Source organism: Citrobacter portucalensis, from assembly GCF_023374935.1.
GTDB classification, from domain to species: domain Bacteria; phylum Pseudomonadota; class Gammaproteobacteria; order Enterobacterales; family Enterobacteriaceae; genus Citrobacter; species Citrobacter portucalensis.
The window spans coordinates 1614803-1672473 of record NZ_CP092466.1 but is presented as its reverse complement, the minus strand read 5'-3'; the positions used below and the strand labels follow the sequence as shown (position 1 = coordinate 1672473).

Genomic DNA, 57671 nt, shown 5'->3' with positions numbered 1-57671 from the left:
TTCAATTTTTGAGAAGTCGAGAATATCGCTGATAATTTTCAGCAGCAGGCTGGAAGAGTTATTCATCGCCGTTACCAGACGATCCACCCCACTCGGTAACTCTTTGGTTTGCAACAAATCAAGGTTCCCGATAATGCCATACAACGGTGTACGTAGCTCATGGCTCACCGTCGCAAGGAACATCGATTTGGACTGGCTGGCCTGTTCCGCCGCCTGAGCCATCTCCTGCAACGACTCTTCCATTTTAACGCGCGCACTGACATCAACCAGGACACAAATTGCCACGTTTTCATTGCGATAGCGCGAGTGCACAAAGCTGATTTGCAGATTGGTATTGTTGCTGGTCAGTACATCAACAAAATTGACCTGTTGGCCACAAATAATTTGCGTTAACCGCTGACGGTCTTCATGCGTCAGCATGTTCAGATAGGTGTGTGCCAGTTCGTTACTCAGGATGTTAATGCCATCCATCGTGCGCAGAATACAAATACCCACCGGCGCAGAAGCTACGATTTTACGGTTAAACTGCTCATGTTCTTCCAGCCGCTGAGCATCACTTTCCGCCGGAATAAAAATGCGCCGTTCATACATGCGCGTGAGCATAAACAATGCCGCGCCAACCAGCACGTTCAACAAGATAGCGTTCAGGATCATCATGCGGATCCGTTCCAGCACCAGATCGACCGGAACGGAGTACACGATGCTCAGGGAGGACGGAGGCAGATTCTTCTTCAATACCAGCTCGCGGAAACCCGGCGTGTAGCCAAACCAGGAGCGCTCCTGCATCCAGTGGGGCTCAGCCTTAATATTCCCTTCAGGGCCAGTGAGAGAAATTAGCGCATGGCCATTTTCGTCGAGGATGGTCACACCCATCGGTAAACTGCCCGGAGTGAAGAAATTCTCCATGCGAATAGGCTGCTCTACGCCCAACAGCGCCTGGAGGCGATTGGCGAGGTAAACCGGCGTCAGCGCATAGAAATACCCTACTCCCGGACGTGGCCCCTGGCTGATCCAGAACAAGTTGTTACCGTTTTCGTCTTGCGTAGCATTGCGATACTTAATAATGCGCTCATGCAGCGCCTTCAGGGCCTCGTCACGTTCGACGGGCATATCACGCAAGCCGAAATTGGCCATACAGAGGTTGTCGCTGCCGATCAGGAACACTCGATTTAAATCATAGGCGGCGGAAAAGTTGTCGCGCCAGTAGCGCATAAACCATGCCAGTGATTCCAGAGAACCTCGCCAGGCGTTGCCCATGACAGAACAGTCTGAGTCGGCAAACAACGGCTCAAAATTAGGCACGACGGTTTTATCATCTCGCGCCCGCAGCGACATCACACCGTTTTCTGCCGTTAAGCGATTCTCGGCAATATATTTAAGCTCTTTAATGACATCAGATGTGCGCTGAATGTAGCGCTGGGCTTGATCAGAGCTGAGATTAAGCTCCTGATGGATCTCAGACTCTCGCTGGTGCAGCGCATTCACAATGTAGAACACGGAGGCGAACGCAATCAGACACCAGATGACGAGCGCCAACGCTCTGAACAGGTAGCGTGAAACTTTTAGGGTTGAATGAACGGAAGCAAGGTATTTCAAAGGGGCGAAGCTCCGCCTCAGGGTATTAATAGAGTGTGGTTAAGGTAGCGGTAAATGTCCGGCGTCGCAATGCCCTCTCTTTACGGGAATATGATACACCGCGCTGAAACCGTTGTCTTAACCCCGCAATATTTACACAACCAAATGGTCATTGTGTCGATAATTCCACATGTTTATAGCGTAGAAATCACAGGCCGTTCAGCAGTCTTATCTGAAAATGAGAAAAAACGCTTTGCTGCTTGCCCTGCTCAACGTTATGCGGGGGAAGCGCCGTCAATCCCCTTCACGTTAACCACTCGCCAGGCAACACAGAGGTAACTTGAAGGAAAAAGTGTATATGTCATAATAAACAAAACCGAGGGACCTCAATGAACATTATCGAACAACTTCAGTTACTGGTGAAAACTGGCTCACACACGGAACAAACTATTAGTCGTTACATTCTGGCTACATTATCAGGCGCAGAAAAACTGACATCGACAGCAATTTCAAAAAAGACTCAGACCAGCCAACCTTCTATTGTTCGTTTTGCTCAAGCGCTCGGTTATACCGGTTTTACTTCTTTTAAATATGATTTAATTAAATGTCTACGCAGTGAACCTGCAGTGCTGCTTCCAGCACAGGCAACAAAGAACAATGTTATTCTCAGTGAATTTATCAACAATAATAACCCAGCAGCAATTAATACTTTCTTTGAAATTATCAGCTCCAGCCGCAACCTTTATTTTTGTCACTCCCGGGAACTAGGCTCTTTACTCAGTAATATCATTCAGGACTACAGTGATATTGGTAAGGTCTGTATTCCCGTTGAGTATCAAAATGCCGATTCGCTGTTAGCCAACAGCCTGACAGATTGTGATTCCGTAATCTTGCTACCGGGTCCCAAAGATGAACCGGATAACCAGTTGATTACATTGATTCGCGAGCATGAGGCTGCCTCGCTGGCTGTCGCCTGCCACCAGAGCGGCACATCGCTTGCCGATGTGACCCTGTACACTCCTCAATCCAGCGTCAGTCCTCTGAGTTTTGCCGCATTGAAAATGTCACTGCATACGCTTTTCTTTCATGCCCTGCAATATTGTTATCTGAATATGAATAATGAAAAGACGCCCCATAAGCGATGATCATTGGCAGGGTTGGGGGGAATAAGACACCCTACTTTAATCATAGAAATTAAAGTCAAAAAAATACTTATGAGACGTAAAAAAAAGATTAATTACAAGTGCACAATATTTCCTGTTGATAGTGAATGATGTACTGCCTCGCAAATTAACGTAGCCTGTAAGCCGTCTTCTGCTGTTGCCAGATAAGGTGTATCAAATAATATATGCTCCACAAAATCATGTATTGGCTGAATTCCGTATCCGCTGGCCTTGTTATTAACATAATTGATAAAGTTATAATTTGGTGTCGCGCTACGTTGTGGTGTAAACATTTCATAGCCGCGCAACTGCGCATCTGCTCGATAATAGTTATTTTCAGTAATAACAAAACTACGACCATCATTTGCTTTGGGGAACGTAGAGGGCAGACACCATCCCACCTCCACCGTCCATTGCGCACCATTTTCAAACGTAACAAAAGACTGAATGGTGTCCCAGGAGTCGATACCTTCAGCAACCAGTTTCTTTTTCTGCCCTATCGCATAGACGCTCACTGCGTTGGCACCGTTCATATAGTATCGAATTAAATCGAAACAGTGAGTGCCGAGAAAATGGACGGGTGAGCTTTCATTCGCCCACGATAACCAGTTTTTTGGCACATCGATGATGTCATCCATGCTCATATAGCCACGTAGTACCTGACCGGTTTCAGGCTTCAATAGCTCATGATGAATATGTTGCGCCATTCCGTCCCAACGCTTGTGGTAATCAACACCAATTTTCACCCCATACTCTGTAGCGCAACGGATAATCTCCCGACATTCCGCCGACGTTGTTGCCATCGGCTTTTCAATCAGCACATGTTTTCCAGCGGTAATGGACTCAATTGTTGCATCAAAGTGGAAAGGATCCGGGGTGGCTATCGATACCAGATCAACTTGCGTAGCGGCAAACAGTTCTGCCAGCGATGCAAAGCCGGGAATATGAAACTCCTGAGCTACGCTGGCCCGAATGTCCGGGTTGATTTCGCAAAACCCGACCAGATTCACCCACGGATTATAGTGGTAAGCATTGATATGGTGTTTGCCATAAATTCCCGCGCCAACCACCGCGGCATTGATTTTATTCATTACATGATTCCTCAGTTAAACAAACCAAAAGAAAACAGATAGCCGATAGCCACCGCCAGAGGAGCGGTAATCATTCGTGATAACAGGAAGGCAGGAACGCCAAGACGAATGGTCTTCTCTTTCGCCTCCTGCATGGAAAGCCCGACAGGAATAAAATCGGCCCCTACCTGAACATTTATCGCGAACAGTGCCGGCAACGCCATCAGTGGAGAAACCACTCCGCTACCGATTAATGTTCCCACCAACACACCCACAACCTGTGCTATGGCCGCGCCAGGAGCCAGAATGGGTGAGATAAACGGTAAGCCGCAGATAATCGCGATGACAAACAAGCCAGTTAACGACCCGGCAAGCGGTGATAGCGCATTCCCGGTCCACTGACCAATTGCCGTTTCCTGCACCAAAGCAATTAACACAGAGATAAAAGCCATAAACGGGATAACGTTTTTAATGCACAGCTCAACCGACTCACGCGCAGAGGTATACAGCAGGCTGACAAAATTACCGATACTCGTAGCAAATCGGGTCATCAACTCCAGCGCAGTGTTGGTTGCTGAACCGCTTGGTTTTGTGTCAACCTGGCGGCTGACAACCGCCGAAGCATCACCTGCGGGCAAAGGTTCAGCAAGATTAACCTCTTCGTGTGCATTGACCGGTTGGTTAAGCGTTTCAATCAACGATAGCGATTCGCTGCTGACATCAGAAATATAGATATCCTCAGTGATATACTTCGCCAGCGGTCCCATCGCGCCGGTAGGGAGGATGTTGATGGTCTTGATTCTTTTTTGCGGGTAGATGCCGCAGCGCAATGAACCACCGCAGTTGATCACCACGCAGAGGATTTTCTTATCATCTGGCATTGCATCAAAGCCGTTAACCACCGGCATCTCGAGCATTTCACCCAGTTTTTTTGCAATAGGGTCAATGCTTTTCCCGGTGAGCGACAAGATTACTTTGCTGGTATCGCGAGATAAATACATGTCATCGCCAATTCCTGAATGACCTTTTTTAATCAGCACGGTTTTCATTGGTTTTCCTCATTATTGTCAATGGGCCCGTTAATTCATTAACGGAAGGCGAGAAACCGCTTTTAACGTGTAATGAACCATAGGCAATTGGCTTTTCTGCCCCGTCAAATACCACTGTAATATGACCCAGCTCACATAGATTTTGCCACGCAGCATCTCCCCAGCAGGTGATATTCCATATCTGGTTATTAATCTGTAAAACATAGTTCGCTGTTTTTTGTAACGGTGCGCTATCAAAAACAATATTCTTTATAACCAGCACATAATCGAGATAATCTTCCGGGGCGCGATCGTTAAACGTTATGAGCATGCCATTAAGCAGCCCTTCTTCTACTTTCTTTCCAGCTTTTACGACATCAGCCGAAAATAGCACTTTCATTGTCTTTCCTTATTCCTGATTAAGTTCGCGTTTTTCCAACCTTGTGAAGATATATTCGGTAAGAAAACCGCGGATAAATCCAAGCAGAATACCTGCAGCGATATAACGCAATGCCAAGTCGGCAACAGGAAGGTCGAGTCGGGTAATCCCCGCCGCCACTCCCAGCCAGATAAAGAGTTCCGATGGTACGATGTGGGGAAACAACGAGGTCAGTGGATGTACGGTACTGCCCAGTGCATCCTGATAAGCGGGCTTACACCGTTCAGGCAGGAACTTACCCATTGTCAGCGCGCCGGGGCTGCTAAGGAAGAACCAGGCAAAACTGGGCAATATTCCGTATGTTAATATTTTTGATTTCCCCATCAGGGTCGCGACTTTTTCCATTCGCTGTTGACCTATTAACTTCATAATGAAATTAACCGTCAGAATTAATGTTATCAACATCGGAATGGTACTGACGATCATCCCAGAGAATATCTTCCCTGCACTCTGAAAAAGATGGATAAAGCCTTCCGCAATTTCAACTATCATAGTTAACTCCCAACGCCGAGGTAAAAGTATATTCATCCGTCAGAGATGAACTGACAGACTGAGGCAGCCAACGCATTTTTCTTTCACACTTCAGGTGCTTTTTCTTAAATAGTTTGCAGGTCTCCTGTTCATAGCGGATGTTAAAAAATCTTTTATTGGGCAGAGAAAAGTTAGCGGTAAAAGAGTGAACAAACAGTGAGCACTCTCACAGAGTTATAATTATTCATTTATTTTTGTATTTTTATACAAGAAGCAGGTGGACGGTTAGAAAAAGATAATGAGCTGATGGGTAAGGGATTATTCAGGACGTAAAAAAGGGAGGCAAAGCCTCCCTTGTGCACAGTACTACAATGTTTAATTACTCGTCAGCGTCATCCGCTGCTACATCGTCATCGCTTTCCGCTTCAGGCGCGATATCCTCGTCGCCCTCAGCGGCACTTCCGTCGATGGAGTCGAGCTCTTCATCATCAACCGGTTCAGCAACGCGTTGCAGACCCACGACGTTTTCGTCTTCCGCAGTACGGATAAGGATAACGCCCTGGGTATTACGCCCTACCACGCTGATTTCCGACACGCGAGTACGTACCAGCGTACCTGCGTCGGTGATCATCATGATCTGGTCGGTATCCTCAACCTGCACAGCGCCAACAACGGAACCGTTGCGCTCGGTAACCTTGATGGAGATAACGCCCTGGGTCGCACGAGACTTGGTCGGATACTCTTCCGCCGCCGTACGTTTACCGTAACCGTTCTGAGTAACGGTCAGGATCGCACCTTCACCGCGCGGAACGATCAGCGATACCACGCTATCTTTTTCCGCCAGCTTGATACCGCGTACACCGGTCGCGGTACGACCCATTGCACGGACAGCATCTTCTTTAAAGCGCACCACTTTACCAGCCGCAGAGAACAACATGACTTCGTCACTGCCAGACGTCAGATCTACACCAATCAGTTCGTCGCCTTCGTTCAGGTTAACCGCAATAATACCGGCAGAACGCGGACGGCTGAACTCGGTCAGCGCCGTTTTCTTCACGGTACCGCTAGCGGTTGCCATGAAGACGTTCACGCCCTCTTCGTACTCACGTACTGGCAGAATTGCGGTAATACGTTCGTTAGCTTCCAGCGGCAGCAGGTTGACGATTGGACGTCCACGCGCGCCACGGCTTGCTTCCGGCAACTGATAGACCTTCATCCAGTACAAACGACCACGGCTGGAGAAGCAGAGGATCGTGTCATGGGTGTTGGCCACCAGCAGGCGGTCAATAAAGTCTTCTTCTTTAATGCGTGCTGCTGATTTACCTTTACCGCCACGACGCTGCGCTTCGTAATCGGTTAACGGCTGATATTTCACGTAGCCCTGATGAGACAAGGTTACGACAACATCTTCCTGGCTAATCAGATCTTCGATGTTGATGTCAGCGCTGTTCGCGGTGATTTCAGTACGACGAGCGTCACCGAACTGTTCACGAATCAGCTCCATCTCTTCACGGATAACTTCCATCAGACGATCGGCGCTGCCCAGAATGTGCAGCAGTTCAGCGATCTGTTCCAGCAGCTCTTTGTATTCGTCGAGCAGTTTTTCGTGCTCAAGGCCGGTCAGTTTCTGCAAACGCAGATCCAGAATAGCCTGGGCCTGCTGTTCAGTCAGATAGTACTGACCGTCACGCACGCCAAATTCCGGCTCCAGCCATTCAGGACGCGCGGCGTCATCACCGGCACGTTCCAGCATGGCGGAAACGTTGCCCAGTTCCCACGAACGCGCAACCAGCGCAGCTTTCGCTTCAGCCGGGGTCGGCGCGCGGCGGATCAGTTCGATGATCGGATCGATGTTCGCCAACGCAATCGCCAGCGCTTCAAGGATGTGCGCACGGTCGCGGGCTTTACGCAGTTCAAAGATAGTACGACGGGTTACGACTTCACGGCGGTGACGTACGAACGCGGCAATAATATCTTTCAGGTTCATGATCTTCGGCTGGCCATGGTGCAATGCAACCATGTTGATACCGAAGGAAACCTGCAGTTGGGTCTGGGAATAGAGGTTGTTCAGAACCACTTCCCCGACCGCATCGCGTTTCACTTCAATCACGATGCGCATACCGTCTTTGTCAGACTCGTCACGCAGTGCGCTGATGCCTTCAACGCGTTTGTCTTTTACCAGCTCGGCGATTTTCTCAATCAGGCGCGCTTTGTTTACCTGATACGGAATTTCGTGAACGATGATGGTTTCACGACCCGTTTTGGCATCCGCTTCGACTTCCGCGCGTGCGCGAATGTACACTTTGCCACGGCCGGTACGGTAGGCTTCTTCGATACCACGACGACCGTTGATGATCGCGGCAGTCGGGAAGTCCGGACCCGGAATATGTTCCATCAGCCCTTCAATGCTGATGTCTTCATCGTCAATATATGCCAGACAGCCGTTGATCACTTCGGTCAGGTTGTGCGGCGGAATGTTGGTCGCCATACCTACCGCGATACCGGACGAACCGTTCACCAGCAGGTTAGGAATTTTGGTCGGCATGACGTCAGGAATTTGTTCGGTGCCGTCATAGTTATCGACGAAATCAACCGTTTCTTTTTCTAGGTCAGCCATCAGCTCATGGGCGATTTTCGACATACGGATTTCCGTATAACGCATCGCCGCTGCGGAGTCGCCATCGACAGAACCAAAGTTACCCTGACCATCTACCAGCATGTAGCGCAAGGAGAATGGCTGCGCCATACGAACAATGGTGTCGTAAACGGCGATATCACCATGAGGGTGGTATTTACCGATTACGTCACCAACGACACGGGCAGATTTTTTATAGGCTTTATTCCAGTCGTTGCCCAATACGTTCATGGCGTAAAGTACGCGACGGTGAACCGGTTTCAGGCCATCTCGGACGTCCGGCAGCGCACGGCCAACAATGACCGACATCGCATAATCCAGATAGGAGCTCTTCAGCTCTTCCTCAATGTTGACCGGTGTAATTTCTCTCGCAAGGTCGCTCATCTAACCGCTATCCCTCTACTGTATCCCGGATTCAAAGGTCGCAAATTATAACACATCCGTGCAGATTCAGGTAAATGGATTCCCCCTGACAGAGGCTTTATTCATCCCGTCAGGCTGATATACTCATTTGCATCGCAAATTTAGGAGTAGAAGCCCCAATGAATGCCGAAAAACCTCCGGTAGCTCACAACGTTGACCATGAAGAAATTGCCAAGTTTGAAGCAGTCGCGTCACGCTGGTGGGATCTTGAGGGTGAATTTAAGCCGCTGCACCGCATTAACCCACTGCGTCTGGGCTATATTACTGAGCGCTCAGGCGGCCTGTTTGGTAAAAAGGTACTCGACGTCGGATGCGGCGGCGGTATTCTGGCGGAGAGCATGGCGCGCGAAGGTGCTACCGTCACCGGACTGGACATGGGTTTTGAACCGCTGCAGGTAGCAAAACTGCATGCATTGGAAAGCGGTATCCAGGTAGAGTACGTACAAGAAACCGTCGAAGAGCATGCGGAAAAGCATGCACATCAGTATGACGTTGTCACCTGCATGGAAATGCTGGAGCACGTGCCAGACCCACAGTCAGTGGTCAGAGCTTGCGCCAGGCTGGTCAAACCGGGTGGCGAAGTATTTTTCTCCACGCTTAACCGCAACGGCAAATCCTGGCTGATGGCGGTGGTCGGAGCGGAATATATTCTGCGCATGGTGCCGAAAGGCACGCACGATGTGAAAAAATTTATTAAACCTGCTGAATTATTAGAGTGGGTTGACCAGACCGTACTGAAAGAGCGCCATATGACCGGCCTGCATTACAACCCCATCACCAACACCTTCAAACTTGGCCCGGGCGTTGATGTGAACTATATGGTACATACCACCGCCAAGGTTGATTAACCGCTCCTGTAGGCCGGATAAAGCGTGCAACGCCGCCATCCGGCATGCTTACTGGAACCATGCCTGATGACGTTTCGCTTATCAGGCCTACAAATCGTGTGCCAGATCATAAGAACTTTCCTTGCCTTAGATGAAGAAATCAGCACTCGATCAAATTTTCTATTTTTTTTCTCAATTATTGACATCCCCGCCAGGCCTTATAAGACGCGCACTTAGCGATTATCACCCTTTTGCAACCTCAATTTAACCTCAAAATCAACTCTTGTGCTGAAAAGAATCCCTACTAGAATACTCACCATATAGCGTCTATTTTATCAAACAACCCCTACATATAGTATTTATCCACAGACTTAGTCACAACATGACTCTGTGGATAATATGGGGGATATTTTTTCTTTCACGGACAGGTAAAAAACCACATGAATCAGAGTCTGCTGGTGACAAAGCGTGATGGTAGTACAGAGCGCATCAATCTCGACAAAATCCACCGAGTTCTGGATTGGGCGGCAGAAGGACTGAATAACGTATCGATTTCTCAGGTCGAGCTGCGCTCCCACATTCAGTTTTATGACGGAATCAAGACCTCCGACATCCATGAAACAATCATCAAAGCAGCCGCCGACCTGATCTCCCGCGAAGCGCCGGATTATCAGTATCTGGCTGCCCGTCTGGCGATTTTCCACCTGCGTAAAAAAGCGTACGGTGAGTTTGAACCGCCAAAGCTGTTCGACCATGTCGTGAAAATGGTTGAAATGGGCAAATACGACAATCATCTGCTGGAAGACTACACGGAAGAAGAGTTCAAGCAGATGGACTCGTTCATCGTACACGACCGTGATATGACCTTCTCCTACGCTGCGGTGAAGCAGTTGGAAGGTAAATATCTGGTGCAAAACCGTGTTACCGGTGAGATCTATGAAAGCGCACAGTTCCTCTACATTCTGGTAGCGGCTTGCCTGTTCTCTAACTATCCGCGTGAAACACGTCTGCAATATGTAAAACGTTTCTACGACGCCGTTTCTACGTTCAAAATCTCGCTGCCGACGCCAATTATGTCCGGCGTGCGTACCCCAACGCGTCAGTTCAGCTCCTGCGTACTAATCGAGTGCGGCGACAGCCTGGACTCCATCAACGCAACCTCCAGCGCAATTGTGAAATACGTTTCTCAGCGTGCCGGTATCGGCATTAACGCTGGTCGCATCCGTGCGCTGGGTAGCCCGATTCGCGGCGGTGAAGCGTTCCACACCGGCTGTATTCCGTTCTACAAGCATTTCCAGACTGCAGTGAAATCCTGCTCTCAGGGTGGCGTACGCGGTGGTGCAGCCACGCTGTTCTACCCAATGTGGCACCTGGAAGTTGAAAGCCTGCTGGTCCTGAAAAACAACCGTGGCGTAGAAGGCAACCGCGTACGTCACATGGACTACGGCGTGCAGATCAACAAACTGATGTACACCCGTCTGCTGAAAGGCGGCGACATCACCCTGTTCAGCCCGTCCGACGTCCCGGGTCTGTATGACGCGTTCTTCGCCGATCAGGATGAGTTCGAGCGTCTGTACACCCAATATGAAAACGACGACAGCATCCGCAAACAGCGCGTGAAAGCAGTTGAGCTGTTCTCACTGATGATGCAGGAACGTGCCTCGACCGGTCGTATCTACATTCAGAACGTTGACCACTGCAACACCCACAGCCCGTTTGATCCGGTTGTCGCGCCGGTACGCCAGTCCAACCTGTGCCTGGAAATCGCCCTGCCGACCAAACCGCTGACCGACGTTAACGATGAAAACGGCGAAATTGCGCTGTGTACGCTGTCCGCATTTAACCTGGGCGCTATCGAAAGTCTGGACGAACTGGAAGAGCTGGCCGTACTGGCGGTACGTGCGTTGGATGCGCTGCTCGATTACCAGGATTATCCGATTCCGGCCGCCAAACGCGGTGCGATGGGTCGTCGTACGCTGGGCATTGGCGTGATCAACTACGCTTACTGGCTGGCGAAAAACGGTAAACGCTACTCTGACGGCAGCGCCAATAACCTGACTCACAAAACCTTTGAAGCGATTCAGTATTACCTGCTGAAGGCTTCTAACGAGCTGGCAAAAGAGCAAGGCGCATGCCCGTGGTTTAACGAAACTACCTATGCGAAAGGCATTCTGCCGATTGATACCTATAAAAAAGACCTGGATGCTATCGTCAGCGAGTCCCTGCATTACGACTGGGAAAGCCTGCGCGAATCAATTAAAACTCACGGTCTGCGTAACTCCACGCTGTCAGCCCTGATGCCGTCCGAGACCTCTTCGCAGATCTCCAACGCCACCAACGGCATTGAACCGCCACGCGGTTACGTGAGCATCAAAGCATCGAAAGATGGAATTCTGCGTCAGGTCGTGCCGGACTACGAACACCTGCACGACGCATACGAACTTCTGTGGGAAATGCCAAACAACGACGGCTATCTGCAGCTGGTAGGCATCATGCAGAAATTTATCGATCAGTCGATTTCCGCCAACACCAACTACGATCCGTCGCGCTTCCCGTCCGGAAAAGTACCGATGCAGCAGTTGCTGAAAGACCTGCTCACCGCCTACAAATTTGGTGTCAAAACGCTGTATTATCAGAACACCCGTGACGGTGCGGAAGACTCTCAGGACGATCTGGTACCGTCCATTCAGGACGATGGCTGCGAAAGCGGCGCATGTAAGATTTAATCTTTTGCCGGGTGGCGTAGCGCTTACCCGGCCTACAAATTAATTCGCGGTATTGTAGGCCGGATAAGCAAAGCGCATCCGGCAGTACATTCCAGACAGGATTCACATCAATGGCATACACCACTTTTTCACAGACGAAAAATGATCAGCTTCTGGAACCGATGTTCTTCGGCCAGCCGGTGAACGTCGCCCGCTACGATCAGCAAAAATATGACATCTTTGAAAAACTGATCGAAAAGCAGCTCTCTTTCTTCTGGCGTCCGGAAGAAGTCGATGTTTCTCGCGATCGTATCGACTTCCAGGCATTGCCGGAACATGAAAAACATATCTTCATCAGCAACCTGAAGTATCAGACGCTGCTGGACTCCATTCAGGGACGTAGTCCTAACGTCGCGCTGCTGCCGTTAATCTCGATCCCTGAACTGGAAACCTGGGTGGAAACGTGGGCGTTTTCTGAAACGATCCACTCCCGCTCTTATACCCACATCATCCGTAATATCGTTAACGATCCGGCGGTGGTGTTTGACGATATCGTCACCAACGAGCAAATCCAGAAACGCGCAGAAGGCATCTCCAGCTACTACGACGAATTGATCGAGATGACCAGCTACTGGCATTTGCTCGGTGAAGGTACGCATACCGTTAATGGTAAAACGGTTGTCGTAAACCTGCGTGAGCTGAAGAAGAAGCTGTATCTGTGCCTGATGAGCGTGAACGCGCTGGAAGCGATCCGCTTTTATGTCAGCTTCGCCTGCTCTTTCGCCTTCGCCGAACGTGAACTGATGGAAGGCAACGCGAAAATTATTCGTCTGATCGCCCGCGACGAAGCCCTGCACCTGACCGGTACTCAGCATATGCTGAACCTGCTGCGCAGCGGCGTGGACGATCCGGAGATGGCGGAAATTGCCGAGGAGTGCAAACAAGAATGCTACGACCTGTTCGTACAGGCCGCGCTGCAGGAAAAAGAGTGGGCAGATTATCTGTTCCGTGATGGCTCAATGATTGGCCTGAACAAAGACATTCTGTGCCAGTACGTTGAGTACATCACCAACATCCGTATGCAGGCTGTTGGGCTCGATCTGCCATTCCAGACACGTTCTAACCCGATCCCGTGGATCAACACCTGGCTGGTGTCCGATAACGTCCAGGTTGCGCCGCAGGAAGTGGAAGTCAGCTCTTATCTGGTCGGCCAGATCGATGCCGAAGTCGATACTGACGATCTGAGTAACTTCCAGCTCTGATGGGCCGCGTGACTCTGCGCATCTCTGGCACGCAGTTGCTGTGCCAGGATGAACACCCTTCCCTGCTTGCCGCGCTCGAGTCGCACGATGTTGAAGTCGAATATCAGTGTCGTGAAGGCTACTGCGGCTCCTGCCGTACCCGCCTGGTGGCGGGACAGGTTGACTGGATTGCAGAACCGCTGGCCTTCATTCAGCCCGGTGAAATATTGCCGTGCTGTTGCCGGGCAAAAGGCGATATTGAAATAGAGCTGTAGTGTTTAGTGAACTTCATGCGCGGAGACCAGTACCACGTCTCCGCGTTTTTTCATCTGCATGATATACAGCGCCCCGGCCAGTACCACCAGCAGCGCACCCACCAGATAAATCGCCCGATATCCCACACCCTCGACCATCAGCCCCATGATAAACGCGCCGATTGCCATTCCTGCATCCATCGCATTGAAAAACAGCGAATTGGCGATACCAATTTTATGGGGTTCCACCGAACTAATAATTTGTGTCTGAAATACGGGTGTGACCGAACCATAACCGATGCCAATTAATCCACCGGAAATAATCATCATAATGCTGCCGTTAGTATAGCCAAGCGCCACCAGCCCGACGGTGAAGGCCAGCAAACACGGATAGACCACGTATTTCGGCCCTTTTTTATCACAAATATTGCCGGTAAAGGTTCGACAGATCATCAGGCAAATGGCGTAGCACAGCAGGAAATTACTGGCGGCGGCCATTAGATCGAGCTCGCGCGCATACAGTGCGAGAAAAGCGGAAACGCCCGCGTACGAAAAGGTCATGAAAAACGTCACCATCGCGAAAGGCAGTGCGGCGCGATCAAACATTGCAGCAAATCCCAGCTTCGGTTTTGAGCCGTCAGCATGACGGATAACCGGCGGTACGGCGACAATCAATGACAGGATAATACCCAGTACGGCAACCGCGCTACACAGCCAGAATGCAGTGGTAAAAGCTTCCCAGCGTGCCATGTTCAGCCCTACCCACGGCCCCACAACCATTGCCAGTCCCATGGCTAACGAGAAAAAACTGATGCCCTCCCCACGTCGGGAGGCCGGTATCAACCGCGCGGAAATCGTTCCTTTTACCGTGGTAATAACGCCAAACGTTACACCATGAAGCACCCGAATCAACAGCAGTGATTCAATTGAGTGGCAAACAGGATACAGCGCAGTGACCACCAAAAAGGCCAGAGAAGAGAGCACCAGAATTGTTTTATTCGAATATTTTCCTACCCATTGTCCCGCAAACGGGCGCACAACAATGGCGGCCCCCAAAAAGAAGGTGACTAATAATCCGGCCTTATCTGGAGTGGCATGCAGTCGATCCGAAATATAGATCGGTAACAGCGTGAGCAGGACATAAAAAACAAAAAATATAATAAAGCTGATTATCGTTATTGCCCAAAAATCTTTCGTCCACAATTTTTCTTTCATATTCGACAACCTGTCCAGACGGCGCACGCAGGCAACGCTCAGCTCAACTGAACTACGGACAGGTGCGTCGAAGTGTGATTTTACGGTAGACCGCAAGTATAAACAGATCCATTATATTAGAGAAATTAATCGTTTTAATATTGTTGATTAGAGAGAACTAATGACATTAACCCAGATCCACGCCCTGCTTGCCGTACTTGAGTACGGTGGTTTTACCGAAGCCAGCAAGCGGCTGTACATGACCCAATCCGCCGTTAGCCAGGCAATTTCAGCGCTAGAGGAAGAACTAGGGGTTGATATTCTTATCCGCGAACGCCGCAAAGACATTCAACTTAGTCCGGCCGGGAGTCGGATCGTTTCACACCTGCGGACGATCGTGTCTGAAACCAACGCGGTGAAAGAGATTGCCGAGCAAGAGCGACAAAACCCGGCCAGAACCCTGCGAATCGGCTGCTTTCCCAGCGCCTGTGCCTGTATTTTGCCCGGCATCATCCACCACTTCGAACAGCATCACCCGCACATCAAAATTATCCCTTATGAAGAAAACAGCACGGCAATCGTTGATTCCCTGCGCAGTGGGGACATCGATGCGGGATTTGTGCATTTCCCGGTAAATGGCATGTACTGCGTACCGGTGTATCGCGACAAATTTACCGTTGTAGTTCCTGAAAGCCATCCGCTGGCGGCCAATAGCACAATTTCAGTGGAACAACTGGTTGGAGAACCGCTCATTATCAGCAAAGGTCGCTATGAATTAAGCATCATGACGCTATTTAAAGAGAAGGGAATTGAACCGGTCATTAAATACGAGTTTAACCATCCGGATACCGCGATGAGCTTTATTCGTCAGGGGCTGGGTATAGCGTTATTACCGGAATTAACGCTGAAGGCGGTTGGTGGGAAAGTACGCTCAGTCGCGCTGGAACCGACGTTCTATCGACATATATCCTTACTGGCAAAAGAGCCGCCGGTGGACGGCAGCCCTTTATTTCTCCTGCAGGCATGTATGGAAACGTTGACAGCAGACGGCCTTATCTAGCAGTTAAAACGTTTCATCCATTTAGGCCTGTGACCGGAGGTGCATCACAGGCCTTACGCCATCACTCTTTATTCAAGAATTTCACTGCTTTGTCGGGGAAGTCGGTGAACAGCCCGTCAACGCCCGCCTTGTTATAAAGAATGTCATACAGCTGGTTTACGTCAGTGGTGTAATCCGGCAGTTGATCGGCGCGAACGGTATAAGGATGCACCACCATCTTATTCTGATGTGCGTCCTGTACCATGCCAGTTAACGAGATATTGCCCTTCTTCGACTTCTCATCAATCAGCATGTGGTAGTCCGGCCCAATGCCGTCCGCATACTGCGCAACCTGCTTCATGGCACCCGGCTTAAACATCCAGTCGTAGTTGTAATTAACCCAACTACCGTCCGGCTTTTTCTCCTGAGTTTCATTCCAGTCGGTGTACGCAATCAACTGTACCAGATTGAGATCCATCCCCATCTTCGGTTCCAGTTCATTTTTAATGCGCTTCAACTCTGCAACATCAAAACATTGCAGATAGACCTTGTCGTTCTTGTCGGTATACCCGTACTTTTTCAGTACTTCCAGCGTCTTAGCCGCAATGTCCTTCCCTTCCTGGTGATGGAACCACGGCGCTTTCATTTCCGGGTAAATACCGATGTTTTTACCGGTGGAATGATTTAATCCCTGAACAAACTCAATCTCTTCTTCGAACGTGTGCACGCGGAAATCAGATTTACCCATCGGGAAGCGCCCTGGGTAGGTCTGGACCTTTTTGCCATTTTCGATATCGAAGCCTTCGGTAAATTTCAGTGATTTAATTTCATCCAGCGTAAAGTCGATAGCGTAGTAACGCCCGTCTTTACGCGCCCGATCCGGGAAACGCTCGGCAACATCGGTGACGCGGTCAAGATAATGGTCATGCAGGACGACCAGATGGTCATCCTTGGTCATCACCAAATCCTGCTCCAGATAATCCGCACCCTGGGCATAGGCCATCGCTTTCGCTGGCAGCGTATGCTCCGGTAGATAACCGCTCGCACCACGGTGCGCAATCACGATTTTATCTGCGGCAACCGCCGCGCTGCTGACCACCATACCTGTGAGCATCAGCGCCACGCTGAGACTTTTCAATGTAGTTTTCATCTATTAGCCCCCGTTACGTTTCAGTTGCATCTCTTCGTGATGGCGTTTTTCGCCAATCATGACGACCACCAGCAGGATAACCGCCAGCACGCTACCGCCAATCATCACCATAAAGCCGCCGTCCCAACCGAAGAAGTCAACGGTGTAGCCAACAATGGCGCTCGCAGCCACAGAACCGCCGAGATAACCGAACAGACCGGTAAAGCCAGCTGCCGTTCCCGCCGCTTTTTTCGGTGCCAGTTCCAGCGCGTGCAGACCAATCAACATTACCGGGCCGTAGATCAAGAAGCCGATGATGATCATACAAGCCATATCCACGTTCGGGTTGCCTGCCGGGTTCATCCAGTAAACGATGGTCGCAATAGTTACCAGCGTCATAAAGAACACGCCGGTCGCACCACGGTTACCACGGAAGACTTTATCCGACATCCAGCCGCACAGCAGCGTGCCCGGAATACCCGCATACTCATACAGGAAGTAGGCCCAGGATGATTTATCGAGTGCGAAATGCTTCACTTCTTTCAGGTAGGTCGGTGACCAGTCCAGGATGCCGTAGCGCAGCAGATAAACAAACACGTTGGCGATAGCGATGTACCACAACAGTTTGTTTGGCAGTACATACTGCATGAAGATCTGCTTCGCAGTCAGCTCTTCTTCCGCTTTCTCGTTGTAATCGTCCGGATAGTCGTTCTTATACTCTTCGATAGGCGGCAGGCCGCAGGACTGCGGCGTATCACGCATCATAGCAAAGGCGAACAGCGCAACCACAATCGCACCGAAAGCAGGCATATACAGCGCCGCTTTCCAGTCATTGAACCAGGCCATACCGAGCAGGAACAGCAGAGGAGGCAGACCGCCGCCCACGTTGTGCGCACAGTTCCAGACGGAAACAATACCGCCACGTTCTTTCTGCGACCACCAGTGCACCATGGTACGACCACACGGCGGCCACCCCATCCCCTGGAACCATCCGCAGAGGAACAGCAGCACAAACATTATCGCAATGCTCGATGTCGCCCACGGCACAAAGCCCATAAACAACATCACTGCGGCAGCCAGAATCAAACCTGCTGGCAGGAAAACGCGCGGATTCGAGCGATCCGAAACGGACCCCATGATGAATTTCGAAAATCCGTAAGCGATGGAGATACCGGACAACGCAAAACCCAGATCGCCGCGAGAGAAACCCTGCTCAACCAGATATGGCATCGCAAGGGCAAAGTTCTTACGTACCAGATAGTACGCGGCATAACCAAAGAAAATCCCCAGAAAAATCTGCCAACGTAATCGACGATATGTCGGGTCGATCTCCGCTGCAGGTAAACGCGCCGTGTGTGACGCTGGTTTAAAAATGCTCAACATAGTGTAGCCTCCGTGGCCGTCTTTCATTCGAAGTAAACACTGCAGTTCGTCATTACTACCCTACCGCTCCCAGTGTGGCCGCGATGTTAAGGAAAGATACATAACAAAAATGTGAAACGCAGCACATATTGTTACAGATTTATGACAAATGTTCATAAAGGCGCACGAAATCACGTTTCATTTTCGAATAATGAGCGATTATGCGCGAAATCAAACAATCCATGTTTTTTATGTGGCTAAATGATAAAAAACGAACTGTGAGGAAAAACAATGAAAACTCGCGACTCGCAAACAAGTGACGTGATTATCATTGGTGGAGGAGCAACAGGTGCAGGGATCGCACGTGACTGTGCGCTGCGCGGGTTGCGCGTCATCTTAGTGGAACGCCACGATATCGCCACAGGTGCGACCGGACGCAACCACGGCCTGCTGCACAGCGGTGCACGCTACGCCGTCACCGACGCTGAATCTGCCCGTGAGTGCATCAGCGAAAACCAAATTCTGAAACGTATCGCCCGTCATTGCGTTGAGCCAACGGACGGTCTGTTTATTACTCTGCCGGAGGATGAGCTGTCCTTCCAGGCCACCTTTATTCGCGCATGTGAAGAGGCAGGGATTCGCGCAGAAGCGATTGACCCTCAGCAGGCACGTATTATCGAACCTTCTGTGAATCCACAGCTGATTGGTGCAGTAAAAGTACCAGACGGCACGGTCGATCCTTTCCGCTTAACAGCAGCTAACATGCTGGATGCGCGTGAGCATGGCGCGGTTATCTTAACGGCGCATGAAGTGACGGGGCTGCTCCGCGAAGGCGCAACGGTTTGCGGCGTTAACGTGCGCAATCATCTGACAGGCGAAATGCAGTCCCTGCATGCACCGGTTGTCGTCAACGCCGCTGGGATCTGGGGTCAACGCATTGCGGAATATGCCGATCTGAGCATCCGTATGTTCCCGGCCAAAGGTTCGTTGCTGATTATGGATCATCGCATTAACCAGCATGTCATTAACCGCTGCCGTAAGCCTTCTGACGCCGATATTCTGGTGCCTGGCGATACCATTTCACTGATCGGTACCACCTCACAGCACATTGATTACGACGATATCGACAGCAACCGCGTCACCGCAGAAGAGGTCGATATTCTGCTGCGTGAAGGCGAGAAGCTGGCGCCGATTATGGCGAAAACGCGCATTTTACGCGCCTACTCCGGCGTACGCCCGCTGGTGGCCAGCGACGACGACCCAAGCGGTCGTAACGTCAGCCGTGGGATTGTACTGTTCGATCACGCTGAACGTGACGGACTGGAAGGGTTTATCACCATTACCGGCGGCAAACTGATGACCTACCGCCTGATGGCGGAATGGGCCACCGATGCCGTTTGCCGTAAGCTGGGCAATACCCAGCCTTGCACAACGGCAGACACCGCGCTGCCTGGCTCACAGGAATCTACCGAGCATACGCTTAAACGCGTGATCTCATTGCCCGCGCCACTACGCGGCTCGGCGGTCTACCGTCACGGCGATCGCACCCCTGCGTGGCTTAGCGAAGGCCGTCAGCACCGCAGCCTGGTCTGCGAATGCGAAGCAGTCACCGCAGGCGAAGTGCAATACGCCGTCGAGAATTTAACCGTCAACAGCCTGCTCGATTTGCGTCGCCGTACCCGTGTTGGAATGGGGACCTGCCAGGGCGAATTGTGTGCCTGCCGCGCCGCAGGTTTGCTGCAACGTTTTAATGTCACTACCGCAGCGCAGTCCATTACCCAGCTTTCCGATTTCCTCAACGAACGCTGGAAAGGCGTGCAGCCTATCGCCTGGGGAGATGCGCTGCGCGAAAGCGAATTCACGCGCTGGGTTTATCAAGGGTTGTGTGGTCTGGAAAAGGAGCACCAGGATGAAATTTGATACCGTCATTATCGGCGGCGGCCTCGCCGGACTGCTATGTGGCCTGCAACTGCAAAAAAGCGGACTGCGCTGCACGATTGTTACCCGCGGCCAAAGCGCCCTGCATTTTTCTTCCGGCTCACTGGATTTGCTCAGCAGCTTACCCGATGGTCAACCGGTGACGGATATAGAAGCGGGTTTGAATGCACTGCGCACTCAGGCACCCGCACATCCGTATAGCACCATCGGAACGCAGAACGTTCTGGAACTGGCCCAGCAGGCGCAAAATTTACTGGAAGAATGCGGAACACATTTGCAGGGCAAAGTGCATCAGGCGCATCAACGTGTTACCCCGCTGGGCACCCTGCGCTCAACCTGGTTAAGTTCCCCGGAAGTGCCGGTCTGGCCGCTGTCCGCACAGCGTATCTGCGTTGTAGGGATTAGCGGGTTACTGGATTTTCAGGCGCATCTCGCCGCAGCGTCATTACGTCAACGCAATCTCAGCGTCGAGACAGCAGAAATCGAGCTACCGGAGCTGGATGTCCTGCGTGATAACCCAACCGAGTTTCGCGCCGTTAATATTGCGCGCCTGCTGGATAACGAAGATAAATGGTCGCAGCTCTATGACGCATTGCTGCCAATGGCAAAAACCTGCGACATGATAATCATGCCGGCATGCTTTGGTCTGGCAGATGAGCGGCTCTGGCAGTGGCTTAACGAGCGCCTCCCCTGCTCTCTGACACTGTTACCGACCCTACCACCTTCGGTACTGGGCATGCGTTTGCACAACAAATTACAGCGCCAGTTTGTGCGCCAGGGCGGTGTGTGGATGCCGGGTGATGAAGTGAAAAAAATCACCTGTCAGGATGGCGTGGTCAGCGAAATCTGGACCCGAAATCATGCCGATATCCCCTTGCGGCCACGTTTCGCCGTGCTCGCCAGCGGCAGTTTCTTCAGCAGCGGGCTGGTCGCCACGCGTGAGGCAATCTACGAACCAATCCTGGGACTGGATGTACAGCAAACAGCTACCCGCGCCGAGTGGTATCAGCGTGATGTTTTCGATCCACAACCGTGGCAACAGTTTGGCGTGACTACCGATTCCGCATTACGCCCATCACTGGCGGGAAAAACGATAGAAAACATGTATGCCATTGGTTCCGTCCTCGGCGGATTCGACCCTATCGCCCAGGGTTGCGGAGGCGGCGTGTGCGCAGTTAGCGCCTTACATGCCGCGCATCATATTGCGAAACGTGCAGGAGGACAGCAATGAGCGACACACGTTTTGAAAGTTGTATCAAATGTACGGTGTGCACCACCGCCTGCCCGGTAAGCCGCGTCAATCCGAGCTACCCGGGTCCTAAGCAGGCCGGCCCGGACGGTGAACGTCTGCGCCTGAAAGATGGCGCGCTATATGACGACGCGCTGAAATACTGCATCAACTGTAAACGCTGCGAAGTGGCCTGTCCGTCAGACGTGAAAATCGGCGATATTATCCAGCGCGCGCGCGCCAAATACGACACGACGCGCCCATCGTTGCGTAACTTTGTCTTAAGCCATACCGATTTAATGGGTAGCGTATCCACCCCCTTCGCCCCAATAGTGAATACCGCCACCTCTTTAAAACCGGTGCGTCAACTGCTGGATTACGCGCTAAAAATCGATCATCGCCGTACGCTGCCGAAGTACTCCTTTGGCACCTTCCGCCGCTGGTATCGCAGCGTTGCCGCACAGCAGGCGCAGTATCAGGATCAGGTCGCCTTTTTCCACGGCTGTTTTGTGAATTACAACCATCCCCAGCTCGGCAAAGACCTGATCAAGGTGTTGAATGCGATGGGTACTGGCGTGCAACTGCTGAGTAAAGAGAAATGCTGCGGCGTACCGCTGATTGCCAACGGTTTTACCGATAAAGCGCGTAAGCAGGCAGTAAGCAACGTGGCCTCACTCAGAGAGGCGATTGATGGCAAAGGCATTCCGGTGATCGCCACCTCATCAACCTGTACCTTTGCGCTACGTGATGAATATCCGGAAGTGCTGGATGTCGACAACTCAGGCCTGCGTGAACACATTGAACTGGCAACCCGCTGGCTATGGCGCAAGCTGGATGAAGGTAAAACGCTGCCGCTGAAAACGCTGCCGCTGAAGGTGGTCTATCACACGCCATGTCACATGGAGAAAATGGGCTGGACGCTCTATACGCTGGAGCTACTGCGACAAATTCCAGGGCTGGAGCTGACGGTGCTGGATTCTCAGTGTTGCGGGATTGCCGGGACTTACGGCTTTAAAAAGGAAAACTATCCGACGTCACAGTCTATTGGCGCACCGTTATTCCGCCAAATTGAAGAAAGCGGCGCTGATATCGTCGTCACCGACTGCGAAACCTGTAAATGGCAGATTGAGATGTCTACAAGCAAAAGCTGCGAACATCCTATCACCCTGCTTGCCAAAGCGTTGGGTTAACTCTGTTGCCCGGTAGCATTTGCTACCGGGCATTTTTGCGTAGCCCGTTCCGCTTAATTGAATACGTTGCAGTCGGACGTATTTATCTCTGATTCACCCACGCAAAGAACACATTTCCCGCATGCAGCGCATATTAAAAGTGGATACCGTCACGCCAACTTCTCTTTCTGGTGACGGACTACCATGGCTAAATCCACTACATCTATACCGCATGATGCCGTTTTTAAAAAGATAATGTCTTACCCTGAGATGGCTCGGGATTTTCTGGATATACACCTTCCCATCGCATTACGTGAGATATGTGATTTACAAACGCTGAAGCTGGAGTCCACCAGTTTTATCGAACAGGATCTCCGCGCATACTACTCCGACGTAGTGTGATCACTAAAAACCCGCGAAGGTCAGGGTTATATTTATTGTGTTATTGAACATCAGAGTACCGCGGTACCGCATATGGCATTTCGCCTGATGCGTTATGCCACCGCGGCGATGCAGCATCATCTTGATGCCGGGAATAAAACGCTGCCGCTGGTGATCCCCATGTTGTTTTATCACGGCCAACAAAGTCCTTATCCCTGGTCGCTCAACTGGCTGGATGAATTTGATAATCCGCAACTGGCTCGACAACTGTATTCAGAGGCTTCTCCGCTGGTCGACATTACCGTAATACCTGACGATGAAATCGCGCAGCATCGCGGGGTTGCGCTGCTTGAGTTGATGCAAAAACATATCCGCGATCGTGATTTAATGGGGTTAGTGGACCGCCTGGTCTCGCTATTAATTACAAGCACTGCTAATGACAGCCAGCTACAAACGCTATTTAATTACCTGATACGGTACGGCGACGTTTCTCGCGTCAGTGAGTTTATCCGCGAAGTTTCCGAACGATCCCCCCATAACAAGGAGAAGCTGATGACAATTGCAGAGAGGCTCAGGCAGGAAGGCCACCAAAATGGACTGCAAGAAGGGATACAGCAAGGGTTAGAACAAGGAATGCAAAAAGGTACGCAAGAAGAAGCCTTACGTATCGCTCACATAATGCTGGAACAAGGTATTGATCGTGATTTAGTTCAGTTAATTACCGGGCTATTGCCTGGCGATACCACCGCATGAGCCAGATTGGGAAGGCATTTAGCCTTCCCAATCTGGGATTAAATCGTCAACGACTCAACCACTTCGATCCAGCCGTGTTCGCTAGTGATATCCTGATTGTTAAGCCAGCGGCGCAGCATATTTAGCGCCATCATCGCGCACACTTCCTGACGAATCGCCAGGCTGTAGCGATTTGCATTCAGCCGTACGCGCAAGGCGTGTGTCCCATCAGGCGTGGCCAGCGCAAAGTTAATATGTTCGTTTTCGAAAGCCGATATCGCCAGTGCCAATCCAGCATAATGTTTGCTGCGTCGCTCGGTTATCCAATGCGCCGTTTGCGCCAGCGTTTCTTCCTGGGGCGGAACCACTTCACTCGCCAACAGTGGCGCATTCGCACGAGAAAGCTGCAATGCCACCAGACCACCGGTGAATTGTTCGCTCAGCGTCAGGCTGAATTGCCGTTCTTGCAACGTGCGGGCGATTTGCGCGGGTAAGCCTTCCGTACCTTCAAAAATCATATTCTGCCCGGCAACCCGCTTAACTTCTGGCCACAGCGCCAGCATCGCTTCCCGTTGGGAGTCCGGCCCGGTCAGCTTCAGCTCAATAATTGGCATTGAGGAGCGATAACCCATTGTTACTCCCGGAGGCAACGGGAGCGGATCCAGGCTCTGCGCCAGGTCGCTTTCAGAACGGCCAAAGGTGGTTAATCGCAGGCATAACGGGGGCTGAGCCAAAGAGAAACGCTCACGCAAACGAGGCAGGATCTCATGCTCCACCATGACTTTGAATTCTGACGGTACACCCGGTGTAAAGAACATCAGGCAGCGGTTAAGCTTCAGGGCGAACCCACACGCGGTACCCACCGGATTATTGATAAACTCAGCGCTGGCCGGAAGTTCAGCCTGTTTGCGGTTGCTCGGCGCCATCACGCGGCCACGATCGCGGAAATATCGCTCCATCTCGGCCAGCCATGCTTCATGCAGCACCAGCCCTTCGCCTTTTGCCGTTGCCGCTGCCAGCGCGCTCAAATCATCGCTGGTAGGTCCCAGACCGCCATTAACGATCAGTACATCGGCGTGCTCGCTACGCTCACGCAAAACGGCGACCAAATCGTTAAGATTGTCACCTACCGTGTTGCGGCGTGTTAGCGGTAAACCCTGATTAAAGAAAAAATCGGCCAGCCAGGCGGCATTGGTGTCGACGATTTGTCCGTGCAACACTTCATCCCCTGTGGATAGCATCTCCACGTTTAACATCGTGTTCTCCTGCTTTTATGATGAAAACACTATAACGCATGGAGGGGGGAAGGCGCGACTGAACGCCGCGCCAGAAATGTTAGAAGCTGGCGTTAACCCCAACGTACGGGCCATCAGCAATCGCGTTATCACGGTTGCCGTCTTTGCCTGCCAGGTTCAGGTAACGATAACCGGCTTCGATGCTCAGCGGACGCATAATGGTCAGACGCGCACCGGCATTCGCTTCTTCATAGCTGTCGATACCGCTGGAAAGTGAATCAGGAGAGTAATAATACTCACCAAACAGACGGAAGCTATCGCCAATTGGCCATTGTAAACCACCACCGACAGCAGCAGCATAGCCTTCATCGCCATCGTTTGGATTAGTATAAACACCTTTACCACCAACGGTCGCCATCAGCGGCCCCAGTGGGATATTCAAACCTAAACCCAGCCCGGCAACATCACCGTCGTCATCGTTATGCATCCAGTTACCGCTGACGGCCAGACCAGTACTCTCAGTGCCCATACCGAATCCCAGGTTGGTGTAGTCTTCGCCAGCCTGGCCGCTGATGCTAATCGCGCTCGCCGACGCGGAAACAAACAGCATTCCGGCAAAACCCAACATTAAACTTTTTTTCATTTTCTATCCTTTCCAGCAAGAATCAAAACATAGCCCCAAAACCGATGAATTGTACTGTCAGATGACGAGGAATCAATGAGCTAAAAAAGCGATGCAATGACATATTGTAACTAAATACTACTCACAAGATTTATTTAAGGTTAAATTCTTGTGCCAATTACACCGTTGGACGTCCCAGAACGTCATTTTCAACAAACATCCTGTTTTCCCTGCCAAAGCGCTCTTGATCACCGATGAAACATTTTTTCTGCCGCCAGCAAAAGGTAAGATGCGTGCATGACGGAATTTTCTCTACCTCCCCAACAAGGACTCGACTGATGCGCCAAAGAACGATTGTTTGCCCATTAATTCAAAACGATGGCTGTTATTTACTCTGCAAAATGGCTGATGACCGCGGTGTGTTTCCCGGTCAGTGGGCGCTTTCTGGCGGCGGTGTTGAACCGGGTGAACGTATTGAAGAAGCTCTGCGCCGTGAAGTGAGGGAAGAGCTGGGCGAGCAACTGGTGTTATCAGAAATTACCCCCTGGACCTTCAGTGATGATATTCGCACTAAAACCTATGCTGATGGCAGTCAGGAAGAGATTTACATGATTTATCTTATCTTCGATTGTGTCGCGGCGAATCGTGAAGTGAAGATTAACGAAGAGTTCCAGGCATTCGCCTGGGTTAAACCGGAAGATCTCAGTGCCTACGATTTAAATATCGCCACGCGTAAAACGTTAACCTTAAAAGGGTTACTGTAGGTTATCATTTTAATAACGGCATATAATTAACATTCTGAATAGCGGCATTGCACTCATCAACTTATAGCAAACAGCAATGTCGCAAAAACCTAAAAAAAACACTTAATTTCATTAAGATAAACAAAAAAACGCCTCTATTTAGCTATCGTTCCCAAACCTTAAACTCTTAAGGATAAATTAACCTTCAGTCATTAACCTTTGTAGCCTGATGAAATAATTAACGACGCCCCTGTTTATCACTAAAAATAAAACTTCGGTGGCGTTAAATGGCTTGAAGGAATAATGATGTCTGACTTTTTGCCTTTCTCTCGCCCGGCCATGGGCGCTGAAGAACTTGCCGCAGTGAAGGCGGTTCTGGACTCTGGATGGATAACCACCGGCCCGAAAAATCAACAGTTGGAAGAGGCTTTTTGCCAGCTCACGGGGAATAAGCATGCCGTCGCCGTTTGCTCCGCCACTGCAGGAATGCACATTACGCTGATGGCGCTGGGCATTGGTGCAGGCGACGAGGTCATTACGCCGTCGATGACGTGGGTTTCTACCCTCAACATGATTGTTTTGCTGGGGGCGACGCCAGTGATGATCGATGTCGACCGCGATACGCTTATGGTGACACCTGAGCAAATTGAAGCTGCTATTACCCCACGAACCAAAGCCATTGTTCCAGTACATTATGCTGGCGCCCCCGCCGACCTCGACGCAATTTATGCCATTGGCGAGCGTTATGGAATCCCGGTAATAGAAGACGCAGCCCATGCCGTAGGGACATTGTATAAGGGCCGTCATGTCGGTGCTCGCGGCACGGCAATCTTCTCGTTTCACGCTATTAAAAATATCACCTGTGCGGAAGGTGGACTGATCGTTACCGACGACAGCCAGCTCGCTCAGCGGCTTCGCAGCCTGAAGTTTCACGGTCTGGGCGTTGATGCTTTTGATCGACAAACCTACGGCCGGGCACCACAAGCCGAAGTACTTGCACCTGGATACAAATACAACCTGACGGATATTAACGCCGCTATTGCGCTGGTACAGCTCAATAAGCTGGAGCAACTGAACTCACGCCGGGCGCAAATTGCCCAGCACTATCAAAAAGCGCTGGCTGATACGTCATTTCAACCGCTGGGCCTACCGCAGTGGTCGCACGTTCATGCCTGGCATCTGTTCATCATTCGCGTTGACGAAGCGCGCTGTGGCCTGAGCAGAGATGCGCTGATGGAAGCGCTAAAGGCCAAAGATATCGGCACCGGCCTGCATTTTCGTGCAGCCCATACGCAAAAATATTATCGCGAACGCTTCACTACCCTTTCGCTGCCAAATACAGAATGGAATAGCGCACGCATCTGTTCGCTGCCGTTATTCCCCGACATGACCGACGCTGACACTCAGCGGGTCATTACGGCGCTTCGCGAGATAGCAGGACAATGAGCATGTTTGAAGCCACACCGATTAAAAAAGTCTCGGTTGTTATTCCCGTTTTTAATGAACAGGAAAGCCTGCCAGAGTTAATCAGACGCACCAGCGACGCCTGCGAGAAATTGGGCAAAGACTATGAAATTCTGCTAATCGACGACGGCAGCAGCGACCGTTCCGCTCAGTTGATGATGGACGCCTCTCAGGCACCGAACAGCCATATTGTCTCTATTTTACTGAATCGTAATTACGGACAGCACTCGGCGATTATGGCCGGTTTCAGCCATGTCACCGGAGACTTGATCATCACGCTGGATGCTGATTTGCAAAACCCGCCGGAGGAGATCCCACGGTTGGTCGCCACTGCAGATGAGGGTTTCGATGTGGTAGGCACGGTACGCCAGAACCGTCAGGATAGCGTATTTCGTAAGACCGCCTCGCGTATGATCAACCACCTGATTCAGCGCACTACCGGTAAAGCGATGGGCGACTACGGCTGCATGCTACGCGCCTATCGTCGCCATATTGTCGATGCCATGCTGCATTGCCAGGAGCGCAGCACCTTTATTCCGATTCTGGCCAACATTTTTGCCCGTCGCGCCACGGAGATCCCGGTGCACCATGCAGAGCGTGAATTTGGTGACTCTAAATACAGCTTCATGCGTCTGATCAACCTGATGTATGACCTGGTGACCTGTCTGACCACCACGCCGTTACGTATGTTGAGCCTGCTCGGCAGCGTGATCGCTGCCACGGGCTTTACCTTATCAGTCCTGCTTGTTGTTCTGCGCCTGACGCTCGGCCCGCAGTGGGCCGCGGAAGGGGTATTCATGCTGTTTGCCGTCCTGTTTACCTTTATCGGCGCACAGTTCATTGGCATGGGTTTACTCGGCGAATATATCGGTCGCATCTATAACGATGTCCGCGCCCGCCCCCGCTATTTTGTTCAACACGTTATCCGCCCACAAACCACGCAGTCAACCGAGGAAAACCGCGCATGAAAGCCGTCGTATTTGCCTATCACGATATGGGATGTCAGGGTGTCCAGGCCTTGTTGGATGCAGGTTATGAAATCGCCGCAATTTTTACGCACACCGACAACCCGGGTGAAAAAGCGTTTTTTGGCTCTGTTTCCCGCCTCGCCGCCAGCGCCGGTATTCCGGTTTACGCCCCGGACGAGGTTAATCATCCTTTGTGGATCGAGCGCATTAGCCAACTGGCACCCGATGTTATCTTCTCGTTCTACTATCGCCATTTACTGAGTGAGGAGATCCTCAGTCTTGCGCCTAAGGGGGCATTTAATCTGCACGGCTCGCTGCTGCCAAAATACCGCGGCCGCGCGCCGCTGAACTGGGTATTGGTCAATGGCGAAACCGAAACCGGCGTCACGCTTCATCGCATGGTCAAACGTGCAGACGCTGGCGATATTATCGCCCAGCAGTCTGTCGCTATCTCTTCGGATGATGTGGCGTTAACGCTGCACCATAAATTGTGCCAGGCTGCGCGTCACCTGCTGGAAGAGGCGCTGCCCGCGATTAAAACGGGAGATTATGCAGAACTCTCCCAACAGGAAGCAGAGGCGACCTGTTTTGGTCGCCGCACACCGGAAGATAGCTTCCTCGACTGGAACAAGCCTACTGCGGAATTACATAACCAGGTCCGTGCCGTCAGCGATCCATGGCCGGGTGCATTTAGCTATGTCGGCACGCAAAAGTTCACCGTCTGGTCATCGCGCGTTTGCACAAACGACATTGCGGCCCAGCCGGGCACCGTCATCTCCGTGTCTCCTTTACTGATCGCCTGTGTTGATGGCGCACTGGAGATTATTACCGGACAAGCTGGCGATGGTATTGCAATGCAGGGTTCACAACTGGCGCAAGTTCTGGGTCTGGTGCCAGGTTCTCGCCTGAACAGCCAGTCAGTGACCACCAGCAAACGCCGTACTCGCGTACTGATCCTCGGCGTTAACGGCTTCATTGGTAACCATCTGACCGAGCGCCTGCTGCAAGAAGATAATTACGAAGTGTATGGACTCGATATTGGCAGCGACGCCATTGGGCGTTTCCTGCAACATCCGCGATTCCATTTCGTCGAAGGTGATATCAGCATTCACTCCGAATGGATTGAATATCATGTGAAAAAATGCGACGTTGTGCTGCCGCTGGTGGCGATCGCAACGCCTATCGAATATACCCGCAACCCGCTGCGCGTATTTGAGCTCGATTTTGAAGAAAACCTGAAAATCATTCGTTACTGCGTGAAATACCGCAAGCGCATCATTTTCCCGTCAACCTCCGAAGTCTACGGCATGTGTACCGACAAAGTCTTTGATGAAGACAGTTCGAATCTGATCGTCGGTCCGGTCAATAAACCACGCTGGATCTACTCCGTATCCAAGCAGCTGCTGGACCGTGTTATCTGGGCGTACGGCGAAAAAGAGGGATTGCGCTTCACCCTGTTCCGCCCGTTTAACTGGATGGGACCGCGTCTGGACAGCCTTAACGCCGCGCGTATCGGCAGCTCACGCGCCATTACACAGCTGATCCTCAACCTCGTGGAAGGTTCACCGATTAAGCTGATTGAAGGCGGTAAGCAAAAACGCTGCTTTACCGACATTCGCGATGGTATCGAAGCTCTGTACCGCATCATTGAAAACGAAGGCGGCCGCTGTGACGGTGAGATTATCAACATCGGTAATCCACAGAACGAAGCAAGTATTCAGGAACTGGCAGAAATGCTGCTTTCCTGCTTTGAAAAACATCCGTTGCGTAACCACTTCCCGCCGTTTGCCGGTTTCCGTGACGTCGAAAGCAGCACCTACTACGGTAAAGGTTATCAAGACGTTGAGCATCGTAAGCCTAACATTCGCAATGCAAAACGCTGCCTGAACTGGGAACCGACCATTGAGATGCAGGAAACGGTAGAAGAGACGCTGGACTTCTTCTTACGCAGTGTGGATATCACGGAACACACATCATGACCAAAGTAGGCTTGCGCATTGATGTCGATACATTCAGGGGGACGCGCGAAGGCGTGCCCCGCCTGCTGGAGACATTAAACCGACATAACGTTCGGGCAAGTTTTTTCTTTAGCGTTGGGCCTGACAACATGGGACGCCATCTCTGGCGTCTGGTGAAGCCACAATTTCTGTGGAAGATGCTGCGTTCAAACGCAGCATCACTCTACGGATGGGATATTTTATTGGCGGGAACCGCATGGCCGGGAAAAGAGATTGGCCAGGCCAACGCGGCAATCATTGCACAAACCGCCCAGATTCATGAAACCGGTTTGCATGCCTGGGATCATCACGCCTGGCAGGCGCGAAGCGGAAACTGGAATGACAAACAGCTGATTGATGATATTTCGCAAGGTATCACCACACTTGAAGCCATCATCGGTCAGCCAGTCACCTGCTCTGCCGTTGCCGGATGGCGTGCCGACAACCGTGTCGTCCATGCCAAAGAAGCATTCCATCTGCGCTATAACAGTGACTGTCGGGGAACGTCGTTATTTCGTCCGGTGCTGGAATCCGGGAAAACGGGGACGCCACAAATTCCCGTCACCCTACCAACATGGGATGAAGTGGTTGGTCAGGAGGTCCAGGCGGTGGACTTCAACTCCTATATTCTCTCCCACATCCAGATGAGCAGAGGAACACCGGTGTACACCATTCATGCGGAAGTTGAAGGCATCGCCTTTCATCAGAACTTTGACGAGCTGCTTACTCGCGCCGCGGACATGGGGATGACATTCTGCTCGCTTGGCGAGCTGTTACCTGACGACATCAGTACGCTGCCGTTAGGACAGATAGTACGTGGAAAAATACCCGGCAGAGAGGGATGGCTCGGCTGCCAACAACCGGTGAGTGTGACACCATGAAACCTGCTGCCCGCTACACTCTGGCATTTATCGCTTTAATCGCACTGTATTTTATTTTACCTATCAACAGCCGTATGCTCTGGCAGCCTGATGAAACGCGCTATGCTGAAATCAGCCGGGAAATGCTCAACTCTGGTGACTGGATCGTTCCACACTTTTTAGGGCTGCGTTATTTTGAAAAACCAATTGCCGGATACTGGTTGAACAGCATCGGACAATGGCTGTTTGGCGCAAACAATTTTGGTGTCAGAGCGGGGGCTATTTTTGCCACTTTGTTGACCGCATTACTGGTAGCCTGGCTTGCCATGCGACTGTGGCATGATAAGCGTACCGCCGTACTCTCCTCCGCTATCTTTTTAACGTTTTTTTCGGTTTACAGCATCGGCACCTACGCGGTACTTGATCCCATCATAGCGCTTTGGCTGATGGCGGGCATGTGCTGTTTTTGGGAAGGCATGCAGGCCACCACCAGAACACGCAAAATCATCGCTTTTTTGTTGCTTGGGCTGACCTGCGGTATGGGTGTAATGACCAAAGGTTTTCTGGCACTCGCCGTCCCTGTGCTTAGCGTATTACCATGGGTTTTTGCACAAAAGCGTTGGAAAGACCTCATTCTCTACGGTCTGCTGGCGGTGATCGGCTGCATCGCGATCGTACTACCGTGGGGTATAGCGATTGCACAACGCGAGCCGGATTTCTGGCATTACTTCTTCTGGGTTGAACATATTCAGCGCTTTGCGCAGGATGATGCCCAGCATAAGGCTCCTATCTGGTACTACATCCCGATATTTGTGGCAGGCACATTACCGTGGCTCGGTCTGCTTCCCGGCGCGCTGCGTACGGGCTGGCGTGAGCGGAATGTTCCGCGCAGTGCTCTGTACCTGTTAAGCTGGATTATTATGCCAATTCTGTTTTTCAGCATCGCGAAAGGAAAACTGCCGACCTATATTCTTTCCTGCTTCGCGCCGCTGGCGATATTAACGGCGCGCTTCGGCCTGCAGGCTGCGGAAAAAGACTCAGCATCCCTGCGCATCAATGGCTGGATCAACGTGCTATTTGGTGTCGTCGGCATCGTCGCTACGTTTATTGTTTCCACGCTGGGACCATTGAAGACGCCGGTCTGGTCGCATATCGAAACGTATAAGGTTTTTTGTGCCTGGGGCATCTTTATCATCTGGACGATTTTTGGCTGGTATACGCTAAATAACCGCGAGAAGAACTGGAAATTCGCAGCACTATGCCCATTAGGGCTGGCGCTGTTATTTGGCTTCTCCATTCCTGACCGGGTGATGGAATCTAAACAGCCGCAGTTTTTTGTCGAGATGACCAAAGAATCGCTGGAGCCGAGCCGTTATATTCTCACCGACAGCGTTGGCGTCGCTGCTGGACTGGCCTGGAGCCTGAAGCGCGATGACATCATGATTTACGGACAAACGGGCGAGTTAAAATACGGCCTCAGCTACCCAGATGCTCAAGGCCGCTTTGTCAGCCGGGAAGGCTTTGCCGACTGGTTAGCGCAACATCGACAGCAAGGAAACATTACGCTCGTGCTCTCGATTGATAAGAATGAAGATATTAATCAGCTTGCCATCCCTCCCGCTGACTACATTGATAATCAGGGGCGTCTGGTCCTGATTCAGTATCGGCCCAAATGATCTGGATAGCCTTAGTCCTCGCCAGCCTGCTCAGCGTCTGCGGCCAGTTATGCCAGAAGCAGGCGACCCGACCGGTGTCTGTTCGTGCGCGAAAACGCTACATTACGCAATGGATTGGGCTTGCTCTGGCAAGCCTCGGTCTGGCCATGCTGCTATGGCTGGCGGTTTTACAAAACATTCCTGTCGGTATTGCCTATCCCATGCTGAGCCTTAACTTTGTCTGGGTTACTCTCGCCGCATGGAAAATCTGGCGCGAACCCGTCACCACACGCCACTGGCTGGGCGTTGGGCTGATCATTACCGGCATATTTATTCTTGGGAGCGCAGTGTAATGGGCATATTTTGGGGATTATGTAGCGTTATTATCACCTCTGCTGCCCAGTTGAGCCTTGGCTTTGCGATGGATAATCTGCCGCCAATGCTGCAGCCGCTGGCGTTCATCTCTGCCGTATTCTCTGTCAGTATCGGAGCGTTTGCTTTATATGCCGGATTGACAGGGTATTTACTGTCAGTGATTTGTTGGCATAAAGCCCTACACCAACTCGCGCTGAGCAAAGCCTATGCCCTACTCAGCCTGAGCTATGTGCTGGTGTGGGTTGCCTCAATGATCCTGCCCGGCTGGCAGGGAACATTTTCAGTGAAAGCGCTGGCAGGGGTACTGTGCATCATGGCAGGGCTAATGACGATTTTTCTGCCTTCACGCAAACACCAGCCCTGAGATTACTTATCTTCAGACAGTCGTAACAGACGTTCCCATTCATCACAAATGTACTGTCTGGCATCAATGATCTTAATCACCCGAGATGTATCGCGGTTAATACAATACTGAGCATCCTTCAGCGGCGAAAGAAGATCGCCGGGCTTAATCCGCTCAGATGATTGTGCCTGGGCAAGCATCTTGAGCGAACCACCGCTATCGCAAAGTACGATATAGAGTCTCCCTGCTTTTTTGTGACAGCAGGTCTTCTTCACATGCCATTCCATAGCGCACCTATTGTTAATAAATTTCACAATAGGTTACACATTAGCTCATAAACAAAAGGACAATAGCTGCGGAATGACAGAAATGAGAAATGTAATTAATGTTTTCTTAATGCTAACGATGAAGCGCTTACCCAATCCGACAACGCACGACGCGAGATTTTAATCCCTCCGGCTTTGAGTTCAGGCGGCAATGTCAGCCAACATACCGGTTGTTGAAAGCGGGCCAGCTTATCGTTTACCCACTCAGCCAGATTAGTTTCTCCAGCATTAGCGTCATACTCAATGACCGCCACCGGGCGATGGCCAAACTCTTTGTCTTCAATTGGTACAATAAAGGCCTGCAGAACATGCGGATGCGCTGCAATCACGCGTTCCACTTCTTCCGGCTGTATACCTTCCCCGCCGCTAAAAAACAGATTATCCATACGACCGACAATCGTTAACTTGCCGTCCTTTAGCACGCCGCGATCGCGGGTTGCAAACCAGCCTTCCGCGTTCACTAAAGGAATAAGCTGTCCGTTACGCCAGTAACCTTGCGCCATGCTGGCAGCCCGTAACCAGACTTCATCATCAACGATTCTGACTTCTCTGCCTACCAGAGGGGAACCCACATCTGCCAGACCATCCGCCTCTTTCGCACAGACCGTAGAAGCGAATTCCGTCAGTCCATAACCGCACCAGCAGCGAATCCCCTGCTCGTGCGCCTGCTCCGTCAACTCAACAGGAATAGCCGCGCCCCCCAGCAGCACCGCTTTGAGCGTGACCGGCGTTTTATTGACCAACAAGCGCCACAACTGTGTAGGGACCAACGAGGCATGGGTGCAGCCGACCAGCATTTTCTCCAGCGGCTGCTTGTCGCGCACGGTCATTCGCGCTCCGGCGAACAACCAGCGCCACAAAATACCCTGGCCGGAAACATGAAACAGCGGCAGCGAGAGCAGCCAGTCATCCTCAGCACCAAACGGCATTAATGACAGGACACCCTGCGCGCTTGCCAGATGCGCCTGACAGGTATGAACAGCCGCTTTTGGCAATCCGGTAGAACCTGAAGTTAACGTCATCGTGCTCAAACGTTCAGGCAACCACGCCTCAGCGTGATCGCCTGGCAACGACTGCATCTGTAACGGACTGAGTTCCGGAAGTGCGATAGCGGCCTCCAGATCCAGCGCAAAACGTAGCGTTAAGTCCGGGATAAGCGCATCAAGCAGCGGCTGAGGCAACTGTGGGTTCACAGGTAAAACCCGCGCCCCACATTGCAGCAGCGCGAGCCAGGCCAGCAAAGCGCGCGGATGATTCCAGGCGCGAAGCAGAACACCATCGCCCTCTTCCACGCCCTGAGCGGCAAAACCGCAGGCCAGATGTTCTACACGTGTGCAGAGATCGCTCCAGCTTAATACCTCATCGTTGAGGCGTAAGGCTGGCGCCTTCGCACGAACCTGTCGCCAGTGACGCCACGGCCAGTCACTGAACTGCACCAGGCCCGATAAGCTCACGCTATCGGGCATTTCCTGCTGGATCATAGCAGACGTTCCAGCGCATCAACGTCGATACACGGCAACGTGCTACCCGGCCAGGTGCGAACCTGCTGGCACTGCATCAGACTCAGGGTATCCAGACCCGGAATGGTCTGCGGCGTTAACCAGGCGGCAATTCTCGCCAACTGGGTTAAGCCCAGACTCGACTCAATTGACGAACTAATAACGGCAGTAAGACCAAGCGCATGCGCCGCAGCCACCTGTTCACGGACTTTATCGAGACTGCCAGTCAGCGTAGGTTTGATAACCACGGCCTTGACGCCCTCTTCGGCTTCGAAGGTGAAATCCGCTTCACGCAGACTTTCATCCCAGGCGATGGCAATGCCGGTTTCACGCGCGAAGGTACGAGAATCATCGCGGGTTTTGCACGGCTCTTCGAGGAAGGCAATGCGGCCGCGATACTCTGGATTAACGTATTTTGCGAACTGCTGCGCTTTCAACGGCGTCCAGGCCCGGTTGGCATCAAGTCGCAAATGCAGCTCCGGAATCGCCTCAAGCAGCAGATTGGCTACCATGCCATCACGGACCGCTTCATACAAACCGACCTTGATCTTCGCCACTTTTTCACCCGGCATATCCGCCAGTTGTAGCACCAGATCGTCAGGATCGCCGGTACACAGCGGCGCAGCACGATAGTCTGCGTCCAGTGGCAATACGCCAGCCAGTTCGGCCAGCGCACAGCTTACGCCAAAGGCGACCGAAGGCAGTTGCGGTAAGGAGCCATCCCCTTGCAACCAGCCTTTCACCCAGGCCAGCAGCTCAGTTTGCGCCTCTTCCCAGCTTTCCTGACTGAAGCCCGGCAGCGGGGAGATTTCTCCCCACCCTTCGCTCTCGCCGTCACGAAGACAAATGTACAGCCCGTCACGCGTTTTTAACCGCCTGTCGCGCAGAATCACCCCCGCGTCCATGGGGATCTGCCAGCGGTATACCTGCGCGCTACGCATTACGGATTCCGTTTGAATTTGCTGAAATCAGGCTGACGTTTCTGGTTAAAGGCGTTACGGCCTTCCTGACCTTCTTCCGTCATATAGAACAGCATAGTGGCGTTACCTGCCAGCTCCTGCAGACCAGCCTGACCATCACAGTCGGCGTTCAGTGCGGCTTTCAGGCAGCGCAGCGCCATTGGACTGTTTTGCAGCATTTCACGGCACCAGCGTACGGTCTCTTTTTCCAGATCCGCCAGCGGAACCACTGTGTTGACCAGACCCATATCCAGCGCCTGTTTCGCATCGTACTGACGGCACAGGAACCAGATTTCACGCGCTTTTTTCTGACCGACGATGCGCGCCATGTAGGAAGCGCCCCAACCGCCGTCGAAAGAACCGACTTTCGGGCCGGTCTGACCAAAGATGGCGTTTTCAGCCGCAATGGTCAGGTCACACATCATGTGCAGCACATGGCCACCGCCAATGGAGAAACCTGCAACCATCGCTACTACCGGTTTCGGACAGGTACGAATCTGGCGCTGGAAGTCCAGTACGTTCAGGTGATGCACACCGGAGTCATCCTGGTATCCGCCGTAGTCACCACGCACTTTCTGATCGCCGCCTGCGCAGAACGCTTTGTCGCCAGCACCGGTCAGAATAATTACGCCGATGTTGTCATCATAGCGGGCATCCGCCAGCGCCTGGATCATCTCTTTCACGGTGACCGGACGGAAGGCATTGCGTACCTGTGGACGATTAATGGTGATTTTTGCGATACCGTCGGTGGATTTCTCGTAAAGAATGTCGGTATAGCCTTCAGAGCAATCGTGCCATTCTACCGGTGCGTAAAGCATTGTTTCATCAGGATAGATCATAAAATGTCCTATAGTCAGCGACGCAGAATCTGAGCCAGACAGTCCACTACACCCGCGGGGTTGTCCCGATGCGCGTTGTGTCCGGCATTACGAATCACATGGTTTGGTACTGATATTTCCGCCGCCAGAGCACGGAATTTTTCGTCACGTTCACCACATAAATAATAAAACGGAAATGTGCGCGTCGTGAGTTGCGCACGTAAATCAGGTTGTACGGCAAGCGAGGTGGCCTCCAGCATTGCCGCCAGCGTTTGCCCATTATTCTGGCTACGCAGTGCGACCAGCGCCTCTCTTTGTTTCGCGTTCAGCGAGGAAAAAACGGGCTGTTGATACCAGTCATTAAACACCTCACGTAGCGGCTCTGCGCGAAAACGTGCAGCCCAGCGGCCATCCGAGAGACGACGCTGAACGCGCGCCTCCTCGCTTTGCAGGCCGGGATGTCCGCCTTCAACCACCAGACCACAAAGCCCTGGCATCTCCTGACTGGCCGCCATCATCGCGACTCTGCCGCCAAGAGAGTATCCCACCATCCAGTAGTTAAGTATGTTGTAACTAAGTAAAGTATTACGCAACAAAACGCTGACATCATCGAACCCGCTCACGCTGATGTCAGCGGAGCCACCGTGTCCCGGCAGGTCGATGTATAGCCGCGAATAATCCTGAAACGCTTCGCCGACCGTCTGCCATTCCCGGCAATCGCCAGAGAAACCGTGCAGGAAAACCAGCCAGGGAAATCCCGTCTGCCCCTCTTTCGCCTGCGCATGCAGGATCATAGATGACTTACCTGCGCCAGCAGTTGCTGCAAGGTTTGCGCCCCGTCAGTTTCGTTCACCACCAGCTCAATCATCGTGGCCGCAGGTGTACGCCACGCGTTAGTCAACGCGCTCTCCAGCTGCTCCCAGTTTTCCGGGCGCTGGTATTTAAGGTTAAACATGGCGGCAGCATGCTCGAAATGTACGTTCTGCGGCATCAGATAGAACCGTTCGCGTTCGCTGGCTGGCGTCGGCAGCAGGGAAAAAATCTGCCCGCCGTTATTATTGACCACTATCAGGACAAACGGTGCAGAAACCTGGCGCAATAACGCCAGCGCATTCAGGTCATACAATGCAGATAAATCGCCAACAATCGCCAGCGTCGATTTCGCGCTGGCACGCTGTACACCTGCTGCCGTTGACAGCAGGCCGTCAATACCGCTCGCGCCACGGTTGCTATAGACCGGGTAACCAGCCGGAAGCTGCGACAGCGCATCAATCAGGCGCACCACCAGACTGTTACCCACAAACAGCTGGCCCTGCTCCGGCAAATAGTCGCGGATACGGTGGGCTAGTTGCGCTTCACCAAACGCCTCACGACGGGCTTCTACCGCCTGCCAGGCCTGTTGCGCCAGACGAGGGATCTCAATACACCAGGGCTGACGTTTCTCCGCCGGATGCAGCTCCAGCCAGTCGCCAACTTTCGCCACCAACCTGCGGCCGCGATGATGGGCCGGATCGAGGCGGCCTTCGATATTATCGACAATCCAGTATTCCTGCGGATCGCAGCTCGCCTGCCATTGCAGCAGACGTTTTCCGGTCAGGCTGCTACCAAGCTGCACCACAATCTGCGCCTGCTGCAATTCAGCTACCGCTTTCGCATTTCCCAGCCACAGGTCGGCGCACGGCAGCGGTTGTCCGGTTTGCGACAGAACATCACCAATCAGCGGCCAGCCTAACGTCTGCGCCCACTGCGCAACCTTCTTACCTTCTTCCGCGCTCATGCGGCCCGCAATGACTACGCCGCGTTTTTGTCGCCAGAAAAACCAGTCGAGTTGTTTGTCGCTTTCCAGCCGACGCGCTTCTCGCAGCCAGGGTTTATCGTCCTGCCACCAGTCGCCGAGGCGCTGCTGCCAGGCAATCCCCGTTTCGTCCATATCGCCATACAGCGGTTCCGCAAACGGGCAATTGATATGAACCGCCCCGCTATGCAGGGCAGCTAACGCATTATCAATCGTGGACACCAGCCAGCTTGCCGGAATGTCCTGAGTCGGACGCGGTAAAGAGAGCGTTTGCGATGGATGCGAGGCAAACATTCCGGCCTGACGAATCGCCTGGTTCGCGCCACAGTCGATAAGCTCTGGCGGTCTGTCCGCGGTAAGTAAAATCAGTTTTTCACCGGTCAGGCCCGCTTCGATCAACGCGGGATACAAATTCGCCACCGCGGTACCGGACGTCACAATCACGGCGACAGGCTGCCGGCTGACTTTTGCCAGACCTAAAGCCAGATGCCCAAGACCGCGCTCGTCAAAATGGGTGTGGTGGATGAATGCGGGGTTTTCCGCTGCCGCCAGCGTCAACGGTGTAGAACGAGAGCCAGGGGCAATGCAGACATGCCTGACGCCGTGGCGAGTGAGTGCTTCCAGAATGACCGCCGCCCAGCGTCGGTTAAATGCGCTTACTGACATGAGATTGTCCGGTATCAATATTGCGACACAGTATAGAGAATCGAATAAATGGATTTTTGATATGAATCGGAAATATACACGAAATCACTATCCTTCCATCTGTAATAAAGTACGTAACCCTGCCGCTTTATTGTCTATTTCTTGCCATTCCTGCTCAGGATCTGAGCCACGTACAATCCCTGCCCCGGCATACAGGCGTACCACGTTTGCGCTAATTTTCGCTGAACGCAATGACACACAAAACTCGCTTTGGCGCAAAGAAAGATAACCCGCTGAACCGGCATACCACTCGCGTTCAAAGGGTTCATTTTGTTGGATGAATTCACGCGCCAGCTCACGCGGAATACCGGCAACTGCCGCCGTGGGCTGAAGCTGCATCAGGCAAAGCATATCGTCGGCCTGATTCAGTTCCGTCCAGATGCAACGGCGCAGGTGCTGCACTTTACGCAGCCTGAGCACCTGCGGTGGCAGCACATCGAGAGTTTGCGTACAGCCTTGCAGACGCTGGCAAATATCTTCGACCACCAGCATATTCTCGCGCTGGTTTTTATCATCTTTCATTAGCCAGTCGCCCAATTGCCAGGCCCGATGATCCTCAGGGTGATTGGCCACGGTTCCGGCCAGCGCCTCGGTGCGCAGCGCCGTGTCACGCCGTCGATACAGACGTTCAGGGGAAGAGCCAAGAAACGCGCACTCTGCAGAGAATGCCATAAAGAAATGGTAGCAGTTCAGGTTCAAGCGACGGCTGGAGGCCATCACGGCCGCGGCATTAACCGACTGAGAAAACTGTAAGTCGGTCGCCCGCGCCAGCACCACCTTCTCAAGCGCTTCCGCATTGATTGTTTGCGTGGCGAGTTTTATCAGATCTGTCCAGCCTGCTTTATCCGGCCAGTTCTGTTCTCCCGTCAAATGCAGGCGCAATGCGGGTAGCGGCTTTACGTTGGCGAGCGATGAAATTAACGCCATCGCCTGCGCGGCGTCTTCACGCAGCGACACGTCGCTATAGAGATGTAAGCGTAAGCTCGCCGCCCCGGCGCAACGTCGCCATTCCAGCCGTGGCAATAACAAATTACCGCGCTGGGGCTCAAAGGCATTCAGGCCCCAGATACGCAGGTCGGGATGATTATCATGCTGGCGTAAAAAGTGCTGAGCTGATTCCAGCGAGGAAAATGCGGCGACAGCGCCCAAAACGGCGGCTTCTTCGTCGCCGTTACGCTGCTGCCAGTAAAACTGGGGCCAGACGGGTTGACTGGCCAGCCATCCTAAAGCATCAAACGCATCATTCAGTGGGAAAGGTATATCGTAAATACGAATTCCAGGTGCTGCCGGTATCTCTTGCGACAAATGACGCATCAGACTTTCCAGCGCAGTAGTGATTGAATGCACGCGGACCTCTCCCTGTTAAAAACCTCACATTATACGGGGTACTGAGCAGAAAAAGCAGTACCCCCAGTTAGGGAGTACGTACAAATGCGCTGACGGAATGGAATTTATCGCCGTGCTAACAATAATCCCATCACTAAACCGACCGTGGCACCAACGCCAATTCCGCGCCAGGGTTTTTCATGCACATAGTCATCGGCCCGGCAAACGGCTTTTTTCGCGCGGTAATAATAGCTGTCAGAGGCGTGGCTGACGCGATTTCTCACCTCTTCTAACGCCCGCTCTGCCCGCGCTTTTAACTCAAGGTATTTTTGATCGGCTGGATCGCCGGAAGAACGCAGCACCTCCTCCAGCGTTTCACTCAACAATTCCAGATCATCATCGATGCGTGATTCATAAGAATGAAAAGACATTTTATTCTCCCTTTCTATTGACGTACCCGCTAACTATAGACAATCAGGCGTGTTTGCGCCTGTTTATGCCTGATGCGCTTCTCGCGCCATGCCGATGTGCGGAATACCGTCTTCGTCATAGATATCCGTGACCGGAACAAAACCAAAGCGCGCATAGAACGATTGCAGATGGGCCTGCGCCCCCAGATACAGCGCCTTATGCGGCCAGTGCTGGGTACAGGATGCCAGCGTTTGGTTCATCAGTTGCTGCCCCAGTTTTTCACCACGCAGCGCTTCGCTTACAATCACCCGGCCAATGATCACCGGCTCCAGCTCGTCATCGCTTTTCAGAATCCTCGCATACGCCACCAGCTCATCGTTATGCCAGCCCAGAATGTGCCGGTTTTCCCCAACCAGGTCATCACCATCCACATCCTGATACGGACACTGTTGTTCAACAACAAACACCGCACAGCGAAGCTGAAGAATGGCGTACAGCTGCTGGGTATTGAGCTTTGCATGGTGGAGATCTTGCCAGTGGATCATTGTCTGCCCCTTTGTTGTGATAACCTGAACACCCTGCCTTGTTGATGGCGAAAAGTGTAACGCGAAGATGGAATTACTATTTTTAGGCACGTCTGCGGGTGTCCCCACGCGCTCCCGCAATGTAACGGCAATTTTACTGAATCTGCAACACCCGACTCAGGCGGGGCTGTGGCTTTTTGATTGTGGTGAAGGAACGCAGCATCAGTTGCTGACCACGCCGTTTAACCCGGGAAAACTCGATCGTATTTTTATCAGTCATCTGCACGGCGATCACCTGTTTGGTTTACCGGGGCTGCTGTGCAGTCGTTCAATGGCCGGCAACGTCCAGCCGCTGACGCTTTACGGCCCGAAGGGGTTGCGAAAGTTTACCGAAACCGCATTGCGTCTGAGCGGCTCCTGGACCGATTATCCGCTGGATATTGTAGAAATCACCGCGGGAGAGATTGTGGATGACGGCCTGCGAAAAGTAACGGCTTACCCGCTGGCGCATCCGCTGGAATGCTACGGTTTTCGCATTCAAGAGCACGACAAACCGGGTGCGCTTGACGCCAATGCCCTGAAGGCGGCAGACGTTAAAGCGGGCCCGTGGTTTCAGGATTTGAAAGCCGGAAAAACCATCGTGCTGGAGGATGGTCGAGCGATTAACGGTGCCGATTTTCTTTCCCCGCCCACCAGGGGAAAATCAGTCGCTATTTTCGGTGACACAGGACCCTGCGCGTCCGCCATTGAACTGGCTCGAGGTGTAGATGTCATGGTACACGAAACCACGCTGGACGCTTCGATGGAGGAAAAAGCCAACAGCCGCGGGCACAGCTCAACCCGACAAGCCGCAAAGCTGGCGCTGGAGGCCGGAGTGGGACGCCTGATCATGACCCACGTTAGCTCACGTTACGATGAAAAAGGCTGTCAGCGATTACTCGAAGAGTGCAAAGCAATATTTCCAGACACGGAACTGGCTCACGATTTCGCCATTTTCACCGTTTAACGCTCTATTTTTCCGCCTCAGTGCCGATAACAGTGGAAAGGCTGGCTTTCACACTGAGGACAGGATGAACAATTTCCAGAAAGATATTGATGACAGGACAAACCTAACCCTGTCTAACCGTTTTGAACTGCTGCTGTTTCGCCTCGGCAAATCTGTTGAGGAGCAGAAATCAGAGCTGTTTGGCATCAACGTATTCAAGCTGCGTGAAATCGTGCCGATGCCGACCTTTACGCGTCCGGCGGGTATGAAGGCCCCGTTACTGGGTATGGTTAACATTCGCGATCAGGTGATCCCGGTGATTGACCTGCCCGCCGTCGCGGGCTGTAAGCCAGAGACCGGACTCAATATTCTGTTGATCACAGAATATGCCCGCAGCGTCCAGGCTTTTGCGGTGGAGTCAGTGGAAAATATTATGCGCCTGGACTGGCAACAGGTGCATACCGCCGAGAAAGCCGTCAATGGTCGCTATATCACCAGTATCGCTTGCCTGGACGACAACAAAGAGACCAACAACCTGGCGCTGGTACTCGACGTTGAGCAGATCCTGTACGACATCGTACCGGCGAACCACGACCTGCGCGCAACCGATCTGAAAACCAATAAATTCAACATCACGCCGGGTGCGGTGGCGATTGTGGCTGATGATTCCAAAGTGGCCCGCGCAATGCTGGAAAAAGGGCTTAACGCCATGGAGATCCCGCATCTGATGCATGTAACAGGTCAGGATGCGTGGGAAAAAATACAGCAGCTTTCCGCAGAAGCGCTGGCGGAGGGCAAGCCTGTCAGTGAGAAGATCGCTCTGGTTCTCACCGATCTCGAAATGCCGGAGATGGACGGTTTTACGCTTACCCGTAAGATAAAAACCGACGAACGTCTGAAGAAAATCCCGGTCGTTATCCACTCTTCGCTTTCCGGTAGCGCGAACGAAGATCACGTTCGCCGAGTAAAAGCGGATGGCTACGTGGCCAAATTCGAAGTCAATGAGCTTTCTTCAGTGATCCAGGAAGTGATGGATCGCACAGCGAAAGGCATCAGCGGTCCGCTGGTGAGCCGTCAGCTATTAAACTGACCGTATTTCACGCATAAAAAAACCCGCCAAGGCGGGTTTTTTCGTTTCTGCATTTCGTTTACATCAGCGGAGTCGCTAACTGCACAATGCTGATCAGCGGTTGCGGGTAAATACCCAGCACCAGTACCAGCAGGGCAGAAATCAGCACTACGATACCGCCCGCGCTGTACTGCCAGTTGGACGGCGCATCGCGGTTCAACTGCTGCGGTGCGCTCAAGTACAGGCTCACCGCAACACGCAGGTAGTAGTACAAACCAATCGCGGAACCGACCACCACCGCGGCAACCAGCCACCACAGGTTAGCCTGTACACCGACGGCCAGTACGTAGAACTTACCGATAAAGCCCAGCGTCATCGGGATACCTGCCAGAGACAGCATCATCACCGTCATCACTGCCGCGAGGATCGGACGATGCCAGAACAGACCACGGTAGGAGAACAGAGAGTCTGCATCCGGACCGCGGTACGGGCTGGACATCAGGCTGACCACACCGAACGCGCCGAGGCTGCTGAACAGGTAACCGGCCAGGTAAACGCCAACCGCTTCCATCGACATCTCGCCGCTCTGCAGAGCAATCAGCGCCACCAGCAGGTAGCCGAGGTGAGAGATAGAAGAGTAACCGAGCAGACGTTTAATATTGGTCTGGCTCAGCGCCATCAGGTTACCGAAGATGATGGAAGCAAAGGCAATCACGCCCAGTACGATACGTACCGCTTCGCTATCCCCTACCGGTGCGTACAGGAACAGACGCATCACCACGCCGAAGATAGCGATTTTGCTCGCCGTCGCCAGGAAAGTGGAAACCGGAGCAGGAGCGCCCTGGTATACGTCTGGCGTCCACAGGTGGAACGGAACCAGCGAGAGTTTAAAGCCGAGGCCAACAATCATCAGACCGAAGCCCGCCAGCAGCAGCGGTTCGTGCAGCATGCCGTCGCCGAGGCTCTTACCGAGCGCAACAAACGACAGATTACCAGACTGCGCGTACACCAGCGCCATACCGAACAGCAGGAAGGAAGACGCTGCGGCAGACAGAATGGTGTATTTGATACTGGCTTCCAGCGAACGTTTCTGACGGAACGCATAGCCAACCAGACCAAACAGCGGCAGAGAGATCAGCTCAATACCAAGGAACAGCGCCGCCAGATGGTTAGCGTTAGCCAGCAGAATACCGCCAAGTGCGGCAATCAGCACCAACAGGTAGAACTCTTCCCGGTTGTCATCGTAGCCTTCCAGCCACGGGTAAGCGAAGGTACAGGTGGCAAGACTCGCCAGCAGCACCAGCCCGGTGTAGAGCATGGCGAAACCGTCAACCCGCATCAGCGGGGTGACGTCCATGGCGCCCGCCTGGCCAACAAACCAGAGCGAAACAAGCGCGGCGTTAAGCCCAATAACCGACAGCGTGGCATTGAGGAAGTGATTGCGTCGCCACGCAATGGAGAGCATCACAACCACCACCGTCAAGCCGACGATCAGCAGCGGTAGCAGCGCAATCAGGTGTTGTGGAGTTATTGTCATGGCGATTTACGGCCTTGTAGTAGTAACGGAATTAACAAACCACTGCTGGATGTTGCTCATCGCAGAATGCGAGGTATCCAGAATCGGCTGCGGATAGAAGCCAAGCAGTACCAGAAGCACGACCAGCAACAGGATGATAAACAGCTCACGCAGCGACATCCCTGGCAGTTCAACACTGGCAATCTGGCTCTTCGCTTTACCGAAGTAAGCGCGATGCAGCATCGCCAGCGAGTAAACAGAGGCAAACACCAGACCAAAGGTCGAGATCACGGTAATGACCGGAACCACCTGGTAGCTGCCGAACAGAATCATAAATTCGCCAACGAAGTTACCTGTACCCGGCATACCCAGCGTACACACTGCGAAGAACATCGACAGCGCAGGCAACCATTTCATTTTGCCCCACAGGCCGCCCATCATACGCATATCACGCGTGTGCAGACGTTCGTACAGCTGACCACACAGAATGAACAGACCGGCTGCGGACAGACCGTGCGCAATCATCTGGATAACAGCCCCCTGGTACGCCAGCTGGCTGCCGGTGTAGATAGCAATCAGTACGAAGCCCATGTGCGATACGGAGGTGTAAGCGATCAGACGTTTGATATCGTACTGATTAAAGGCCATCCACGCGCCGTAGAAGATACCGATAACGCCCAGCCACATTGCGATAGGTGCAAACTCAGCCGACGCGTTCGGGAACAGCGGCAGAGAGAAGCGCAGCAGACCGTAAGCCGCGGTTTTCAGCAAGATCCCCGCCAGGTCAACGGAACCTGCGGTCGGCGCCTGGGAGTGCGCATCCGGCAACCAGCCGTGCAGCGGAACCACCGGCATTTTCACCGCGAAGGCGATGAAGAAGCCCAGCATCAACAGATATTCCACACCGTGGGACATCGGGGTATTCAGCAGCTCTTCATAGTTGAAGGTCCACACACCGGTCGCTTTATAGTGCACAAACACCAGCGCCAGGATGGCAATCAACATCACCAGACCACTCGCCTGGGTATAAATGAAGAACTTGGTCGCCGCAGTGATACGCGTTTTACCATCAGAGGCTTTATGGCCCCACAACGCGATCAGGAAGTACATCGGCACCAGCATCATTTCCCAGAAGAAGAAGAACAGGAACATGTCGATGGCAAGGAACACGCCGATCACGCCGCCTAAGATCCACATCAGGTTCAGATGGAAGAAGCCCTGGTATTTTTCGATTTCATTCCAGGAGCAAAGTACCGCCAGAACACCGAGCAGACCGGTCAGCACTACCATCAGCAGCGACAGACCGTCGATAGCCAGATGAATAGAGATGCCAAAACGTGGGATCCACGGCAGGACAAATTCAGACTGCCACTGCGGAATGCCAGCGGATTGCGTCAGTGAATAGCCGCCCTGCAACCACAGTTGCAGGCCAAGCGCCATCGTCAATCCCATGGTAATCAGCGCGATCCAGCGCGGCACCTTCACGCCAAAGCGTTCGGTCTGCCAGCACAGGAAGCCACCGATAAAGGGAATTAATATCAACCAGGGTAATAACATAGCTAAGTATGTCCCTTATATTTACTCCTGCTCAGGCTATCTCACTCGTCAGCCCAAATCCCGGCAGTGCTCGCAATCTTCACGTACTTCAGTACGCTCCGGTTGCTCTGCGCTGGCGGTCTCCGGTCTGACTTCGCCGATGACGCCTGTACATCAGGAACAGATTTTCAACGAATTCTAAAAATTATTTTTGGGTTTGTAGGCCGGATAAGCGCAGCGCCATCCGGCAATCGTTCATCCAGCCAACAAACTCAACGCAGTACCATCAACAGTGCCAGCACAACGACGGCGCCGATGCTCATTGATGCAACATACCAGCGCAGATAACCGTTCTCGCTCAACAGCAGGCCTTTACCTGCAAAGCGGGAAAGGATCGCCGGAATGTTCATCATTGAGTTGAGCGGATCGCGTTTCAGCAACCAGGCAACACCCAGGAACGGCTTGACGAACACTTTGTCGTACAGCCAGTCGAAGCCCCAGGCGTTATACCACCAGGTACCCAGCAGGCGGCCCGGCGCACTGTTCGCAATCGACGTCACCAGCGTGCGTTTACCCAGCCACAGCCATGCTGCGATCAGGATGCCCGCAATCGCTACGATACCGGAGGTAATTTCCAGCGTCATGACGCGACCATGCTCAAGCTCGGTCGTCGCAGGCAGTACACCCTGCAGCGGCGGCACAATCAGCGCGCCAACGAAGGTGGACAGGATCATCAGCACAATCAGCGGCAGATGATGGGTAATCCCCTTCCCTGCGTGGGCGTGAATTTGTTCTTTACCGTGGAACACGATGAAAATCATACGGAAGGTGTACAGAGAGGTCATGAATGCACCGACCAGACCTGCAACCATCAGATTAATATGACCATTCGCCATTGCACCGGCCAGAATCTCATCCTTACTGAAGAAGCCAGCGGTAATCAGCGGCAGAGCCGACAGCGCCGCGCCACCGATCAGGAAGCAGAGATACACCAGCGGAATTGACTTACGCAGCCCGCCCATCTTGAAGATGTTCTGTTCGTGGTGGCAAGCCAGGATAACCGAGCCGGATGCCAGGAACAGCAGCGCTTTAAAGAAGGCGTGCGTCATCAGGTGGAAAATCGCCGCATCCCACGCCTGTACGCCGAGAGCCAGGAACATATAACCAATCTGGCTCATGGTGGAGTACGCAAGAACGCGTTTGATGTCGGTCTGTACCAGCGCAGCAAAACCCGCCAGCACCAGCGTGATCGCACCGATAATCCCCACCAGGTGCAGGATTTCAGGCGTCATCAGGAACAGGCCGTGCGTACGTGCTATCAGGTAGACACCAGCGGTAACCATCGTCGCGGCGTGGATCAACGCGGAGACAGGCGTCGGGCCGGCCATCGCATCAGCAAGCCAGGTCTGCAACGGCAGCTGTGCAGATTTACCGACCGCACCGCCCAGCAGCATCAGGGTTGCCCACATCAGCATGTTGTTACCGTCTGCAAAGTGCGCAGGCGCCAGTTCCACCATTTCGCGGAAGTTCAACGTGCCCAGCTCGTTGTAGAGGATGAACAGCGCGAACGCCAGGAATACGTCACCAACGCGGGTTACCACGAAGGCTTTCATTGCCGCAGCGCCATTCTTCGGATCGGTGTAGTAGAAACCAATCAGCAGATAGGAGCACAGGCCCACGCCTTCCCAGCCGAGGTACATCAGCAGCAGGTTATCCGCCAGTACCAGAACCACCATGCTGGCGATAAACAGGTTGGTGTAGGCGAAGAAACGAGAATAGCCCTCTTCTCCGCGCATATACCAGGAGGCGAACATGTGGATCAGGAAACCAACGCCGGTCACCACGGAGAGCATGGTCAGCGACAGGCCGTCCAGCACCAGGTTGAAGCCGATGTTGAAGTCGCCGACTGACATCCACGTCCACAGCGGCTGGCTGTAAGCCTGCTGGCCATTGGCAAAGAAATCAACGCCAACAAACGCAGTCACCAGCGCGGCCAGACCGATCGACCCGACACCCACGGTAGCGGACAGATTTTCTGACCAACGACCACGAGAAAACGCCAGTAATACAAAGCCAATAAATGGCAGAATAATGGTTAAGGCAAGCATGTTCATCCACGCATCTCACTTACTGAATCGATGTTCAGGTTCTGGCGACGGCGATGAAGTTGCAGCAACAGCGCAAGTCCAATGCTCGCTTCGGCAGCCGCAAGGCTGATGGCGAGAATATACATCACCTGACCATCGGTCTGGCCCCAGTAGCTTCCGGCGACCACAAAGGCCAGCGCGGAGGCGTTAATCATGATTTCCAGTCCGATCAGCATAAACAGCAGATTGCGGCGGATAACCAGACCGGTTAAGCCCAGCACGAATAAGATCGCAGCGAGGATCAGTCCATGTTGTAAGGGGATCATGCGTGCTCCTCCGTTTTTCTTTTCGCGCGGTCATCGGTGCGATTGCTCAGCACTTCACCAGAACGCTCTTCGCGCCCCACGTGGAAGGCCACAACCAGACCCGCCAGCAGCAGCATCGAAGCCAGTTCAACCGCCAGTACATACGGTCCGAACAGGGAAATACCGACTGCTTTCGCGCTAATTGGCGTGCCGTCGATGCCCTGATCGTTAACGCCCAGAATGGCGTAAACAATAACCACCAGCATAATGGCCGACAGAATCGCCGGACCAATCCACACCTGCGGTTTCAGCCACTGACGTTCCTGTTCAATTTCAGAACCACCAAGGTTGAGCATCATCACTACGAACACGAACAGCACCATGATGGCGCCCGCGTAGACGATAATTTCCAGCGCACCAGCGAAGTAAGCGCCTAACGAGAAGAACACCCCAGAAATCGCCAGCAGCGAAATAATCAGGTACAGCAACGCGTGTACCGGATTGGTGTGGGTGATCACCCGCAAGGTTGCGAGAATGGCTATCAGGCCACAGATATAAAAAGCGAACTCCATTGCCCCTCTCCTTACGGTAACAGGCTCTTGACGTCGATAGGCTTAGCTTCGTTCTCTGCTTCACCCTTATCTTTGCCGTCGATTGCCATACCTGCCATCCGGTAGAAGTTATATTCCGGGTATTTGCCCGGACCGGAGATCAGCAGATCCTCTTTCTCGTAAACCAGGTCCTGGCGCTTGTACTCACCCAGCTCGAAATCTGGAGTCAGCTGAATAGCCGTAGTCGGACAGGCTTCTTCGCACAGGCCGCAGAAAATGCAGCGTGAGAAGTTAATGCGGAAAAACTCCGGATACCAGCGGCCGTCTTTGGTCTCTGCTTTTTGCAAAGAGATACAGCCTACCGGACACGCTACCGCACACAGGTTACAGGCAACGCAGCGTTCTTCACCGTCTGGATCACGAGTCAGAACGATACGACCACGAAAACGGGGCGGTAGATAGACCGGCTCTTCCGGGTACATCTGCGTTTCGCGTTTCGCGAACGCATGCAGGCCGATCATCCAGATACTACGTACCTGGGTGCCGAAACCTACGAACAATTCTTTTAAGGTCATGGTCTTTGTGTCCCTTATTGCGCCTGCCAGAGAATGACAGCCGCCGTTACCAGCAAGTTGACGAGCGTCAGCGGCAGACAGACTTTCCAGCCGAAGGACATTACCTGGTCATAACGAGGACGCGGTAACGACGCACGAATCAAAATGAACATCATCATGAAGAACGCGGTTTTCAGCGCGAACCAGACGAATGGCGGTAAGAACGGGCCATGCCAGCCACCGAAGAACAGGGTAACCATCAGTGCAGAAATGGTGACGATACCGATGTATTCACCCACGAAGAACAAACCGAATTTCATACCGGAATATTCAATGTGGTAACCGTCGGCCAGTTCCTGCTCGGCTTCTGGCTGGTCAAACGGGTGACGGTGGCACACCGCCACGCCCGCGATGGCAAAGGTGACAAAACCAAAGAACTGCGGAATAACGTTCCAGATATCAGCCTGGTTGTTGACGATGTCGGTCATGTTAAATGAACCGGCCTGCGCCACCACGCCCATCAGGGAAAGCCCGAGGAACACTTCGTAGCTCAGCGTCTGCGCAGACGCACGCATCGCACCGAGCAGGGAGTATTTGTTGTTACTGGACCAGCCAGCGAACAGCACCGCGTATACCGCGAGGCCCGCCATCATCAGGAAGAACAGGATCCCGATGTTCAGGTCAGCAACCACCCAGTTCGGACTCACCGGCACGATGGCGAAAGCCAGCAGCAGCGAGGTGAAGGCGATCATCGGTGCCAGGGTAAAGATGACGCGATCCGAGAATTTCGGGATCCAGTCTTCTTTAAAGAACATCTTGATCATGTCCGCAACCAGCTGGAGCGAACCGCCCCAGCCAACACGGTTCGGTCCGTAACGGTTCTGGAACAGACCCAGCAGACGACGTTCGCCAAAGCTCATGAATGCCCCGCAGGTGACCACCACCAGCAGGATCACGACCGCTTTGAGAATGCTCAGCAGGATCTCAATCAGATCGGGTGTAATCCAACTCATTGTTGTGCCTCCTGCAGATCCTCAAGACGCGCACCTGCCAGAACCGGCGCGATGCCAGGCATACCCATCGGCAAACCAACCTGCCCTGCCGTTAATCCTTCAGCGATTTCAACCGGCAGCGTAACCGTGTTGCCATCGTAGCTGAAAGAAACGCGCGTACCGGCATTAACACCCAACTTCGCGGCATCAGCCGGGTTGAGTTTGATGTACGGCTGCGGCATGCGAGTCTGGAAGACTGGCGCACGCTGGGACATTTCGTCACTGCCAAACAGATGGTAGTACGGCGCTATACGCCACTGACCATCCTGAGCCTGGAAGCTCGCCGGAACGGTAGTGAAGTAATCCATACCATCTGCAGAAGCTTCGATCAGACGCACGCCCGGATCGCCATGACGCAGTTTACCGCCCACTTCATCCTGGAACTTGTTCCACGCCTGTGGGGAGTTCCAGCCCGGAGCCCAGGCAAACGGAATTTGTGAACGCGGCGCAGACGGTTGGTTGTTCCCTTCCATAGAGAAGGCGAACATAGTGTCTTTGTCCTGCGGCTGGCGCGGTTCGTGTACGCTGATGTTGGCGCGCATTGCGGTACGACCGCTGTAGCGGTGCGGTTCACGTGCCAATTTCTGTCCACGGATACGGAAGCTTGCGTCCGGAGCGGCATCTTTGATACCCGCCAGTTGCGGCAGCTTCTCAACGACCGCGTCGATAACGTGGTCGAGCTGCGTCCAGTCCACTTCGCGGCTCTGCACGGTGCTGTGCAGCGAGTGCAGCCAGCGCCAGCTTTCCAGCATCACGGTGTTACTGTCGTAGTAGGACGGGTCGTAGACCTGGAAGAAACGCTGAGCGCGGCCTTCGTTGTTAATCACCGTACCATCGCTTTCGGCGAAGCTTGCGGCGGAAAGCACCAGATGAGCGTTTTCCATAATTGCCGTACGCTGATGGTCAATGACCAGTACCAGCGGTGCTTTCGCCAGCGCAGCGTTCACACGCGTTGCTGAAGCATGGCGATGCAGGTCATTCTCCAGCACCACAACGGCGTCAGCACGACCTGTTTCCAGCTCGGTCAGCGCATCGTCAAGGGAACCACCGCCAATCATACCCAGGCCCATGCTGTTAACAGAGCGAGCAATCATGGTGATGCCGACGTCTGCGCCACGGCCTTTCAGCGCCTTCGCCACGTTGGCAGCCGCCTGAATCACTTCGGCGCTACCGGCGTTGGTGCCGGAAATAATCAGTGGTTTCTTCGCCCCGGCCAGTGCCTGAACGATAACGTCAATTTTGTTCTGCAGGTCACGGTCGATACCGTCAACCGCCGGAGCGTTGTTATCCAGCGCATGAGCGATAGCGAAACCTAAACGCGCCTGATCTTCAACCGGTGCACGATAGGTCCATGCGGCGATGTCATCCAGACGGGTGTTATCGACGTTGGTAACGAACAGCGGGTGCTTAGCACGCTGGCCGATGTTAAGGATTGCTGCGATCTGCCAGTCAGCCACTTTCTGTGCCGCCGCCATTTCACGCGCTTTACCTTTCACCGCCTGACGCACTGCCAGCGCAACGCGTGCGCCGGTCTGGGTGACATCTTCGCCCAGCACCAGAACCGCATCATAAGATTCGATTTCGCGCAGTGCCGGAGTATGAATCCCGCCGTCACGCAGCACGCTCAGTGCCAGTTGCAGACGTTCCTGCTCGCCCTGGGCGATACCGGTATAGAAGTTATCCGCACCCACCAGTTCACGCAGCGCGAAGTTACTTTCAACGCTGGCGCGCGGGGAGCCGATACCAATTACTTTCTTCGACTGACGCAGAATATCTGCCGCGCCCTGCATCGCCTGCTCGGCGTTCAGCGTGATCAGGTCATCGCCACGACGCTGTACCGGCTGACGCGGACGGTCTTTCAGGTTCACGTAACCATAGCCAAAACGACCACGGTCGCAGAGGAAGTAGTGGTTAACGGTACCGTTATAACGGTTTTCGATACGACGCAGTTCACCGTAGCGCTCGCCCGGGCTGGTGTTACAGCCGATGGAACACTGCTGGCAGATGCTCGGCGCAAACTGCATGTCCCATTTACGGTTATAACGCTCAGAGTGCGTTTTATCGGTGAAGACGCCGGTCGGGCAAATTTCTACCAGGTTACCGGAGAACTCGCTTTCGAGCGTACCGTCTTCCGGGCGGCCAAAGTAGACGTTGTCATGTGCGCCATAGACGCCCAGATCCGCACCATCGGCGTAATCTTTGTAGTAACGTATGCAGCGATAGCAGGCGATGCAGCGGTTCATTTCGTGAGAGATGAACGGCCCCAGGTCCTGGTTACGGTGAGTACGCTTCGTGAAGCGGTAGCGACGGAAGCTGTGACCGGTCATGACGGTCATATCCTGCAGGTGGCAGTTGCCGCCCTCTTCACAGACCGGACAGTCGTGCGGGTGGTTAGTCATCAACCACTCCACAACGCTTTCGCGGAACTGTTTCGCTTCTTCGTCATCAATAGAAATAAAGGTGCCTTCGGTGGCCGGTGTCATACAAGACATCACCAGGCGACCACGCGTGTCTTCCGCGTTTTGATATTGCTTCACCGCACACTGGCGGCAAGCACCGACGCTTCCCAGCGCCGGGTGCCAGCAAAAGTACGGAATATCAAGGCCGAGAGACAGACAAGCTTCCAGCAGGTTGTCCGCTCCGTTGACCTCATATTCTTTGCCGTCTACATGAATCGTAGCCATAGTCAGCATGCTTCCAGTTGGCTCGGTCGTAACCGAGCGTTAATCGAATTTCTTATCGCGACACAGGGCTAACCCTGTAATCACCAGCGCTCTTTCAGCAGGTTCGGCTGAATACCACCAATCTGATGGGTATTGCTGAAGGACTGCTTGATGCCAGCTTCGAATTCTTCGCGGAAATATTTAATGGCGCTCTGCAGCGGTTCCACTGCACCCGGTGCGTGTGCACAGAAGGTTTTACCCGGGCCGAGGAAACGACACAGTTGCTCAAGTGTCTCGATATCCCCAGGCTGGCCTTCGCCACGCTCCAGCGCGCGCAGAATTTTCACACTCCACGGCAGACCGTCACGGCACGGCGTACACCAGCCGCAAGACTCGCGGGCAAAGAACTCTTCGAGGTTACGCACCAAAGGAACCATGCCAATCTCGTGATCAACAGCCATGGCCAGCGCGGTGCCCAGACGGCTACCTGCTTTACCAATGCTTTCGAATTCCATCGGCAGATCGAGGTGTGCTTCGGTCAGGAAGTCAGTCCCTGCGCCGCCAGGCTGCCAGGCTTTGAACTTCAGTCCATCGCGCATGCCGCCCGCGTAATCTTCGAGGATCTCACGCGCGGTAGTACCGAAAGGCAGTTCCCACAGGCCAGGATTCTTCACGCGACCAGAGAAGCCCATCAGCTTGGTGCCCGCGTCTTTGCTCTTCGAAATGTTCTGGTACCACTCCACGCCGTTCGCGAGGATAGCCGGTACGTTACACAGGGTTTCGACGTTGTTTACGCAGGTCGGTTTGCCCCATGCGCCAGAGCTTGCCGGGAACGGCGGCTTGGAACGAGGGTTAGCACGGCGACCTTCGAGGGAGTTGATCAGCGCGGTTTCTTCACCGCAGATGTAACGCCCTGCCCCGGTGTGGACAAACAGTTCGAAGTCGAAACCAGTGCCCATGATGTTTTTGCCAAGCAGACCGGCTTCGGTCGCTTCGGCAATCGCGCGACGCAGATGCACGGCTGCTTCGATATATTCACCGCGCAGGAAGATGTAACCACGGTACGCTTTCAGCGCAAACGCGGAAATCAGCATGCCTTCCACCAGCAGGTGCGGCAGCTGTTCCATCAGCAGACGGTCTTTATAGGTGCCCGGCTCCATTTCATCGGCGTTACACAGCAGGTAACGGATGTTCATGGATTCGTCTTTCGGCATCAGGCTCCACTTCAGACCGGTGGAAAAGCCCGCGCCGCCGCGCCCTTTCAGGCCAGCGTCTTTTACCTGATTAACGATTTCGTCCGGTGACAGCCCGGTCAGGGCCTTACGCGCACCTTCGTAGCCGTTCTTGCTACGGTATTCGTCCAGCCAGACCGGCTGTTTGTCATCACGCAGACGCCAGGTCAGCGGATGGGTTTCGGGAGTACGGATAATGTCTTTCATTTATACCGCTCCAGTAGTTCGGGAATGCCTTCCGGGGTCAGGTGAGCGTGAGTATCCTCATCGATCATCATGTTTGGCCCTTTATCGCAGTTCCCCAGGCAACAGGTCGGCAGCAGCGTAAAGCGACCATCAAAGGTCGTCTGCCCCGGCTTGATGTTGAGTTTTTTCTCAAGCGCGGCCTGGATCCCCTGGTAGCCGTTGATATGGCACACCACGCTGTCGCAATAGCGGATCACGTGGCGACCTACCGGCTGGCGGAAGATCTGGCTATAAAACGTAGCAACACCTTCTACGTCGCTTGCCGGAATACCCAGCACATCAGCGATCGCATAGATCGCCCCATCCGGCACCCAGCCACGCTGTTTCTGAACGATTTTCAGCGCTTCAATGGACGCCGCACGCGGGTCTTCGTAGTGGTGCTTCTCGTGCTCAATCGCTTCACGCTCAGCCGCACTCAGCTCAAAAGCCTCGGTTTGTGGTTGTTGATTCTCGTGCATAATTAGCGGTCCACATCTGACATAACAAAATCGATACTACCCAGATGGACGATTAAGTCGGACACCAGGCTGCCACGTACCGCTACCGGGATCTGCTGCAGGTGCGCATAGCTCGGGGTACGGATACGGGTACGGTAACTCATGGTGCTGCCATCGCTGGTCAGGTAGTAACTGTTGATACCCTTGGTCGCTTCCACCATCTGGAAGGACTCGTTTGCCGGCATAACCGGACCCCACGAAACCTGCAGGAAGTGGGTGATCAGGGTTTCGATATGTTGCAGCGTGCGCTCTTTCGGCGGCGGCGTCGTCAGCGGGTGATCCGCTTTGAACGGGCCTTCCGGCATGTTATTGAGGCACTGCTCAAGGATGCGCAGACTCTGGCGCAGCTCTTCAACTTTCAGCATCACGCGGGTATAGCAGTCAGAAACGCCGCCGCCAACCGGGACTTCAAAGTCAAAGTTTTCGTAACCAGAGTACGGACGCGCTTTACGCACGTCGAAATCAATACCGGTCGCGCGCAGCGCAGCACCGGTACAACCCCAGTCCAGCGCTTCTTTCTTACCGTAAGCGGCAACGCCCTGCGAACGGCCTTTCAGGATGGTGTTACGCAGTGCGGCTTTCTCGTAAGAATCCAGACGTTTTGGCATCCAGTCGAGGAAGTCACGCAGCAGCTTGTCCCAACCGCGCGGCAGATCGTGTGCCACACCGCCGATACGGAACCAGGCCGGGTGCATACGGAAACCGGTGATCGCTTCCACCACGTCATAGATTTTCTGACGGTCGGTAAAG

At 53.0% G+C, this 57671-nt stretch carries 51 protein-coding genes and 1 pseudogene (2 of these 52 running past the window's edge); 21 read left to right on the top strand and 31 right to left on the bottom strand.

Features of this window, described 5'->3' with window-relative positions; all coding sequences use genetic code 11:
• Positions 1–1596, bottom strand: the 5' portion of a protein-coding gene (gene rcsC / locus LY264_RS07940; RefSeq protein WP_249457582.1) for a two-component system sensor histidine kinase RcsC. 1251 nt of this gene lie to the left of the window's left edge; 1596 of the gene's 2847 nt are visible here — the first part of the coding sequence; the start codon lies at positions 1594–1596; the stop codon falls past the left edge of the window.
• 54 nt (positions 1597–1650) lie between these two features.
• On the opposite strand from rcsC, the gene LY264_RS07935 reads away from it, so the two are divergent.
• Together LY264_RS07935 and LY264_RS07930 are read left to right on the top strand one after the other, a co-directional pair.
• Positions 1651–1914 (top strand): hypothetical protein, encoded by a 264-nt coding sequence (locus LY264_RS07935; protein ID WP_081365299.1) that lies wholly within the window; start codon positions 1651–1653, stop codon positions 1912–1914.
• Between the two features lie 50 nt (positions 1915–1964).
• Positions 1965–2720, top strand: a complete 756-nt coding sequence (locus LY264_RS07930; RefSeq protein WP_048224672.1) for a MurR/RpiR family transcriptional regulator — start codon at positions 1965–1967, stop codon at positions 2718–2720.
• Between the two features lie 92 nt (positions 2721–2812).
• On the opposite strand, the gene LY264_RS07925 is transcribed toward LY264_RS07930, so the two are convergent.
• The 5 genes from LY264_RS07925 to gyrA all read right to left on the bottom strand — a co-directional run bounded on the left by LY264_RS07925 (position 2813) and on the right by gyrA (position 8765).
• Positions 2813–3829: a Gfo/Idh/MocA family protein gene (locus LY264_RS07925; RefSeq protein ID WP_048224675.1), complete on the bottom strand. Its 1017-nt coding sequence runs from the start codon at positions 3827–3829 to the stop codon at positions 2813–2815.
• Positions 3830–3840: 11 nt separating this feature from the next.
• Positions 3841–4857 carry a PTS glucitol/sorbitol transporter subunit IIB gene (srlE, locus tag LY264_RS07920; RefSeq protein ID WP_048224678.1) on the bottom strand — a complete coding sequence of 339 codons (1017 nt, stop codon included), beginning with the start codon at positions 4855–4857 and terminating at the stop codon, positions 3841–3843.
• Positions 4838–5236, bottom strand: a complete 399-nt coding sequence (locus LY264_RS07915; protein WP_048224679.1) for a PTS glucitol/sorbitol transporter subunit IIA — start codon at positions 5234–5236, stop codon at positions 4838–4840. The genes srlE and LY264_RS07915 overlap by 20 nt, the downstream gene beginning before the upstream one ends.
• 9 nt (positions 5237–5245) lie before the next feature.
• Positions 5246–5767 carry a PTS glucitol/sorbitol transporter subunit IIC gene (gene srlA / locus LY264_RS07910; protein ID WP_006683705.1) on the bottom strand — a complete coding sequence of 174 codons (522 nt, stop codon included), beginning with the start codon at positions 5765–5767 and terminating at the stop codon, positions 5246–5248.
• 358 nt (positions 5768–6125) lie between these two features.
• Positions 6126–8765 carry a DNA topoisomerase (ATP-hydrolyzing) subunit A gene (gene gyrA, locus LY264_RS07905; protein ID WP_048224682.1) on the bottom strand — a complete coding sequence of 880 codons (2640 nt, stop codon included), beginning with the start codon at positions 8763–8765 and terminating at the stop codon, positions 6126–6128.
• 158 nt (positions 8766–8923) lie between these two features.
• Between gyrA and ubiG the strand changes: the two genes are divergently transcribed.
• The 4 genes from ubiG to yfaE all read left to right on the top strand — a co-directional run bounded on the left by ubiG (position 8924) and on the right by yfaE (position 13852).
• The gene (gene ubiG / locus LY264_RS07900; protein WP_008785314.1) at positions 8924–9652 is read left to right on the top strand and encodes a bifunctional 2-polyprenyl-6-hydroxyphenol methylase/3-demethylubiquinol 3-O-methyltransferase UbiG; all 729 of its coding nucleotides are present in this window, start codon (positions 8924–8926) and stop codon (positions 9650–9652) included.
• 419 nt (positions 9653–10071) lie between these two features.
• Complete coding sequence (nrdA, locus tag LY264_RS07895; protein ID WP_048215880.1) at positions 10072–12357, top strand: class 1a ribonucleoside-diphosphate reductase subunit alpha; 2286 nt, start codon at positions 10072–10074, stop codon at positions 12355–12357.
• 110 nt (positions 12358–12467) lie between these two features.
• Positions 12468–13598 (top strand): class Ia ribonucleoside-diphosphate reductase subunit beta, encoded by a 1131-nt coding sequence (gene nrdB / locus LY264_RS07890; protein WP_003834668.1) that lies wholly within the window; start codon positions 12468–12470, stop codon positions 13596–13598.
• Complete coding sequence (gene yfaE, locus LY264_RS07885) at positions 13598–13852, top strand: ferredoxin-like diferric-tyrosyl radical cofactor maintenance protein YfaE (protein WP_003027609.1); 255 nt, start codon at positions 13598–13600, stop codon at positions 13850–13852. The genes nrdB and yfaE overlap by 1 nt, the downstream gene beginning before the upstream one ends.
• Before the next feature lie 3 nt (positions 13853–13855).
• On the opposite strand, the gene LY264_RS07880 is transcribed toward yfaE, so the two are convergent.
• Positions 13856–15046 carry an MFS transporter gene (locus LY264_RS07880; RefSeq protein WP_048224685.1) on the bottom strand — a complete coding sequence of 397 codons (1191 nt, stop codon included), beginning with the start codon at positions 15044–15046 and terminating at the stop codon, positions 13856–13858.
• Positions 15047–15206: 160 nt separating this feature from the next.
• Here LY264_RS07880 and LY264_RS07875 point away from each other — a divergent pair, with 160 nt between their 5' ends.
• Positions 15207–16085, top strand: a complete 879-nt coding sequence (locus LY264_RS07875; protein ID WP_048224687.1) for a LysR family transcriptional regulator — start codon at positions 15207–15209, stop codon at positions 16083–16085.
• Between the two features lie 61 nt (positions 16086–16146).
• On the opposite strand, the gene glpQ is transcribed toward LY264_RS07875, so the two are convergent.
• Both glpQ and glpT read right to left on the bottom strand, forming a co-directional pair.
• Complete coding sequence (gene glpQ / locus LY264_RS07870) at positions 16147–17214, bottom strand: glycerophosphodiester phosphodiesterase (RefSeq protein ID WP_032944051.1); 1068 nt, start codon at positions 17212–17214, stop codon at positions 16147–16149.
• Positions 17215–17217: 3 nt separating this feature from the next.
• Positions 17218–18576 (bottom strand): glycerol-3-phosphate transporter, encoded by a 1359-nt coding sequence (gene glpT, locus LY264_RS07865; RefSeq protein ID WP_032944053.1) that lies wholly within the window; start codon positions 18574–18576, stop codon positions 17218–17220.
• Between the two features lie 270 nt (positions 18577–18846).
• Between glpT and glpA the strand changes: the two genes are divergently transcribed.
• The 4 genes and pseudogenes from glpA (at position 18847) to LY264_RS07845 (ending at position 24024) form a co-directional block, all read left to right on the top strand.
• Entirely contained in the window at positions 18847–20475 is a 1629-nt protein-coding gene (gene glpA / locus LY264_RS07860; RefSeq protein ID WP_048224690.1) for an anaerobic glycerol-3-phosphate dehydrogenase subunit A, read from the top strand.
• Positions 20465–21724 carry a glycerol-3-phosphate dehydrogenase subunit GlpB gene (glpB, locus tag LY264_RS07855; RefSeq protein ID WP_048224694.1) on the top strand — a complete coding sequence of 420 codons (1260 nt, stop codon included), beginning with the start codon at positions 20465–20467 and terminating at the stop codon, positions 21722–21724. Before glpA ends, glpB begins: the two co-directional genes overlap by 11 nt.
• Complete coding sequence (gene glpC, locus LY264_RS07850; RefSeq protein WP_048224697.1) at positions 21721–22911, top strand: anaerobic glycerol-3-phosphate dehydrogenase subunit GlpC; 1191 nt, start codon at positions 21721–21723, stop codon at positions 22909–22911. Before glpB ends, glpC begins: the two co-directional genes overlap by 4 nt.
• Before the next feature lie 183 nt (positions 22912–23094).
• Positions 23095–24024: pseudogene (locus tag LY264_RS07845) on the top strand (Rpn family recombination-promoting nuclease/putative transposase).
• 38 nt (positions 24025–24062) lie between these two features.
• On the opposite strand, the gene LY264_RS07840 reads toward LY264_RS07845, so the two are convergent.
• Complete coding sequence (locus LY264_RS07840) at positions 24063–25259, bottom strand: nicotinamide mononucleotide deamidase-related protein YfaY (RefSeq protein ID WP_048224700.1); 1197 nt, start codon at positions 25257–25259, stop codon at positions 24063–24065.
• A gap of 79 nt (positions 25260–25338) precedes the next feature.
• Complete coding sequence (locus tag LY264_RS07835) at positions 25339–25881, bottom strand: YfaZ family outer membrane protein (RefSeq protein ID WP_048215871.1); 543 nt, start codon at positions 25879–25881, stop codon at positions 25339–25341.
• Positions 25882–26198: 317 nt separating this feature from the next.
• Here LY264_RS07835 and nudI point away from each other — a divergent pair, with 317 nt between their 5' ends.
• From nudI to arnF, 8 genes are all read left to right on the top strand, one after another.
• On the top strand, positions 26199–26624 hold the full coding sequence (nudI, locus tag LY264_RS07830; protein WP_048215870.1) for a nucleoside triphosphatase NudI: 426 nt from the start codon (positions 26199–26201) through the stop codon (positions 26622–26624).
• 285 nt (positions 26625–26909) lie between these two features.
• Positions 26910–28049, top strand: a complete 1140-nt coding sequence (gene arnB, locus LY264_RS07825) for a UDP-4-amino-4-deoxy-L-arabinose aminotransferase (protein WP_048224702.1) — start codon at positions 26910–26912, stop codon at positions 28047–28049.
• Between the two features lie 2 nt (positions 28050–28051).
• The gene (gene arnC / locus LY264_RS07820; RefSeq protein ID WP_008785329.1) at positions 28052–29035 is read left to right on the top strand and encodes an undecaprenyl-phosphate 4-deoxy-4-formamido-L-arabinose transferase; all 984 of its coding nucleotides are present in this window, start codon (positions 28052–28054) and stop codon (positions 29033–29035) included.
• The gene (gene arnA, locus LY264_RS07815) at positions 29032–31014 is read left to right on the top strand and encodes a bifunctional UDP-4-amino-4-deoxy-L-arabinose formyltransferase/UDP-glucuronic acid oxidase ArnA (RefSeq protein WP_048224705.1); all 1983 of its coding nucleotides are present in this window, start codon (positions 29032–29034) and stop codon (positions 31012–31014) included. Before arnC ends, arnA begins: the two co-directional genes overlap by 4 nt.
• Positions 31011–31913, top strand: a complete 903-nt coding sequence (arnD, locus tag LY264_RS07810; RefSeq protein ID WP_048224708.1) for a 4-deoxy-4-formamido-L-arabinose-phosphoundecaprenol deformylase — start codon at positions 31011–31013, stop codon at positions 31911–31913. Before arnA ends, arnD begins: the two co-directional genes overlap by 4 nt.
• The gene (gene arnT / locus LY264_RS07805) at positions 31910–33568 is read left to right on the top strand and encodes a lipid IV(A) 4-amino-4-deoxy-L-arabinosyltransferase (RefSeq protein ID WP_071692559.1); all 1659 of its coding nucleotides are present in this window, start codon (positions 31910–31912) and stop codon (positions 33566–33568) included. Before arnD ends, arnT begins: the two co-directional genes overlap by 4 nt.
• Complete coding sequence (gene arnE / locus LY264_RS07800) at positions 33565–33900, top strand: 4-amino-4-deoxy-L-arabinose-phosphoundecaprenol flippase subunit ArnE (protein WP_003834709.1); 336 nt, start codon at positions 33565–33567, stop codon at positions 33898–33900. The genes arnT and arnE overlap by 4 nt, the downstream gene beginning before the upstream one ends.
• Entirely contained in the window at positions 33900–34286 is a 387-nt protein-coding gene (gene arnF, locus LY264_RS07795; protein WP_048224714.1) for a 4-amino-4-deoxy-L-arabinose-phosphoundecaprenol flippase subunit ArnF, read from the top strand. Before arnE ends, arnF begins: the two co-directional genes overlap by 1 nt.
• Before the next feature lie 2 nt (positions 34287–34288).
• Here arnF and pmrD read toward each other — a convergent pair whose 3' ends face one another.
• The 9 genes from pmrD to LY264_RS07750 form a co-directional block, all read right to left on the bottom strand.
• Positions 34289–34552, bottom strand: coding sequence for a signal transduction protein PmrD (gene pmrD, locus LY264_RS07790; RefSeq protein WP_032944066.1), 264 nt, complete (start codon positions 34550–34552; stop codon positions 34289–34291).
• Between the two features lie 95 nt (positions 34553–34647).
• On the bottom strand, positions 34648–36027 hold the full coding sequence (menE, locus tag LY264_RS07785; RefSeq protein ID WP_249457677.1) for an o-succinylbenzoate--CoA ligase: 1380 nt from the start codon (positions 36025–36027) through the stop codon (positions 34648–34650).
• Positions 36028–36068: 41 nt separating this feature from the next.
• Complete coding sequence (gene menC, locus LY264_RS07780) at positions 36069–37031, bottom strand: o-succinylbenzoate synthase (RefSeq protein ID WP_048224720.1); 963 nt, start codon at positions 37029–37031, stop codon at positions 36069–36071.
• On the bottom strand, positions 37031–37888 hold the full coding sequence (gene menB, locus LY264_RS07775; RefSeq protein WP_003027671.1) for a 1,4-dihydroxy-2-naphthoyl-CoA synthase: 858 nt from the start codon (positions 37886–37888) through the stop codon (positions 37031–37033). Before menB ends, menC begins: the two co-directional genes overlap by 1 nt.
• Positions 37889–37902: 14 nt before the next feature.
• Positions 37903–38661 carry a 2-succinyl-6-hydroxy-2,4-cyclohexadiene-1-carboxylate synthase gene (gene menH, locus LY264_RS07770; protein WP_048224723.1) on the bottom strand — a complete coding sequence of 253 codons (759 nt, stop codon included), beginning with the start codon at positions 38659–38661 and terminating at the stop codon, positions 37903–37905.
• Positions 38658–40328, bottom strand: a complete 1671-nt coding sequence (gene menD, locus LY264_RS07765) for a 2-succinyl-5-enolpyruvyl-6-hydroxy-3-cyclohexene-1-carboxylic-acid synthase (RefSeq protein WP_048224727.1) — start codon at positions 40326–40328, stop codon at positions 38658–38660. Before menD ends, menH begins: the two co-directional genes overlap by 4 nt.
• Before the next feature lie 87 nt (positions 40329–40415).
• Positions 40416–41714, bottom strand: a complete 1299-nt coding sequence (gene menF / locus LY264_RS07760; protein ID WP_071692558.1) for an isochorismate synthase MenF — start codon at positions 41712–41714, stop codon at positions 40416–40418.
• Between the two features lie 104 nt (positions 41715–41818).
• Positions 41819–42124 (bottom strand): stress response protein ElaB, encoded by a 306-nt coding sequence (elaB, locus tag LY264_RS07755; protein ID WP_003027683.1) that lies wholly within the window; start codon positions 42122–42124, stop codon positions 41819–41821.
• 63 nt (positions 42125–42187) lie between these two features.
• Positions 42188–42649, bottom strand: a complete 462-nt coding sequence (locus LY264_RS07750) for a GNAT family N-acetyltransferase (RefSeq protein WP_048224732.1) — start codon at positions 42647–42649, stop codon at positions 42188–42190.
• A 67-nt stretch (positions 42650–42716) separates the two neighbouring features.
• Between LY264_RS07750 and rbn the strand changes: the two genes are divergently transcribed.
• Together rbn and LY264_RS07740 are read left to right on the top strand one after the other, a co-directional pair.
• Positions 42717–43634, top strand: a complete 918-nt coding sequence (gene rbn, locus LY264_RS07745; protein WP_048224735.1) for a ribonuclease BN — start codon at positions 42717–42719, stop codon at positions 43632–43634.
• A 64-nt stretch (positions 43635–43698) separates the two neighbouring features.
• Positions 43699–44703: a chemotaxis protein gene (locus LY264_RS07740; RefSeq protein WP_032944079.1), complete on the top strand. Its 1005-nt coding sequence runs from the start codon at positions 43699–43701 to the stop codon at positions 44701–44703.
• A 58-nt stretch (positions 44704–44761) separates the two neighbouring features.
• On the opposite strand, the gene nuoN is transcribed toward LY264_RS07740, so the two are convergent.
• From nuoN to nuoC, 11 genes are all read right to left on the bottom strand, one after another.
• On the bottom strand, positions 44762–46219 hold the full coding sequence (nuoN, locus tag LY264_RS07735) for an NADH-quinone oxidoreductase subunit NuoN (RefSeq protein ID WP_003027689.1): 1458 nt from the start codon (positions 46217–46219) through the stop codon (positions 44762–44764).
• 6 nt (positions 46220–46225) lie between these two features.
• Entirely contained in the window at positions 46226–47755 is a 1530-nt protein-coding gene (nuoM, locus tag LY264_RS07730; protein WP_071692557.1) for an NADH-quinone oxidoreductase subunit M, read from the bottom strand.
• A gap of 251 nt (positions 47756–48006) precedes the next feature.
• A complete protein-coding gene (nuoL, locus tag LY264_RS07725; RefSeq protein WP_003834744.1) occupies positions 48007–49848 on the bottom strand; it encodes an NADH-quinone oxidoreductase subunit L in 1842 nt (613 codons plus the stop codon).
• Positions 49845–50147, bottom strand: coding sequence for an NADH-quinone oxidoreductase subunit NuoK (nuoK, locus tag LY264_RS07720; RefSeq protein ID WP_000612644.1), 303 nt, complete (start codon positions 50145–50147; stop codon positions 49845–49847). Before nuoK ends, nuoL begins: the two co-directional genes overlap by 4 nt.
• A complete protein-coding gene (nuoJ, locus tag LY264_RS07715) occupies positions 50144–50698 on the bottom strand; it encodes an NADH-quinone oxidoreductase subunit J (RefSeq protein WP_003028059.1) in 555 nt (184 codons plus the stop codon). The genes nuoK and nuoJ overlap by 4 nt, the downstream gene beginning before the upstream one ends.
• An 11-nt stretch (positions 50699–50709) precedes the next feature.
• Complete coding sequence (nuoI, locus tag LY264_RS07710) at positions 50710–51252, bottom strand: NADH-quinone oxidoreductase subunit NuoI (RefSeq protein ID WP_003028062.1); 543 nt, start codon at positions 51250–51252, stop codon at positions 50710–50712.
• Positions 51253–51266: 14 nt separating this feature from the next.
• Positions 51267–52244, bottom strand: coding sequence for an NADH-quinone oxidoreductase subunit NuoH (nuoH, locus tag LY264_RS07705; RefSeq protein ID WP_003028063.1), 978 nt, complete (start codon positions 52242–52244; stop codon positions 51267–51269).
• Complete coding sequence (gene nuoG / locus LY264_RS07700) at positions 52241–54967, bottom strand: NADH-quinone oxidoreductase subunit NuoG (protein WP_249457578.1); 2727 nt, start codon at positions 54965–54967, stop codon at positions 52241–52243. Before nuoG ends, nuoH begins: the two co-directional genes overlap by 4 nt.
• Positions 54968–55047: 80 nt before the next feature.
• Positions 55048–56385 carry an NADH-quinone oxidoreductase subunit NuoF gene (gene nuoF / locus LY264_RS07695; protein WP_003834753.1) on the bottom strand — a complete coding sequence of 446 codons (1338 nt, stop codon included), beginning with the start codon at positions 56383–56385 and terminating at the stop codon, positions 55048–55050.
• Positions 56382–56882, bottom strand: coding sequence for an NADH-quinone oxidoreductase subunit NuoE (gene nuoE, locus LY264_RS07690; RefSeq protein WP_003028069.1), 501 nt, complete (start codon positions 56880–56882; stop codon positions 56382–56384). The genes nuoF and nuoE overlap by 4 nt, the downstream gene beginning before the upstream one ends.
• 2 nt (positions 56883–56884) lie before the next feature.
• Positions 56885–57671, bottom strand: the end of a protein-coding gene (gene nuoC, locus LY264_RS07685) for an NADH-quinone oxidoreductase subunit C/D (protein WP_003834757.1). Its footprint extends 1016 nt past the window's final position; only the last 787 of its 1803 coding nucleotides appear in the window; the start codon falls outside the window, past its right edge — the gene reads right to left on this strand; the stop codon is at positions 56885–56887.

Bases quoted from the DNA above. Each gene is read 5' to 3' on its own strand.
- LY264_RS07935 (WP_081365299.1), top strand. From the start codon at position 1,651: ATGTCCGGCGTCGCAATGCCCTCTCTTTACGGGAATATGATACACCGC.
- LY264_RS07930 (WP_048224672.1), top strand. From the start codon at position 1,965: ATGAACATTATCGAACAACTTCAGTTACTGGTGAAAACTGGCTCACAC.
- LY264_RS07925 (WP_048224675.1), bottom strand. From the start codon at position 3,829: ATGAATAAAATCAATGCCGCGGTGGTTGGCGCGGGAATTTATGGCAAA.
- srlE (WP_048224678.1), bottom strand. From the start codon at position 4,857: ATGAAAACCGTGCTGATTAAAAAAGGTCATTCAGGAATTGGCGATGAC.
- LY264_RS07915 (WP_048224679.1), bottom strand. From the start codon at position 5,236: ATGAAAGTGCTATTTTCGGCTGATGTCGTAAAAGCTGGAAAGAAAGTA.
- srlA (WP_006683705.1), bottom strand. From the start codon at position 5,767: ATGATAGTTGAAATTGCGGAAGGCTTTATCCATCTTTTTCAGAGTGCA.
- gyrA (WP_048224682.1), bottom strand. From the start codon at position 8,765: ATGAGCGACCTTGCGAGAGAAATTACACCGGTCAACATTGAGGAAGAG.
- ubiG (WP_008785314.1), top strand. From the start codon at position 8,924: ATGAATGCCGAAAAACCTCCGGTAGCTCACAACGTTGACCATGAAGAA.
- nrdA (WP_048215880.1), top strand. From the start codon at position 10,072: ATGAATCAGAGTCTGCTGGTGACAAAGCGTGATGGTAGTACAGAGCGC.
- nrdB (WP_003834668.1), top strand. From the start codon at position 12,468: ATGGCATACACCACTTTTTCACAGACGAAAAATGATCAGCTTCTGGAA.
- yfaE (WP_003027609.1), top strand. From the start codon at position 13,598: ATGGGCCGCGTGACTCTGCGCATCTCTGGCACGCAGTTGCTGTGCCAG.
- LY264_RS07880 (WP_048224685.1), bottom strand. From the start codon at position 15,046: ATGAAAGAAAAATTGTGGACGAAAGATTTTTGGGCAATAACGATAATC.
- LY264_RS07875 (WP_048224687.1), top strand. From the start codon at position 15,207: ATGACATTAACCCAGATCCACGCCCTGCTTGCCGTACTTGAGTACGGT.
- glpQ (WP_032944051.1), bottom strand. From the start codon at position 17,214: ATGAAAACTACATTGAAAAGTCTCAGCGTGGCGCTGATGCTCACAGGT.
- glpT (WP_032944053.1), bottom strand. From the start codon at position 18,576: ATGTTGAGCATTTTTAAACCAGCGTCACACACGGCGCGTTTACCTGCA.
- glpA (WP_048224690.1), top strand. From the start codon at position 18,847: ATGAAAACTCGCGACTCGCAAACAAGTGACGTGATTATCATTGGTGGA.
- glpB (WP_048224694.1), top strand. From the start codon at position 20,465: ATGAAATTTGATACCGTCATTATCGGCGGCGGCCTCGCCGGACTGCTA.
- glpC (WP_048224697.1), top strand. From the start codon at position 21,721: ATGAGCGACACACGTTTTGAAAGTTGTATCAAATGTACGGTGTGCACC.
- LY264_RS07840 (WP_048224700.1), bottom strand. From the start codon at position 25,259: ATGTTAAACGTGGAGATGCTATCCACAGGGGATGAAGTGTTGCACGGA.
- LY264_RS07835 (WP_048215871.1), bottom strand. From the start codon at position 25,881: ATGAAAAAAAGTTTAATGTTGGGTTTTGCCGGAATGCTGTTTGTTTCC.
- nudI (WP_048215870.1), top strand. From the start codon at position 26,199: ATGCGCCAAAGAACGATTGTTTGCCCATTAATTCAAAACGATGGCTGT.
- arnB (WP_048224702.1), top strand. From the start codon at position 26,910: ATGTCTGACTTTTTGCCTTTCTCTCGCCCGGCCATGGGCGCTGAAGAA.
- arnC (WP_008785329.1), top strand. From the start codon at position 28,052: ATGTTTGAAGCCACACCGATTAAAAAAGTCTCGGTTGTTATTCCCGTT.
- arnA (WP_048224705.1), top strand. From the start codon at position 29,032: ATGAAAGCCGTCGTATTTGCCTATCACGATATGGGATGTCAGGGTGTC.
- arnD (WP_048224708.1), top strand. From the start codon at position 31,011: ATGACCAAAGTAGGCTTGCGCATTGATGTCGATACATTCAGGGGGACG.
- arnT (WP_071692559.1), top strand. From the start codon at position 31,910: ATGAAACCTGCTGCCCGCTACACTCTGGCATTTATCGCTTTAATCGCA.
- arnE (WP_003834709.1), top strand. From the start codon at position 33,565: ATGATCTGGATAGCCTTAGTCCTCGCCAGCCTGCTCAGCGTCTGCGGC.
- arnF (WP_048224714.1), top strand. From the start codon at position 33,900: ATGGGCATATTTTGGGGATTATGTAGCGTTATTATCACCTCTGCTGCC.
- pmrD (WP_032944066.1), bottom strand. From the start codon at position 34,552: ATGGAATGGCATGTGAAGAAGACCTGCTGTCACAAAAAAGCAGGGAGA.
- menC (WP_048224720.1), bottom strand. From the start codon at position 37,031: ATGCGTAGCGCGCAGGTATACCGCTGGCAGATCCCCATGGACGCGGGG.
- menB (WP_003027671.1), bottom strand. From the start codon at position 37,888: ATGATCTATCCTGATGAAACAATGCTTTACGCACCGGTAGAATGGCAC.
- menH (WP_048224723.1), bottom strand. From the start codon at position 38,661: ATGATCCTGCATGCGCAGGCGAAAGAGGGGCAGACGGGATTTCCCTGG.
- menD (WP_048224727.1), bottom strand. From the start codon at position 40,328: ATGTCAGTAAGCGCATTTAACCGACGCTGGGCGGCGGTCATTCTGGAA.
- elaB (WP_003027683.1), bottom strand. From the start codon at position 42,124: ATGTCTTTTCATTCTTATGAATCACGCATCGATGATGATCTGGAATTG.
- LY264_RS07750 (WP_048224732.1), bottom strand. From the start codon at position 42,649: ATGATCCACTGGCAAGATCTCCACCATGCAAAGCTCAATACCCAGCAG.
- rbn (WP_048224735.1), top strand. From the start codon at position 42,717: ATGGAATTACTATTTTTAGGCACGTCTGCGGGTGTCCCCACGCGCTCC.
- LY264_RS07740 (WP_032944079.1), top strand. From the start codon at position 43,699: ATGAACAATTTCCAGAAAGATATTGATGACAGGACAAACCTAACCCTG.
- nuoN (WP_003027689.1), bottom strand. From the start codon at position 46,219: ATGACAATAACTCCACAACACCTGATTGCGCTGCTACCGCTGCTGATC.
- nuoM (WP_071692557.1), bottom strand. From the start codon at position 47,755: ATGTTATTACCCTGGTTGATATTAATTCCCTTTATCGGTGGCTTCCTG.
- nuoL (WP_003834744.1), bottom strand. From the start codon at position 49,848: ATGAACATGCTTGCCTTAACCATTATTCTGCCATTTATTGGCTTTGTA.
- nuoK (WP_000612644.1), bottom strand. From the start codon at position 50,147: ATGATCCCCTTACAACATGGACTGATCCTCGCTGCGATCTTATTCGTG.
- nuoJ (WP_003028059.1), bottom strand. From the start codon at position 50,698: ATGGAGTTCGCTTTTTATATCTGTGGCCTGATAGCCATTCTCGCAACC.
- nuoI (WP_003028062.1), bottom strand. From the start codon at position 51,252: ATGACCTTAAAAGAATTGTTCGTAGGTTTCGGCACCCAGGTACGTAGT.
- nuoH (WP_003028063.1), bottom strand. From the start codon at position 52,244: ATGAGTTGGATTACACCCGATCTGATTGAGATCCTGCTGAGCATTCTC.
- nuoG (WP_249457578.1), bottom strand. From the start codon at position 54,967: ATGGCTACGATTCATGTAGACGGCAAAGAATATGAGGTCAACGGAGCG.
- nuoF (WP_003834753.1), bottom strand. From the start codon at position 56,385: ATGAAAGACATTATCCGTACTCCCGAAACCCATCCGCTGACCTGGCGT.
- nuoE (WP_003028069.1), bottom strand. From the start codon at position 56,882: ATGCACGAGAATCAACAACCACAAACCGAGGCTTTTGAGCTGAGTGCG.